Source organism: Kitasatospora sp. NPDC056531, from assembly GCF_042794375.1.
GTDB lineage: Bacteria > Actinomycetota > Actinomycetes > Streptomycetales > Streptomycetaceae > Kitasatospora.
This window is the reverse complement of record NZ_JBHTTU010000023.1, coordinates 54,405-107,878: the sequence shown is the minus strand read 5'-3', so window position 1 is coordinate 107,878 and position 53,474 is coordinate 54,405. Positions and strand designations below refer to the sequence as shown.

General features: G+C 73.1%; 45 protein-coding genes and 1 riboswitch (1 of these 46 only partly in view). Of the genes, 16 read left to right on the top strand and 29 right to left on the bottom strand.

Annotation, left to right across the window (positions count from 1 at the left end; all coding sequences use genetic code 11):
- Window positions 1-442: 442 nt before the first annotated feature.
- Entirely contained in the window at window positions 443-3,613 is a 3,171-nt protein-coding gene (locus ACFQ87_RS21060; RefSeq protein ID WP_380612305.1) for a hypothetical protein, read from the top strand.
- Between the two features lie 96 nt (window positions 3,614-3,709).
- Here ACFQ87_RS21060 and ACFQ87_RS21055 read toward each other — a convergent pair whose 3' ends face one another.
- On the bottom strand, window positions 3,710-4,753 hold the full coding sequence (locus ACFQ87_RS21055) for a zinc-dependent alcohol dehydrogenase family protein (protein ID WP_380612304.1): 1,044 nt from the start codon (window positions 4,751-4,753) through the stop codon (window positions 3,710-3,712).
- A gap of 145 nt (window positions 4,754-4,898) precedes the next feature.
- Between ACFQ87_RS21055 and ACFQ87_RS21050 the strand changes: the two genes are divergently transcribed.
- Together ACFQ87_RS21050 and ACFQ87_RS21045 are read left to right on the top strand one after the other, a co-directional pair.
- On the top strand, window positions 4,899-5,894 hold the full coding sequence (locus ACFQ87_RS21050) for a DEDDh family exonuclease (RefSeq protein WP_380612303.1): 996 nt from the start codon (window positions 4,899-4,901) through the stop codon (window positions 5,892-5,894).
- A 31-nt stretch (window positions 5,895-5,925) separates the two neighbouring features.
- Window positions 5,926-6,729 carry an SURF1 family protein gene (locus tag ACFQ87_RS21045; RefSeq protein WP_380612302.1) on the top strand — a complete coding sequence of 268 codons (804 nt, stop codon included), beginning with the start codon at window positions 5,926-5,928 and terminating at the stop codon, window positions 6,727-6,729.
- Here ACFQ87_RS21045 and trxA read toward each other — a convergent pair.
- Window positions 6,726-7,058, bottom strand: a complete 333-nt coding sequence (trxA, locus tag ACFQ87_RS21040) for a thioredoxin (protein ID WP_360265142.1) — start codon at window positions 7,056-7,058, stop codon at window positions 6,726-6,728. The genes ACFQ87_RS21045 and trxA overlap by 4 nt on opposite strands.
- A gap of 3 nt (window positions 7,059-7,061) precedes the next feature.
- Window positions 7,062-7,469, bottom strand: coding sequence for a MerR family transcriptional regulator (locus ACFQ87_RS21035; RefSeq protein ID WP_380612301.1), 408 nt, complete (start codon window positions 7,467-7,469; stop codon window positions 7,062-7,064).
- Between the two features lie 104 nt (window positions 7,470-7,573).
- Between ACFQ87_RS21035 and ACFQ87_RS21030 the strand changes: the two genes are divergently transcribed.
- Window positions 7,574-8,335 (top strand): SDR family oxidoreductase, encoded by a 762-nt coding sequence (locus tag ACFQ87_RS21030; protein WP_380612300.1) that lies wholly within the window; start codon window positions 7,574-7,576, stop codon window positions 8,333-8,335.
- Between the two features lie 23 nt (window positions 8,336-8,358).
- On the opposite strand, the gene ACFQ87_RS21025 is transcribed toward ACFQ87_RS21030, so the two are convergent.
- From ACFQ87_RS21025 to ACFQ87_RS20985, 9 genes are all read right to left on the bottom strand, one after another.
- Window positions 8,359-9,006, bottom strand: a complete 648-nt coding sequence (locus tag ACFQ87_RS21025; RefSeq protein WP_380612299.1) for an alkaline shock response membrane anchor protein AmaP — start codon at window positions 9,004-9,006, stop codon at window positions 8,359-8,361.
- Window positions 9,003-9,641 (bottom strand): DUF6286 domain-containing protein, encoded by a 639-nt coding sequence (locus ACFQ87_RS21020; RefSeq protein WP_380612298.1) that lies wholly within the window; start codon window positions 9,639-9,641, stop codon window positions 9,003-9,005. The genes ACFQ87_RS21025 and ACFQ87_RS21020 overlap by 4 nt, the downstream gene beginning before the upstream one ends.
- Window positions 9,638-9,982, bottom strand: a complete 345-nt coding sequence (locus tag ACFQ87_RS21015; protein ID WP_380612297.1) for a hypothetical protein — start codon at window positions 9,980-9,982, stop codon at window positions 9,638-9,640. Before ACFQ87_RS21015 ends, ACFQ87_RS21020 begins: the two co-directional genes overlap by 4 nt.
- Complete coding sequence (locus ACFQ87_RS21010) at window positions 9,982-10,173, bottom strand: hypothetical protein (protein WP_380612296.1); 192 nt, start codon at window positions 10,171-10,173, stop codon at window positions 9,982-9,984. The genes ACFQ87_RS21015 and ACFQ87_RS21010 overlap by 1 nt, the downstream gene beginning before the upstream one ends.
- Window positions 10,174-10,227: 54 nt before the next feature.
- On the bottom strand, window positions 10,228-10,770 hold the full coding sequence (locus ACFQ87_RS21005; RefSeq protein ID WP_380612295.1) for an Asp23/Gls24 family envelope stress response protein: 543 nt from the start codon (window positions 10,768-10,770) through the stop codon (window positions 10,228-10,230).
- A 216-nt stretch (window positions 10,771-10,986) separates the two neighbouring features.
- Entirely contained in the window at window positions 10,987-11,793 is an 807-nt protein-coding gene (locus tag ACFQ87_RS21000; protein ID WP_380612294.1) for an enoyl-CoA hydratase/isomerase family protein, read from the bottom strand.
- A 230-nt stretch (window positions 11,794-12,023) separates the two neighbouring features.
- Window positions 12,024-12,257 (bottom strand): helix-turn-helix domain-containing protein, encoded by a 234-nt coding sequence (locus tag ACFQ87_RS20995; protein WP_188300454.1) that lies wholly within the window; start codon window positions 12,255-12,257, stop codon window positions 12,024-12,026.
- Window positions 12,258-12,584: 327 nt separating this feature from the next.
- Window positions 12,585-14,183, bottom strand: a complete 1,599-nt coding sequence (gene abc-f / locus ACFQ87_RS20990; RefSeq protein ID WP_380612293.1) for a ribosomal protection-like ABC-F family protein — start codon at window positions 14,181-14,183, stop codon at window positions 12,585-12,587.
- A 202-nt stretch (window positions 14,184-14,385) separates the two neighbouring features.
- Window positions 14,386-15,429 carry a hypothetical protein gene (locus ACFQ87_RS20985; protein WP_380612292.1) on the bottom strand — a complete coding sequence of 348 codons (1,044 nt, stop codon included), beginning with the start codon at window positions 15,427-15,429 and terminating at the stop codon, window positions 14,386-14,388.
- A 366-nt stretch (window positions 15,430-15,795) separates the two neighbouring features.
- On the opposite strand from ACFQ87_RS20985, the gene ACFQ87_RS20980 reads away from it, so the two are divergent.
- A complete protein-coding gene (locus tag ACFQ87_RS20980) occupies window positions 15,796-16,890 on the top strand; it encodes a glycoside hydrolase family 26 protein (protein WP_380612291.1) in 1,095 nt (364 codons plus the stop codon).
- A 20-nt stretch (window positions 16,891-16,910) separates the two neighbouring features.
- Here the strand turns inward: ACFQ87_RS20980 and ACFQ87_RS20975 are convergent, their stop codons facing one another.
- The 9 genes from ACFQ87_RS20975 to ACFQ87_RS20935 all read right to left on the bottom strand — a co-directional run bounded on the left by ACFQ87_RS20975 (window position 16,911) and on the right by ACFQ87_RS20935 (window position 27,753).
- Entirely contained in the window at window positions 16,911-18,056 is a 1,146-nt protein-coding gene (locus tag ACFQ87_RS20975; RefSeq protein ID WP_380612290.1) for a GNAT family N-acetyltransferase, read from the bottom strand.
- Window positions 18,053-18,859: a Wzz/FepE/Etk N-terminal domain-containing protein gene (locus ACFQ87_RS20970; protein ID WP_380612289.1), complete on the bottom strand. Its 807-nt coding sequence runs from the start codon at window positions 18,857-18,859 to the stop codon at window positions 18,053-18,055. The genes ACFQ87_RS20975 and ACFQ87_RS20970 overlap by 4 nt, the downstream gene beginning before the upstream one ends.
- A 46-nt stretch (window positions 18,860-18,905) precedes the next feature.
- Entirely contained in the window at window positions 18,906-20,021 is a 1,116-nt protein-coding gene (locus ACFQ87_RS20965; protein ID WP_380612288.1) for a glycosyltransferase, read from the bottom strand.
- The gene (locus tag ACFQ87_RS20960) at window positions 20,018-20,869 is read right to left on the bottom strand and encodes a polysaccharide deacetylase family protein (protein WP_380612287.1); all 852 of its coding nucleotides are present in this window, start codon (window positions 20,867-20,869) and stop codon (window positions 20,018-20,020) included. The genes ACFQ87_RS20965 and ACFQ87_RS20960 overlap by 4 nt, the downstream gene beginning before the upstream one ends.
- On the bottom strand, window positions 20,859-22,628 hold the full coding sequence (locus tag ACFQ87_RS20955; RefSeq protein WP_380612286.1) for a lipid II flippase MurJ: 1,770 nt from the start codon (window positions 22,626-22,628) through the stop codon (window positions 20,859-20,861). The genes ACFQ87_RS20960 and ACFQ87_RS20955 overlap by 11 nt, the downstream gene beginning before the upstream one ends.
- Window positions 22,625-24,001 carry an O-antigen ligase family protein gene (locus ACFQ87_RS20950; RefSeq protein ID WP_380612285.1) on the bottom strand — a complete coding sequence of 459 codons (1,377 nt, stop codon included), beginning with the start codon at window positions 23,999-24,001 and terminating at the stop codon, window positions 22,625-22,627. The genes ACFQ87_RS20955 and ACFQ87_RS20950 overlap by 4 nt, the downstream gene beginning before the upstream one ends.
- Before the next feature lie 5 nt (window positions 24,002-24,006).
- Window positions 24,007-25,530 carry a sugar transferase gene (locus tag ACFQ87_RS20945; RefSeq protein ID WP_380612284.1) on the bottom strand — a complete coding sequence of 508 codons (1,524 nt, stop codon included), beginning with the start codon at window positions 25,528-25,530 and terminating at the stop codon, window positions 24,007-24,009.
- A gap of 394 nt (window positions 25,531-25,924) precedes the next feature.
- Window positions 25,925-27,079 carry a glycosyltransferase gene (locus tag ACFQ87_RS20940; RefSeq protein ID WP_380612283.1) on the bottom strand — a complete coding sequence of 385 codons (1,155 nt, stop codon included), beginning with the start codon at window positions 27,077-27,079 and terminating at the stop codon, window positions 25,925-25,927.
- Window positions 27,080-27,312: 233 nt separating this feature from the next.
- Window positions 27,313-27,753, bottom strand: a complete 441-nt coding sequence (locus tag ACFQ87_RS20935; RefSeq protein ID WP_380612282.1) for an SRPBCC family protein — start codon at window positions 27,751-27,753, stop codon at window positions 27,313-27,315.
- Window positions 27,754-27,856: 103 nt separating this feature from the next.
- Here ACFQ87_RS20935 and ACFQ87_RS20930 point away from each other — a divergent pair, with 103 nt between their 5' ends.
- Window positions 27,857-28,750: a HipA family kinase gene (locus tag ACFQ87_RS20930; RefSeq protein ID WP_380612281.1), complete on the top strand. Its 894-nt coding sequence runs from the start codon at window positions 27,857-27,859 to the stop codon at window positions 28,748-28,750.
- A gap of 17 nt (window positions 28,751-28,767) precedes the next feature.
- Here ACFQ87_RS20930 and ACFQ87_RS20925 read toward each other — a convergent pair whose 3' ends face one another.
- The 5 genes from ACFQ87_RS20925 to ACFQ87_RS20905 form a co-directional block, all read right to left on the bottom strand.
- Window positions 28,768-29,076 carry a hypothetical protein gene (locus tag ACFQ87_RS20925; protein ID WP_380612280.1) on the bottom strand — a complete coding sequence of 103 codons (309 nt, stop codon included), beginning with the start codon at window positions 29,074-29,076 and terminating at the stop codon, window positions 28,768-28,770.
- A 216-nt stretch (window positions 29,077-29,292) separates the two neighbouring features.
- The gene (locus tag ACFQ87_RS20920) at window positions 29,293-30,777 is read right to left on the bottom strand and encodes a S8 family serine peptidase (RefSeq protein WP_380612279.1); all 1,485 of its coding nucleotides are present in this window, start codon (window positions 30,775-30,777) and stop codon (window positions 29,293-29,295) included.
- A gap of 230 nt (window positions 30,778-31,007) precedes the next feature.
- A complete protein-coding gene (locus tag ACFQ87_RS20915; protein ID WP_380612278.1) occupies window positions 31,008-32,144 on the bottom strand; it encodes an amidohydrolase family protein in 1,137 nt (378 codons plus the stop codon).
- A 3-nt stretch (window positions 32,145-32,147) separates the two neighbouring features.
- Window positions 32,148-33,593 carry a glutamine synthetase gene (locus ACFQ87_RS20910; RefSeq protein ID WP_380612277.1) on the bottom strand — a complete coding sequence of 482 codons (1,446 nt, stop codon included), beginning with the start codon at window positions 33,591-33,593 and terminating at the stop codon, window positions 32,148-32,150.
- A gap of 76 nt (window positions 33,594-33,669) precedes the next feature.
- Complete coding sequence (locus tag ACFQ87_RS20905) at window positions 33,670-36,381, bottom strand: MXAN_6230/SCO0854 family RING domain-containing protein (RefSeq protein WP_380612276.1); 2,712 nt, start codon at window positions 36,379-36,381, stop codon at window positions 33,670-33,672.
- 549 nt (window positions 36,382-36,930) lie between these two features.
- Here ACFQ87_RS20905 and ACFQ87_RS20900 point away from each other — a divergent pair.
- The 9 genes from ACFQ87_RS20900 to ACFQ87_RS20860 all read left to right on the top strand — a co-directional run bounded on the left by ACFQ87_RS20900 (window position 36,931) and on the right by ACFQ87_RS20860 (window position 48,500).
- Entirely contained in the window at window positions 36,931-38,706 is a 1,776-nt protein-coding gene (locus tag ACFQ87_RS20900; RefSeq protein WP_380612275.1) for a 3-hydroxyacyl-CoA dehydrogenase family protein, read from the top strand.
- Window positions 38,707-38,909: 203 nt separating this feature from the next.
- Window positions 38,910-39,818 carry a TetR family transcriptional regulator gene (locus ACFQ87_RS20895; RefSeq protein WP_380612274.1) on the top strand — a complete coding sequence of 303 codons (909 nt, stop codon included), beginning with the start codon at window positions 38,910-38,912 and terminating at the stop codon, window positions 39,816-39,818.
- 368 nt (window positions 39,819-40,186) lie between these two features.
- Window positions 40,187-41,524 carry a crotonyl-CoA carboxylase/reductase gene (gene ccrA, locus ACFQ87_RS20890; protein ID WP_380612273.1) on the top strand — a complete coding sequence of 446 codons (1,338 nt, stop codon included), beginning with the start codon at window positions 40,187-40,189 and terminating at the stop codon, window positions 41,522-41,524.
- 10 nt (window positions 41,525-41,534) lie between these two features.
- On the top strand, window positions 41,535-43,565 hold the full coding sequence (locus tag ACFQ87_RS20885) for a protein meaA (protein ID WP_380612272.1): 2,031 nt from the start codon (window positions 41,535-41,537) through the stop codon (window positions 43,563-43,565).
- A gap of 43 nt (window positions 43,566-43,608) precedes the next feature.
- Window positions 43,609-44,571: an HpcH/HpaI aldolase/citrate lyase family protein gene (locus ACFQ87_RS20880; RefSeq protein WP_380612271.1), complete on the top strand. Its 963-nt coding sequence runs from the start codon at window positions 43,609-43,611 to the stop codon at window positions 44,569-44,571.
- 5 nt (window positions 44,572-44,576) lie between these two features.
- Window positions 44,577-45,080, top strand: a complete 504-nt coding sequence (locus ACFQ87_RS20875; RefSeq protein WP_380612270.1) for a MaoC family dehydratase — start codon at window positions 44,577-44,579, stop codon at window positions 45,078-45,080.
- Window positions 45,081-45,231: 151 nt separating this feature from the next.
- Window positions 45,232-46,434 carry an acyl-CoA dehydrogenase family protein gene (locus ACFQ87_RS20870; protein ID WP_380612269.1) on the top strand — a complete coding sequence of 401 codons (1,203 nt, stop codon included), beginning with the start codon at window positions 45,232-45,234 and terminating at the stop codon, window positions 46,432-46,434.
- Between the two features lie 508 nt (window positions 46,435-46,942).
- Complete coding sequence (locus ACFQ87_RS20865) at window positions 46,943-47,635, top strand: phosphatidylserine decarboxylase (protein ID WP_380612268.1); 693 nt, start codon at window positions 46,943-46,945, stop codon at window positions 47,633-47,635.
- Window positions 47,622-48,500: a phosphatidylcholine/phosphatidylserine synthase gene (locus ACFQ87_RS20860; protein ID WP_030285592.1), complete on the top strand. Its 879-nt coding sequence runs from the start codon at window positions 47,622-47,624 to the stop codon at window positions 48,498-48,500. The genes ACFQ87_RS20865 and ACFQ87_RS20860 overlap by 14 nt, the downstream gene beginning before the upstream one ends.
- Window positions 48,501-48,626: 126 nt before the next feature.
- Here the strand turns inward: ACFQ87_RS20860 and ACFQ87_RS20855 are convergent, their stop codons facing one another.
- From ACFQ87_RS20855 to ACFQ87_RS20845, 3 genes are all read right to left on the bottom strand, one after another.
- Complete coding sequence (locus ACFQ87_RS20855) at window positions 48,627-49,952, bottom strand: hypothetical protein (RefSeq protein ID WP_380612267.1); 1,326 nt, start codon at window positions 49,950-49,952, stop codon at window positions 48,627-48,629.
- 686 nt (window positions 49,953-50,638) lie between these two features.
- A complete protein-coding gene (locus ACFQ87_RS20850; protein ID WP_380612266.1) occupies window positions 50,639-51,763 on the bottom strand; it encodes an alpha/beta hydrolase family protein in 1,125 nt (374 codons plus the stop codon).
- A 134-nt stretch (window positions 51,764-51,897) separates the two neighbouring features.
- Window positions 51,898-52,590 carry a helix-turn-helix domain-containing protein gene (locus ACFQ87_RS20845; protein WP_380612265.1) on the bottom strand — a complete coding sequence of 231 codons (693 nt, stop codon included), beginning with the start codon at window positions 52,588-52,590 and terminating at the stop codon, window positions 51,898-51,900.
- 217 nt (window positions 52,591-52,807) lie between these two features.
- Window positions 52,808-52,939, top strand: a riboswitch (cobalamin riboswitch).
- Between the two features lie 98 nt (window positions 52,940-53,037).
- Between ACFQ87_RS20845 and ACFQ87_RS20840 the strand changes: the two genes are divergently transcribed.
- A protein-coding gene (locus ACFQ87_RS20840; RefSeq protein WP_380612264.1) for a cobalamin biosynthesis protein crosses the window boundary here: on the top strand, window positions 53,038-53,474 show its start. It continues 652 nt past the right edge of the window; 437 of the gene's 1,089 nt are visible here — the first part of the coding sequence; the start codon lies at window positions 53,038-53,040; the stop codon falls past the right edge of the window.

The following is a 53,474-nucleotide window of genomic DNA, read 5'->3' as shown; positions in this document are numbered from 1 at the left end:
CGGCTCCCCGCAGCCCACCTCCAGCAACCTCAACTGGACCACCAGCGGAGTCACCACCCCCAACCTCGTCGTCGTCCCCCTCGGCCCCGACGGCACCGTCAACCTCTTCAACGGCTCCTGGAACACCACCCACCTCATCGCCGACGTCTTCGGCTACTACGTCTGACCCCAGCACCAACGAACACTGGCCTGTGCCGCACCCCGTCAAGGGGGGCACAGGCCAGTGCCGTCTCCTCACTCCTACGGCGTAACGCGACCCCACCGCACACAACCGGCCCCTGTCCGCGTTGCCGTCTGACGGTGGTAACCTCCAGCCGCTCATGTGATCTTCATGAAGTCTCATCATTTGTGCGGCTGCCATCACGTTCCCCACCGATCCGTCAGTTCTCGGACGGGAGCGACGGAATGGGCGCGCCGCTCACAAGGGGGAACTCCACACGCCATGACCCGCAGATCCACGACCGCCCGCCTCCTCGCGCTGCCCCTCCTGGCATCCGCACTCACCCTCACCGGCCCGCTCCCCACCGCCTCCGCCGCCCCGACGGGCACCACTGCCGACCCGACCGCCCTGCCCGAAGTCGTCGTCCCCGGCGAACCCTTGCCCCAGCCCCGGACCGAGACGCTGCTCGCCGCCGGCGCCAAGGGCTTCCTGCACACCACCCAGGACGACACCTTCGCCTGGACCACGTACGACACCGGCGCCACCTCGGTGGTGGGCCCCTACGACGTCGGCAGGCCCGACCCCGGCCTGCACGGGGCCGGTTCGGACTTCACGGTCGACGCCGACCCTCGTCAGCCCGGCAAGACGTGGAAGCTCCAGGACATGGCCACCGGGACGGCCACCACGCTGAACGGCCCGGAGACGGCATGGATCCGGGGCGTCTACGGTGACGCCGTACTCACCGAAGACCTCAACACGAGCGCCACACCGAAGCGTTTCCTCCGCCCCGACGGCAACGGCGGCACGTCCGTCGTACCCATCACCAACTGGGCGGACGCCGGCCTGAATCCGGGCTCGACCGAGCCACTGGGTGGGGACGCGCGCGAGGCCGCGTTCGGACTGTTCGTCAACGACGGCTACCGGATAGCCCTGGCCGACACCCACACCGGCGCACTCCGGGTCTCGCCGCCCCTCCCCTCGCCCCGGATGCCCCAGGGATGCCAGAGTCCGGCGGCGGCGATGGACCCCACGCACATCGCCTGGCTCGGCGGCGACTGCAAGATCCACATCTTCTCCCGGGCCGACCTGAACGCCCCCGAGAAGACCATCCCGGTCAGCTACAACGATCAGCCGGCCGCGCTCGGACTCTCCGGTGACTGGGTGCTGACCATCAAGCGGGCCGGTTACGACAACCACGACTCAGCGGTCCCGGTCCAACGGGAACTGACGGCCACCCCGATCGGGGGCGGCGACCCCGTCGTGGTGCTCTCGCACGCCTCGGCGACCATCGCCCAGGACCCCGACGGCACGGCCGTCGTGGAGGGCGGCGACACCGCCGCCGACTGGACGGTCCGCAAGGTCACGGCCACCGCCGGCACGGCGCCCACCACCGTTGCGACGAAGTACAAGGTGGCCCCGGCGGCGTACAACCTAGACAGCCTTAGTCTGTCCGCCAACACCCTGATCAGCGCCGAGAGCGGTAATTCCCTCGGGAACGGTTTCTACGGACGCCAGGTCACGCTCGGCTCCACGCCGACCATCTCGGCCCGCCGTTCCCTGGGCAAGGCCGGCTTCGTCGACAGCCACATCAGCTGTGGCGGCAGCAATAGTTGCACGGCCATGAGCGGGACCGGCGACGGTCGGGTCGTGCACCTCTCCAGCAACGGCATGACCGTTCGCCAGGGCGAGCAGACCCGGGAGATCCCCCTCGACAAGACCCCCCTCCACCAGGGGATCGTCGAGGCGTACGGGCGGTACGTCCTGCTGGACACCTCGTCCTACCCGCAGAACTCGCTGGCCGTGCTGGACATCGACGGCCCCACCCCAGGCACCCCCGTGGCGACGGCTTCCACCGCCACCGGCACGATCGACAACGGTCAGCTCATCACGGTTGGCGCCAAGCCCGGCGAGCTCGTCGTCCTGGATCTGGCGACCCAGCAGTCCCGGACTCTGCAGACCGGCAAGGCCTGCCGAATCAGCGAACTGCGGTCCGCCGGCGGGTGGCTCTACTGGAGTTGCTCGTTCGACACGATCAAGTCGGCCGGACTGCTGCGCCCTGACGGCACGAGCCGTCCCATCGAGGTTCCGACGCTGGCCGCAGGAATGGGCAACGGCTTCCTCGTGTACCCCGCCAGCGGCAACGGTCTGAGCACCGTGGTGGACTTCCACACCGGTATCCCGGTGACCAGCACCGTCAATACCCAGCTTTCCTTTGCCAACCCCTTCGGCACCCAGTGGAGCGCCGACCGATTCGGCGGCGGCCTGGTCTACGCCGACAAGTACCAGAACCTCCACCTGGTCTCGGTCATCGCGCCGGGCACCAGGTACACCGCTGTCAGCCCTGACCGGATCCTCGACACCCGCTCCGCCATCGGCCAGCCCACCACCGACAAGGTTCCCGGCCGCGCCACCGTCAACCTCCAGGTCACCGGGCACTCCGGCGTCCCGCAGGGCGCCAAGGCCGCCGTGCTCAACGTCACCGCGACCGAGACCGACGGCCCCGGGCACCTCATCGCCTGGGCCGGCGGCTCCCCGCGACCCACCTCCAGCAACCTCAACTGGACCACCAGCGGAGTCACCACCCCCAACCTCGTCGTCGTCCCCCTCGGCCCCGACGGCACCGTCAACCTCTTCAACGGCTCCTGGAACACCACCCACCTCATCGCCGACGTCTTCGGCTACTACTCGGACAGCGGCTCGACCTACACACCCGTCGGCCCGGACCGGATCCTCGACACCCGCTCCGCCATCGGCCGGCCCACCACCGACAAGGTCCCCGGCCGTAGCACCGTCAACCTCCAGGTCACCGGACACTCCGGCGTCCCGCAGGGCGCCAAGGCCGCCGTGCTCAACGTCACCGCGACCGAGACCGACGGCCCCGGCCACCTCACCGCCTGGGCCAGCGGCTCCCCGCAACCCACCTCCAGCAACCTCAACTGGACCACCAGCGGAGTCACCACCCCCAACCTGGTCATCGTCCCCCTCGGCCCCGACGGCACCGTCAACCTCTTCAACGGCTCCTGGAACACCACCCACCTCATCACCGATGTCCTCGGCTACTACTCGGACGGCGCCAGCGCCTCGACCTACACGCCCGTCAGCCCTGACCGCATCCTCGACACCCGCTCCGCCATCGGCTGGCCCACCACCGACAAGGTGCCGGGCCGAGGTGTCTTCGGGCTCCAGGTCACCGGCCGCGCCAACGTCCCGGCCGGCGCGAAGGCCGTCGTCATCAACGTGACCGCCACCGAGACCGACGGCCCCGGGCACCTGACCCTCTGGTCGTCGACCTCGCCGCAGCCGACCTCCAGCAACCTCAACTGGACCGCACCCGGCGTCACCACTCCCAACCTGGTCGTGGTCCCCCTCGATGCCGACGGACGCGTGATGTTCTTCAACGGCTCCTGGAACACCACCCACCTCATCGCCGACGTCTTCGGCTACTACGTCTGACCCCGGTAACCCGAGCACCAACGAACACTGGCCTGTGCCGCACCCCGTCAAAGGGGGCGGCACAGGCCAGTGCCGTGAGACCAGCGCGTCAGCGCGTCAGAACGCGATCCGGACCTTCAGCGCCGAGCGGTCGTCCATCGCCCGGTAGCCGTCCGGCACGCCGTCGAGGTCGACCGTGCGGTCGAACACGAGCCCGGGCTCGATGGCCCCGGAGAGCACGTCCGGCAGCAGCTCGGGGATGTACGCGCGGGCCGGCGCGACGCCGCCGTTCAGCGAAACGTTTCGGCCGAACATCTGGCCGATGTCGACGCCCGCACTGCCGCCGTGCGGCACGCCCACGTAACCGACCGCGCCGCCGTCCCGGGCGATCGAGATCGCCGTCCGCATCGACTCCTCGGTGCCGACCGCCTCCAGCACCGCGTGCGCGCCCAAGCCGCCGGTCAGCTCCTTCACCGCCTCGACAGCGGCGTCACCGCGCTCGGCCACCACGTCGGTCGCCCCGAAGCGGCGGGCCAGCTCGGTCCGGGCGGGGTGGCGACCCAGCGCGATGATCCGGCCCGCGCCCAGCCGGTGCGCCGCCAGCACGCCGCACAGGCCCACCGCGCCGTCACCGACCACCGCGACCGTCGCCCCCGGACGCACCCGCGCCGAGACCGCCGCGTGGTGCCCGGTGGACATCACGTCGGACAGCGCCAGCAGCCCCGGCAGCAGCTTCTCGTCGCCCGCCGCCTCCTTCGGCAGCTTCACCAGCGTCCCGTCCGCGAACGGAACCCGCACCGCCTCGCCCTGGCCGCCGTCCGAACCGACCTGCCCCCAGAACCCGCCGTGCGGGCAGGAGGTCTGCAGCCCCTCCTGGCAGAACTCACAGACCCCGTCCGACCAGACGAAGGGCGCCACCACGAGATCGCCCTTGCCGAAGCCGCGCACCTCGGCGCCGACCTCCTCGACCACGCCCAGGAACTCGTGCCCGATCCGCTGCCCGGCCACCCGCTCCGCCACCCCGCGGTAGGCCCACAGGTCGCTGCCGCAGATGCAGGCGTTCAGCACCCGGACCACGACGTCCGTCGGGTGCTGGATCACCGGGTCCGGTACCTTCTCGATCCGGATGTCCTTGGGTCCGTGGATCACGGTGGCACGCATGCGTTGTTCCTCACACAAACCCGGCCCGCGGGCCGGAAACGATCTCGACCAGGTGTACGACACCCCCGCCGACCACTCTATTCCGGCTCCCCGGTCACAACATTCCGACCGGCCCCGACCGCCGCGCCCCTTATCCTGTTGGACCATGCAACCGATCCAGCCCGAGACGTACGGCGCGCCGCGGACCGCCCCGGTCCCCGCCCAGCGCTCCGCCGCCCCCGCCGAGGGCTTCGCGGTCGTCGACGTCGAGACCACCGGTCTCGGCCGCTCCGACCGCGTCATCTCGGCGGGTGTCTACCAGCTGGACCCGGACGGCGAGGTCACCGACCACTGGTACACCCTGGTCAACCCCGAGCGGGACCCGGGCCCGGTGTGGATCCACGGCCTCACCGCCGAGCTGCTCTCCTGCGCCCCGACCTTCCCCGAGATCGCCGACGAGTTCGCCACCCGCCTGGAGAACCGGGTCCTGGTCGCCCACAACGCGCTCTTCGACTGGAACATGATCTCCCGCGAGTTCTCCCGGGCCGGCCGCCGCGCCCCGGTCGAGCAGCGGCTGTGCACCATGGTCCTCTCCCGCGACCTGCGCCTGCCCCTGCCCAACGGCAAGCTCGCCTCGCTCGCCGCCCACTTCGGCGTCCAGCAGCGCCACGCCCACAACGCCCTGGACGACGCCCGGGTGCTCGCCGAGGCCTTCCGCCCCAGCCTGCACCTGGCCCGCAGCTCCGGCCTCGCACTGCCGCTGCAGACCTGCGTCGCGGTCACCGACCTCGGCGAGGACGAGCCCGTCACCCCCGGTCGCGCCAACTGGACCGGCTCCCAGTACCGCCAGGCCAAGAAGCGCCCGCCCTGCCCGTACCCCAACCCGGGGCGCTGGGAGGACGGCAAGCCCCTGGTCCAGGGCATGCGGGTGGCCTTCACCGGCGACACCGCCACCGACCGCGAGGTACTGGAGGACCGCACCGTCGAGGCCGGCCTGCACATCGCCACCTCGGTGAGCCGGCTCACCAGCCTGCTGGTCACCAACGAGCCGACCAGCTGGAGCGGCAAGGCCCGCAAGGCCCGTGAGGTCGGCACCCCGGTGGTCGGCGAGGACGCCTACCTCCAGCTGCTGCGCGAGGTCGCCCCGCACCCCGGTGCGTGAGCCCGTTGTGAGGTCGGCGTACGGTTCCCATGTGTACCGTTTTCTGCTGACCCGGCAGTGGCTGATCACCATGTTGATCGCGCTGCTGCTGATCCCCGCGACGATCAAGCTGGGCTTCTGGCAGCTGCACCGCCACGAGGCGCGGGTGGCCCGGAACGAGCTGATCGGCAAGGCCCTCACCGCCTCGCCCGAGCCCTTCGACACCCTGTCGCCGACCCCCGGCACCGCGGTGCCCACCGACCTCACCTGGCGCGCGGTGACGGCCACCGGGCAGTACGACCCGGCGCACGAGTTCGTGGTCCGCAAGCGGACCGACTCCAACGGGACCATCGGCTACTTCGTCGTCACCCCGCTGAAGCTCTCCGACGGCAAGGGCACCGTCCTGGTCAACCGCGGCTGGGTCCCCTCCGGCGACGGCGCCACCGAGTACCCGCCCGTCCCGGCCGCCCCCACCGGCGAGGTCACCCTCACCGGCCGCCTGCGCTCCGACGAGACCGCCGGCAGCAGCGGCGGTTTCGTCAAGGACCGGGCCGGCCTGCCCGCCCGCCAGTTCAACCTGATCAACACCGAGCAGCAGTCGAAGGAGACCGGCACCACCCTGCTCGGCGGCTACCTCGAACTCACCGGCACCACTCCGGCCCCGACCGACCAGCCCGAGCTGATCCCCGAGCCCAACCACTCCGACATCGGCCCGCACATGGCCTACGCCATCCAGTGGTGGCTGTTCACCGCGATGATCCCGGTCGGCGTCTGGATCCTCATCCGCCGCGAAGCCAAGGACCGCGCCAAGCAGGCCGCCGAACCCGAGGTCCCCCTCGACGCCCTCCCGGCCTAGAGCACGTCCTCCAACTCCCGCAACAGCCGCGCCTTCGCCCGCGCCCCCACCACCGACCGCACCGGCTGCCCACCCCGGAACACCATCAGCGTCGGCATCGACAGCACCCCGTACGCCGCCTGCGTACGGGGATTCCTGTCGACATCGACACTCACCACCCGCAGCCGGTGCGCCTCCTCCCGCGCGACGTCCGCCAGCACCGGCGCCATCATCCGGCACGGCGGGCACCAGTCCGCCGTGAAGTCCACCAGCACCGGCCCCTCCGCCGCCAACACCTCCGCGGCGAACGTCTCGTCCGTCACCGCCGGCACACCCGCGATCTCCACCATCGCCTACTCCTTCGTCAGTTCACACAGTGGCGGCTGCTCAGAAACCGCGAGCTCGTCCCGCGCCCGCACCGCCCGCTCGAACTGCCCGGCCACCTGCTGCCGGACGTCCCGCAACCTCGCGATGCAGTCGTCCAACTCGGCCAGCTTCCGCCGGTACACCTCCAGCGAAGCCGGACACGAATCCCCCTCCGGGTGCCCCGCCCGCAGACACTCCACGAACGGCCGGGTCTCCTCCAACCCGAACCCGAAGTCCTGCAGCATCCGGATCTCCCGCAACAGCCGCAGATCCCCCTCGTCGTACGCCCGGTACCCGTTGCCCGCCCGCCGAGCCGGCAACAACCCCAACTGCTCGTAGTACCGCAACGCCCGCGTGGTCGTCCCCGCCCGCTCCGCCAACTCCCCGATCCGCACGCCGAACCACCCCTCCCGTACAGCCGCAACGACCGTAAACCTTGCCCCCGACGTCAACGCCAGCCAGCACCCGGGCCCATCCCCACACCGGGCAAGATGTCCCCATGGATCTAGGACTCAAGGACAAGGCCTACATCGTCACCGGCGCCACCCGAGGCCTCGGCCTCGCCGCCGCCCGCGAACTCGCCGCCGACGGCGCCCGCGTCCTCATCAGCGGCCGCACCCAGCAGGCCGTCGACGCCGCCGTCACCGAACTGAACACCCTCGGCACCGCCCACGGCCTGGTCGCCGACAATTCCTCCCCCGACACCGCCGAGCGTCTGATCGCCGAGGCCCAGGACCGCTTCGGCCGTCTCGACGGCGTCCTGATCAGCGTCGGCGGCCCCCAGGCCGGCCCGGTCGAGACCACCCCCGAGTCCGCCTGGCGCGACGCCTTCGAATCCGTCTTCCTCGGCGCCCTCCGGATCGCCCGCACCACCGCCGCCGCCCTCCACGACGGCGGCGTGATCGGCTTCGTGCTCTCCAGCTCGGTCCGCCAGCCGATCCCCGGCCTGGGCATCTCCAACGGCCTGCGCCCGGGCCTGGCCATGGCCGCCAAGGCCCTCGCCGACGAACTCGGCCCCCGCGGCATCCGGGTGCTCGGCCTGCTCCCCGCCCGGATCGACACCGACCGGGTCCGCGAGCTCGACTCCCTCGCCCCCGACCCGGCCGCCGCCCGTGCCCAGCACAGCGCCGGCATCCCGCTCGGCCGCTACGGCACCCCCGAGGAGTTCGGCAAGGTCGCCGCCTTCCTGCTCTCCCCCGCCGCCTCCTACCTGACCGGCATCATGGTCCCCGTCGACGGCGGCGCACTCCGCTCCCTCTAGAACGCCCCGCCCACACCACCCGCCTACACCACCCGCGGATGCCCCCGCCGACGCCGACCCCACCAGCGCCGACGCTCGACGGGGGCCTGCTGCAACACCCGGATCCGCAGGTCGGCCGGCAGCTCCGCCAACCCCAGGCTCCCCAGGGCGTCCGCCCGGGGCCCGTCCTCGAAGTGCTCCACCAGCCCCACCGGATCCCCACCCGGCGTCAGCCGTACGGCCCCGCGCAGCCGCGGATGCCGCGGCGCCCGCACCAGCCGCACCCCCGCCCGCTCGACCTCCGGCAGCACCACCGTCCCGTTCTCCAGCGCCTCCTCCAGCGCCCGCGCGTTCACCCGCAGCCGCAGCCCGCCCACCCCCGGCGTCGACACCGCGATGCTGGACAGCCCGGTCCGCCGCAGCTGCGCCACCACCCACCACGCCATCCCCACCACCAGCACCGACAGCCCCCCGATCACCGTCGGCCACCACCAGGAGGACCCGACCCACCGCGTCCGCGAACGCGCACTGACCACCGGCTGGTCCGGCGAGGTCAGCGGCCACCAGCTCGGCGGGTCGACACCCAACCGCCGGTACAGGTCCAGCCCGCCCGCCAGCACCAGCACCCCGACCCCCAGCAGCACGACCCCCACCGCCCCCAACAGCACCCGGTTGACGACCGTACGAGTCACCCCTCCGCCCCCTCCCCCGTCCCACCGGGATCCCTACCAGCGCTCCCACCCGGCGCCCCGTGAGCGGCCCCGTCGGCCACCCGGCTCCCCAGGGTCCGAACGTCCAGCCGCAACGGCCGTGCCAGCCCCACCCGCCCCAGCTCCTCCCGCAGTTGCCGCTGGACCGCCGCCGGGTCGGTCGGCCCGCTCACCACCACCCGGATCCTCCGTCGCCCCACCCGGATCCGCAGGTGGTCGATGCCGTGCAGACCCGCCGCCCGGTCGGCCAGCAGGTGCCCGATCCCGCCCTTGTCGATGGCCGCGCTCGTCCCCCCGTACGGCCGCAGCACCAGCCACCGCCGCAGGCCGGGCGCGACGGCCAGCCACAGCAGCCACCCGCCCAGCAGGGTCGCGACCCCGGCCCCCACCAGCACCCACAGGTCGTCCAGGTGACGCGTCGCCAGCTCGTCCGCGATCTGCGCCCGCCACCGCTTGGCCGGCTGCCCGGCCCGCACCGCGATCACGTCGTACAGCAGCGCCCCCGCCACCACCAGCACCGCGGTGGCGACCAGCGCCGCCGCCCCGGCCCGGGTCGCCCGCAGCCGGGGCACCTTCTCCCCGGCACACGAGGACTCACCGGGCTCGGCGCCGCTCACCAGGCTCCCCCGGTGACCAACTTCTCCACTACGACGACCACTTCGGACACCCTGGTCCCGGTCAGCCCGGCCACCTGTGCCCCTACCCGCTCCCGCAGCCCCCGGGCCAGCCCCGCGAGGTCCGCCGGAAACGGCAGCTCGACCGCCACCCGAACCCTCACCGTGCTGCCCGGTACCGCCACCGACACGTGGGGCGGCGCCCCCTTCACCGAGCGCCCGGCCCAGACCTCCGCGAGCACCTCCCGCACGGCCTGGTCGGCGATCCGGGCGTAGACGCGGTCCGCGACCCGCAGCCGCCCCCGCCGGGCCGGGGCGGCAGCGGCGGCCCCGGGGGCCCGCATCAACGCCGCCGGCCGCGACCGCGGAGCAGGTCCCCGAGGTCGCCCAGCTCGATGTCACCCTCAAGCAACCGCCCGGCCACGAAGCCGATCAGCCCGAGCGCCGCCACCAGCAGGAACGCCGCGAACCCGCCGAAGTACCCGGCGAAGCCGAGGGCCATGCCCACCACGAGGCCGACCATGGCCAGGTTCATCCGCTACTCCCTCGTCCTCCGCCGAACACCCTCGGCCGACCCTGCGGCCGGGTGCTACTTGAGCCTGGGCCGCTGCCCCGGAGCCGTCACCGGCTCCTCTTCCTCCTCGAACTCCGGTTCGTCCGGGAGGTGGACGTCGTTGACCGAGATGTTGACCTCGACGACCTCCAGGCCGGTCATCCGTTCCACCGCGGCGATGATGTTCTCCCGCACCTGGCGGGCCAGTTCGGGGATCACCACGCCGTACTCGACCACCAGGGCGATGTCGATCGCGGTCTGCTTCTCGCCGACCTCCGCCTTGATCCCGCGTCCGATGCTGGACTTGCCGCCGGGCACCCGGTCCACCATCGCGCCGAAGGTGCGGGCCAGCCCGGAGCCCAGGGCGTGGATGCCGGGGGCCTCCCGGGCGGCCATCCCGGCGATCTTCTCGACCACCCCGACGGCCAGCGCCGTCCGGCCGCGCTCGCCGACCGGCCGGCCGCCGTCCCCGCCGCCGCCCGTACCGGGGCCGGGCTTGGCACCAGGCGGGCCGGGGGTGGGAGTGGGGGCGTTGCCGGGGGTCTTGTGCAGGGTCGCGGGCGTCGGAGTGTCAGGCATGGGGGCGCATCTCCCGTCGTACGGCTCCAGCTATATCGCAAACCTCCACAACTCTGACATTTCGCCACGTTCCCCGCCCGCCGGGAGCGCCTCCAGGGGCAGTCCGGGAGCAGTCCGGGAGCAGTCCGGAAGGACTACGGAAGCCGCCCGGGGAACACCGAAGGCCCGGCCCCGGGTGTTCCCCGGGCCGGGCCCTCGCGCGAACGGCCTATGGACTCAGTCGCCGATCCCGGCCAGCTCCCGCAGCCGGCGCGCCTGCGCCACCCGTTCGGCGGACCGCTGCTCCTCGAAGGAGCGCCCGACGGCCCCCTGCAGCAGCGCCTTGGTCTCGATCACGGCACCGCGCGGCGCGGCCAGCAGGGCGGCGGCGAGGTCGCGGGCGGCGGCGTCCAGCTCGGCACCGGGGACGGCCAGGTTGGCCAGCCCGATCGCGGCGGCCTCCTCCGCGCCGACCCAGCGGCCGGTCGCGCAGATCTCCAGCGCCCGGGCGTAGCCGACGAGTTCGACCAGCGGCTTGGTCCCGGCGAGGTCCGGGACGAGGCCGAGCGAGGTCTCCTTCATCGCGAACTGCACGTCCTCGGCGACCACCCGCAGGTCGCAGCCGAGGGCGAGCTGGAAGCCCGCGCCGACGGCGTGGCCCTGGACCACGGCGATGGAGACCAGGTCGGCGCGGCGCCACCAGGTGAAGGCCTCCTGGTACGAGGCGATGGTGTCGTCCAGCTCCTTGTCGGTGGAGCCCGCGAGCTGGAGGAAGGTGGGCTCGCCGGGGATGCCCTCGGCCGTGAACATGGCCCGGTCCAGCCCGGCGGAGAAGGAGACGCCCTCCGCGCGCAGCAGCACCACCCGGACGCTGCCGGGCAGTTCGCGCCCGGCAGCGGCGAGGGCGCGCCAGAGCGCGGGCGACTGGGCGTTGCGTCGCTTGGGCTGACAGAGGGTGACGACGGCGAGTTCGCCGTCGATCTCCAGGCGGACGCCGTCCCGCTCCCAGCTCGGGGCCTGCGGTTCGGTGGCGGGGGCGGTCATGCGGACCTCCGGTGGCGAGGGACTTGGCTACCGGAGAGTAACAAACCTGGGCGCGGACGGGCAGGGCCCCGGCCCGGAAAGATCGGAGCGGGCGGGAGGGCCCGGGATCCGGACATGACGATCGGCGGCCGGCCCACTCGACCCGAGGGCGGACACCCGGCTGCGGTCAGCCGTCGTCTCCTCGGTCGGCGCCGTGCCGCCGCGTCATCCAGCCATGAGCTGATGGACCGTCAGGAACCGGCCCCAGCAGTCGCCTTGCTCTTGCCCCGCGTGGCACCACCGCGGCCCCGGAGGATCACTCCGGACTCGCTCAGCATCCGGTGCACGAAGCCGTACGAACGACCGGTCTCCTCCGCGAGAGCGCGAATGCTCGCCCCGGAGTCGTACTTCTTCTTGAGATCGGCCGCGAGCTTCTCACGCGCGGCACCGGTCACCCGGCTGCCCTTTTTCAGAGTCTCGGCCACCCGTGCCTCCTCGTAGCGTTGCTCGGTCAGATTCCCATGATCACCCATCCACCGCGTCCTGGCCACCCATTCGACAAGGTCGATGTCGCAAATGCGTGGTCCTGCGGTGGTGATCCGAGCGCATCAGGGCGCTCACACAGAGTGCACGCCCCCGGGTGGATGCCGCCGTTCGCCGTGAAAGGGCTGATCAGCAGCGTCGGCCCGACCACGATCGAGTGGCGGGCCGACGGGAAGTCCTTAAACGGAATCCGGGTCTACTTCATTCCCGGACACGCCGAGAGGACTAGATTTTCTGGTCCGAAAAGCGGATGCGGCGTCTACTTCCGGTCAGGCCAGGTTGACGAGATCGGCGTAGGCCGGACTCCAGAGGTCCTCCACCCCGTCCGGCAGCAGGATGATCCGCTCCGGCTGGAGCGCGTCGACCGCGCCCTCGTCGTGGGTGACCAGCACGACCGCGCCGCTGAACTCGCGCAGCGCGCTCAGGATCTCCTCGCGGCTGGCCGGGTCGAGGTTGTTGGTGGGCTCGTCCAGCAGCAGCACGTTGGCGGAGGAGACCACCAGGGCGGCCAGCGCCAGACGGGTCTTCTCACCACCGGAGAGCACCCCGGCCGGCTTGTCGACGTCGTCACCGGAGAACAGGAACGAGCCGAGGATCTTGCGGATCTGCACCAGGTCGGTGTCCGGCGCGGACGAGCGCATGTTCTCCAGGACGGTGCGGTCCGGGTCGAGCGTCTCGTGCTCCTGCGCGTAGTAGCCGATCTTCAGGCCGTGGCCCGGGATCACCTCGCCGGTGTCCGGCTTCTCCACCCCGGCCAGCATCCGCAGCAGGGTGGTCTTGCCGGCGCCGTTGAGGCCGAGCACGACGACCCGGGAGCCTCGGTCGATCGCCAGGTCCACGCCGGTGAAGATCTCCAGCGAGCCGTAGGACTTGGACAGGTCGGCCGCGGTGAGCGGGGTCTTGCCGCAGGGGGCCGGGTCCGGGAAGCGCAGCTTGGCGACCTTGTCGCTCTGGCGCACCTGCTCCAGCCCGGAGAGCAGCTTCTCGGCGCGGCGGGCCATGTTCTGCGCGGCCACCGTCTTGGTCGCCTTGGCTCGCATCTTGTCGGCCTGCGCGTTCAGCGTCGCGGCCTTCTTCTCGGCGTTGGCGCGCTCGCGCTTGCGGCGTTTCTCGTCGTCCTCGCGCTGCTGCTGGTACTGCTTCCAGCCCATGTTGTAGACGTCGATGGCGGACCGGTTGGCGTCCAGGTAGAAGACCTTGTTGACGACCGTCTCGACCAGGTCGACGTCGTGCGAGATGACGATGAAGCCGCCCTTGTAGGTCTTCAGGAAGTCCCGCAGCCAGGCGATCGAGTCGGCGTCCAGGTGGTTGGTGGGCTCGTCGAGCAGCAGCACGTCGGAGTCCGAGAAGAGGATCCGGGCCAGCTCGACGCGGCGGCGCTGACCACCGGAGAGGGTGTGCAGCGGCTGGCCGAGGATGCGGTCCGGCAGGCCCAGCGCGGCGGCGATGGTGGCGGCCTCGGCCTCGGCGGCGTACCCGCCCTTGGTGAGGAACTCGGTCTCCAGCCGGGCGTACTTCTTCATCGCGTTGTCCCGGGTGGCGCCCTTGCCGTTGGCCATCCGGTCCTCGTTCTCGCGCATCTTCTTCAGCACGGTGTCGAGGCCGCGGGCGGAGAGGATGCGGTCCTTGGCGAGGACGTCCAGGTCGCCGGTGCGGGGGTCCTGCGGGAGGTAGCCGACCTCGCCCGAACGGGTGACGGTACCGGCGGCCGGCAGGCCCTCGCCGGCCAGCACCTTGGTGAGCGTGGTCTTCCCGGCGCCGTTGCGCCCGACCAGGCCGATCCGGTCGCCGGCGGCGACCTTGAAGCTCGCGGACTCGATCAGGACCCGGGCACCGGCGCGCAGCTCAAGGGCGTTGGCGGAAATCATGGCTGGGAACTACTCCTGGGACGTGGGCGGGCGGCCGGGTCCGGGCCCGGGCAGCGGGAAGGGGGTTCATCGGCGGTCGGCGCGCTGGAAGGGGCGCCGCCGCCCGCTATTGCCCGGAGAAGATAGCCATGACGGCCAGTCTACCGGGCCGCGCCGAACACCCCAGGGGGGTTACCGCCCCGGGGTACCCGAAACGCCTCGGCTACTGCTGCGCCGCGGCCGGCTGATCGGTCGCGGAGGCTGCTGGGGCGGTCGGCTGGTCGGTCGCCGGGGTCGCCGGGGCCGCCGGGGTGGCCGTGACGGCGGGGGCGTCCGCGGTCGGGCTCGCCGACGGGTCGGTGCAGCCGCCCTGCGGGCGGACCGCGGCGAACGGGGCGTCCAGGGCGCCGCAGGCCGTCTCGGGCGCGGCCGCCTTGGTGTCGAACACCCGGGGCGGGACGATCGGGCCGTCGGCGATCTCCACCCGGCTGGCGTCCAGCACCTTGATCGCCGCCGCCGGGCCGGTGCTCATCGCCCAGCCGTTGCTGTCCAGCCGGTAGCCGGTGATGCCGCCGGAGACGGCCAGCCCGCTGCTGTTGGTACAGCTGCGCGGGATGAGCACCGCGTAGTCCGTGTGGACGGTGCGCAACGGGTCGTAGAGGCAGCCGTTGGAGGGCCGGTCGTTGTAGCGCAGGTCGCCGTCGGCGTCGCGCAGGCCCATGGTCAGGTTCGGCGTCACCACGGCCAGCCAGGGCGAACCGGCCCGCTGGACGGTGTGCAGCGCGGCGGCCGCCCGCTGCACGGCGGTCTCCTTGTGCTGGGCCTCGGTGCGCTTGTCGGCGCCGGGCTCGCCGTCGGCGCGCAGGTAGTCCGCGAGGCCCGGCACCGCGCGGTGCCAGCGCACCTCGTGGTCGCCCGGGCGCACCGAGGTGACCAGGCCGTCGTCCCAGACCACGATCGCGTTGTCGCCGGCCATCGCCACGTAGAGCGCCTCGGCGCCCTCGCGGCGGTACGACCAGGCCCGCTCGCCGGTCGTCTTGTGGTAGGCCTCCAGTGCGGGGCCGACCACCTTGAGGTCCAGGTCGGCCGAGTTGACCGACTGCGAGTTCACCGGGGTCGCCTCGGCGTCGCCCGGCCCCGCCACCCGGTCGCCGAAGGGCACCGGCTTGTTGGCGTGTGCCGCCGCACCGGCCGCAAGGACCAGCATCACCGCCAGGGCAGGCAGGATCGACCGGGGGGTGAGTACACGCGGCGGCTTCCAGGACACGGCCGGAGCGTACCTTTCACCGGGCGGGCGAGTCAGCCCGGATTCGCCGCTCGCGCACGGTGTCGACCGCACTGCCCGCCGCGCGCGCCCGTCCCGTTCGCCCACCCGCCCACCTGCGTCGTCGGGTCCTCGGCCGGGTGGCCGGGCGCTCGGCGGTAGGCCGCGCGGGCCCGGTCGGAACGTTACAGAGCTGATACACGGACGCCTCCGGTCGGGTGTTACGGCAGACGGCGTTCGAATGTCGCCCACTTTAGGGTGACATTCGGCTTTCCTTCCCTCCGGCGTCCCTACTGTCGGCGAGCGTGACGCCACGGTCCGTCCCCGTCGTCACCGTCCGCCCCGCTCGCGACGCCCGGAGGAGAGACCATGCGAATCGGCCGTCTGACGCTGGCCGCCGCCGCTCTGCTGCTGACGGCCACGGCCAGCGTCCCGGCCGGGACGCCGCTCAGCCGGACCGAGCGGCACACCCTCTCCTCGGACGCCTTCGAACCGCGCGGCGCCGCCCCCCGCCAGCCGGTCCGACGACCGGAGCACGAACCGCCGTTCGGCGCCTTCGTCGGCTCCTGGGACGACCACATCCCGCAGATCGGCGAGTACTCCCGCTGGCTGGGCGACGCGAACATTCAGGTCGGCCACACCTATCTGGCAGGCAACGGCTGGGCCGATATCGAGGGCGAGCCGGTGGTGCTCGACATGTGGTCGCAGTGGCGGCTGGCCGACCCGTCCCGGATGCTGGTGCTCGGCGTGCCGATGCTGGTGCCCAACGAGGCGAACGTGTCGGACGGCGAGGTCGCCAGGCTGCTCGCCCAGGGCTCGCGCGGGGACTTCGACAGCCACTTCCTCCGGCTCGCCCACCGGCTGGTCGCGCTCGGCGGCTCGGACACCGTCATCACCCTCGGCTGGGAGATGAACGGCGTCACCTACACCCACCGCTGCAAGCCCGACCCCACCGCGTGGAAGGCGTACTGGCGGCGGATCGTCGGGGTGATGCGCTCGGTGCCCGGGCAGCGGTTCCGCTTCGACTTCAACCCGACCCGGGGCCTGGACGCGATCCCGTGGACCAAGTGCTACCCCGGCGACGACGTGGTCGACATCATCGGCATGGACAGCTACGACCAGCCGGCCGGGAGCACCTTCGACGACTACGTGCGCGAGCCGTACGGCCTGCAGGACCAGGTGGAGTTCGCCGCCAAGCACGGCAAGCCGGTCTCGTACCCGGAGTGGGGGCTGTTCCGCAACGGCGACAACCCCGAGTTCGTCCGGCGGATGGTCGAGTGGATGCGCACCCACGACACTGCCTACCAGACCGTCACCGACTACTGCCCGCACGGCTTCTACCAGTGCAAGAGCAATCCGCGCTCGACCGCCGCGTTCAAGGAGCTGATGTCCGGTTCGAAGGGAGCGCCGGCGGTGGTGCCGACGGCGAGCCCCTCCTCGGCCGGGACGCCCTCGCGGCGGTGAGCGGCGGGCGGTGCGGACGCTCAGCCGCGGCGGCGGGCCAGCAGGGCCTCCCCCAGCTTGGGGAAGCGGGGGCGCAGCAGGTGCGCCGCCGATTGCCGGGCGTGCACCGCCCCGGCCCGGGCGGCGGCCGCCGGCCCCAACAGCAGCCGCTGGTTGTGGAGTTGGTCCGGCCGCCAGCGCTGCTTGTACGGCTCCTGACCGCGCATCAGGCCGAGCACCGGGATGCCCGTGCCGACCGCCTCGTCCAGGGCGGCGTTGAACAGCAGCCCGGCGATGTCCAGCCGCTCGCGCAGCGCCGGATGGGCGCCGTACAGGTACAGCCCGCCGAAGGAGGGGCAGAGCAGCAGCAGGTTCACCGCGACCAGTTCGCCGTTCAGGTGGAACTGGTGGACGGCCGCCCGGCCGGTGGCGACCAGCCCGGTGGTGGACTCGGTCAGGTGCCGGGCGAAGCGCTCGGTCCGGTGCTCAGGAGTGACGCCGCGGTCCTGCCACTGCAGGAAGTGCAGCCGCAGCAGCCCCTCCAGCGCGGCGGGCACCTCGGCCGCCGGCGTGGAGCGCACCTGCACCCCGGCCTCGGCGATCTTGCGCATCTTCACCCGGGTGCGCTGGGCGGTCTTGCCGGGCACCCGCTTGAGCAGCCGCTCCATCGGGACGGCGGGGAGGTACTGGCAGAGCGAGTCCCGGCAGCGCCGGCGGGCCCCGCGCCAGTGCTCGTACACCCGCTGCACCGCCGCCTCGGGGTGGACCTCGCGCAGCTCCAGCCAGTGCCAGGGCCGGGTGAGCGGAAGGGCGGCGGCGAACTCGGCGGCGGCCCGGTCGGCGCACTCGTCGTCGAGCAGGATGTCGCCGTAGTCGACCAGCCCGGCGCCCAGGCCGGTCAGACCGCCGAACGGGCCGGGGCGCCGCATGAAGGCGCCCGCGCCGACCAGCCGACCGTCCCGGCGGACCAGCACCACCAGCAGCGCGCCGGGGCGGCCGTAGTGGCGCCACCAGGAGCGCTGCCAGGCGGCAGCCTGGAAGAAGGTGGCGGTCCGGCAGCGGGCCGCCAGGTCGTCCCACTCCTCGGCGAGGGTGTCGAGGGCGTCGTCCTCGCGGTGCAGCTCGGTGGTCCAGGCCGGCGCCGCCGACTGGGCCGGCAGGCCCGCGGCGCGGGCCTCGGTACTCATCGCTTGCTCCCGGCGGCGGCCTTCTCCTTGGCCGAGGGCTTGGCGGCGGCCTCGGGCTCGGCCACGGCTTTGGCGTCGCTCGTCGGCTCGGCCTTCGACTCGCTCTTCGGCCGGGGCCGGGGCTCGGCCTTGGCTGCCGACTCCCCGCTGCGCGGGCGGGGGGCGGCCGGGGCCCCGGCCGGCTCGGCGGCCCGCGGAGCCGCGACGGTCTCGACGCCCTCGACGGCCTCGGGCTCGGCGGCGGCCCCGCCACGGCGGCGGGTCATCATCACCAGCGACCCGAGCAGCACCCCGGCCGCGGCGCCGACCGCGACGTCCAGCTGGGCGGCGGGCGTGGTCGGCTTGTCCGGTGCGGCGGCCGGGGCCAGCGTCACCAGCCGGACGTTGGTGTCCCTGCTGCTGGCGTTGGCGAAGGAGACCAGCGAGCGGGCCACCGCGTCGGCGGTCTGGGCGGCCTCCTGGGCGCGCTTCCCGGTGCCGGTGATCTCGATCATCGGCGCGTCCGGGGAGGTCGTCCCCGACACCAGGGACTCCAGCTCGCCCCGGGTGTGGCCGGTCTCGGCGGCCGCGACCGCGAGCACCTGCGGCTGGCCCGCCAGCCGCCCGTACGCCTGGGCGAAGTTGGTCGCGGTCGCCGCCTCCCCCGGGTTCTGCGGCACCACGAGGACGTAGGCGGTGGCGGAGTACGAGGGGTGCGAGACGACGGCGTACCCGGCGCCGGCCGCAGCGCCCAGCGGCACCGCGAGCGCCACCGGCCACCAGCGGCGGACCAGGCGGCGGGCACTTCGGCGCGGTGTGGTCATGGGTGTGGCTCCTTGGGGATGGGACGGCGGAACCGGCGGCGGGCGGTCAAGCGCGGGCCAGCCGGTCGTAGAGGGCGCCCAGGTCGGCGGCGACCCGGGCGATGTCGTAGTGGCCGACGGCCGGCGGGTGCGGCAGCGGGTCGGCGGTGTGGCCGCTCAGCTGCCGCAGGTCGCGCAGCGCGGCGGCGTACGCGGCGGGCTCGGAGGGGATCCGACGGGCCTGCGGGGCGGCGCTGGGCGGCAGTTCGTCCAGTGCCGGGCAGGCACTGTGCCGCACCGGCAGCCCGGCCGCGAGGCCCTCCAGAACGCCGAGGCCGAAGGTCTCCGCGGTGGAGGGGGCGACCAGCACGTCCATCGCGGCCAGCAGGTCGGGCACGTCGTCGCGCTCGCCGGTGAGCACCAGCCGCTCCCGGACACCGAGTTCGGCGGCCCGCCGCTCCAGCGCGGCGCGCTCGGAGCCCTCGCCGACCAGCACCAGCCGAGTGGCCGGGTCGAGCTCGACCAGCGCCTCCAGCAGCACCTCGAAGCGCTTGCCGGGGACCAGCCGGCCCACCGCGCCGACCACCCAGCCGCCCTCCGGCAGGCCGAGTTCGGCCCGCACCCGGCGGCGGGCGGCGGTCCGCTCGGCGGGCGGGCGGCGGTAGCCGGCGGTGTCGATGCCGTTGGGGATCAGCTCGATCCGGCCCGGCGGGACGCCCCAGGAGCGCAGGGTCTGGGCGACCTGGCGGGAGACCGCGACGGTGGTGCAGCCGAGCCGCTCGGCCGCCAGGTAGAGGCCCTTGACGCCCCGGGTGACCGGCCGGCCCTCGATCACCCCGGCGTGCAGCGAGTGCTCGGTGGAGACCACCGCGCGCACCCCGGCCAGCCGCGCGGCCAGCCTGCCGTACAGCTGCGCCCGGTAGAGGTGGGTGTGCACCACGTCGTAGCGGCCGGCCCGGACCAGCCGGACCAGCCGGGGCAGCGCGCCGAGGTCCCGGTTGCCGCGCATGCCGAGGTGGTGGACGGTCACCCCGTCGGCTCGCAGCGCGTCGGCGACCGCGCCGGGGTTGGTCAGGGCGAGCACCTCACACCGCTGGTGCGGCGGCAAGTGCCGCAGCAGCAGGCGTAGTTGGCGCTCGGCCCCGCCGGAGGCGAGCCCGGTGACGATGTGCAGCACCTTCACGTCCGACGCTCCTTGCGAACACGCCGCAGCTCGGCGACGGCGTCGCGCAGCCGGTGCCGGCCCTTCTTGGCGCGCAGCCGCCAGGCGCCGTCGCGGTCGCCGACGTAGCAGCGCGGCAGGGCGAAGCGGCCGGTGAGCGGGGAGTGGGTGATGGCGCAGGCGTAGTCGTACCCGGCGTCGCGCACAGCCAGGGCGGCGGGCCGGTCGACGGCGCCGTACGGGTAGCAGAAGCCGGTGACGGGGCCGTCGACCACCTCCTCCAGCAAGCGACGGCTCTCCCGGGTCTGCACCGCGAGGACGTCGGCGGGCAGGCCGGGCAACGCCTGGTGCCCGAGGCCGTGCGAGCCGATCTCCCAACCCGCGGCGGCGAGTTCGGTCACCTCCTCGGCGCTGAGCAGCTTCTTGCGCGGGCCCTCGGTGTCCCAGCCGTTGTCCTGCCCGAGCAGGTCGGCGACCACGTACGCGGTGGCGGTGAAGCCGTACGCCTGCAGAATCGGTACGGCGTAGTGGGCGAAGTCGGCGTAGCCGTCGTCGAAGGTCAGGCCGACCAGTCTGTCGTCCCGGTCCTGGGCCCGGGCCCGCATCAGCTCGCGGACCGAGACCCCGCGCCGCCCGCGCCGGTGCAGCCAGGCGATCTGCTCGGCGAACCGCTCGGGGCTGACGGTGAGTTGGTAGGGGTCCTCCTCCTCGACCGCCACCGAGTGGTACATCAGGATCCACGGCGAGGAGGAGCCGGGGGCGGCCGGTTCGCCGACCGGGCGGCGGCTCCTGGGCAGTCGCGCCCGGTCGGGCGGGGCGTTGGTGACGCCCGCCTGGGCCGAACGGACGGTTCCCCGTTCATTGTCCATGGGGAAGCTTCCCTTCATCGGCGACGGTTGGCGGGTCAAGAGGCCCGGTCTGCTGGTTCAGAGGCCCGGTCGGCGGGTTCAGGACCCGGGCGGCGGCCAGGACCGGGCCGCGCACCTCGCGGGCACCGAGGCCGGTGCCGAGGGCGGCGAAGGCCAGCGCCACGGTGAGGCCCCCGAGGAGGGTCGAGAGCAGCGGATCGTCGGCCAGGCCGGCCACGGCGATGCCGAGCACGGTGGCCCCGGCGGCGGCGGCGACCAGCCGTCCGTGGCCGCGGAGCACCCGGCTCAGCCGCAGCGGGATGCCGCGCAGCACCAGGCCGCGCAGCAGCAGCGCCGCGGTGGTGGTGATCCCGGCGGCGTTCCCGGCGGCGAGGCCGAGGGCGCCGAACCGGCTCGTGGCGAGCAGGCCGACCGCGACGGTGACGCCGAGGCCGAGCACCATCGCGGCGGCCGGGTACCAGTCCAGCAGCCGGCGGCCACCGTCCTCGGTGCGCGGGTCGTCGGCCCGGCGGACCACCGGGCGCAGCGAGAAGTACGGGCGGATCATCACGCCGGTCAGCGCCTGGGCGGGCAGCCCGAAGCTGTACACCCTGATGACGTCGGCGGTGGCGGCGGTGTCGCTGGGGCCGAAGGCGCCGCGCTCGAACAGCAGCGAGACCACCGAGGGGGCGCAGGCCATCAGGAAGGCGGTGCCGAGCAGGACCACCGCCGCTGCCTGGCCGAGGTCCTTCTCGACCCGGTCGCGGGCGGCGGCGAGGTCTCCGGCCGCGAGCGCCCGGGCGACCAGCGGGAAGGTGACGGTGCAGATCAGGATGGCCGCCGTCATGGCGAGTTGGGAGACCTTGGCGGCGTAGTTGAGGTGCGAGATGGTGCCGGGCGGCAGGGCCGATCCGAGGTAGCGCTCGACGAAGACCTGGGCCTGCCGGGTCAGGGTGAAGGCCGCCACCGGCAGCAGGGCCAGCGGCATCAGCACCAGGGTGCGGCGGGAGCGCCGGTTGCGGCCGGTGGCGGCCTGGCCCCGGCGCAGTCGGCGCAGGAACGGGCCGATCAGCAGGCCGGCCATCAGCAGGCTGCCGAGCGCGACGCCGAAGGCGGCGGAGCGGACGCCGAGGTGGCCGTGGAAACCGAGCAGCAGGGCCAGGATGCCGAGGTTGTAGGCGACGTAGATGCCGGCCGGGGCGGTGAAGCAGTGGTGGGCGCGCAGCGCGGCGGCCAGGTAGCCGACCAGGCCGAACGGCAGCACGGTGATCGCGGTGATCCGGGTGCAGTCGACGGCCAGGCCCGGGTCGGGAAGGCCGGGCGCGAGCAGTTCGACCAGCTGGGGGGCGCCGAGCGCGGCGGCCAGGGCGAGGCCGCTGAGGGCGAGCAGCAGCCACGGCAGGGTGGCGCGGACCAGCTGGCGGACCGGGTCGGGGGCGTCCGGGTCCTCCTCGCGCAGCACCAGGGCGAGGGCGAAGGCGGGCACCATGAGGAAGGACATGGCGTCCTCGATCAGCAGCGGCGCGGCCGTCTCGGGGACGGTCCAGGCGACCAGGAAGGCGTCGGTGCCCTGGTTGGCGCCGAAGTAGCGGGCCAGCAGGAGGTCACGCAGCAGTCCGAGGCCGGAGCCAGCCGCACTGAGCACGGCGGTGATGCCGAAGGCCTTGGCGAGGAAGCCGCACCGGGGCGCCGGGTCGCGCCCGGGGGGCAGCGGCGGGACGGGGGCGCTGCGGGGGGCCGGAAGGGTGGAGGCGAGCGCGGCTGGCTGGTCGGTGGTCACAGCGTCATCGCCCACTCGCCTCCGGAGCGCTCGGGGCGGTCCGCCCCCTGGACGGCGGCGCGGGCGGCGAGGCCGAGGACGACGGAGGTCAGCACGGTGGTGGTGCCGCCGATGTCGGCGTACAGGAAGTCGACCAGCACCCAGGTGAGCAGGGCGAGCGCGGCCAGCGCCGGGCCGCGGCGGTGCCGCAGGCAGCCGAGCAGCAGGCTGAGGAAGAGCGCGGCGTAGGCGGTGATGCCGATCAGGCCCTGCTCGCTGAGCACCAGGAAGTACATGTTGTGCGGGGAGAGCAGCGGCTCGCGCTGGAAGCCGATGGTGGAGTCGGCGGCGTCGCTGCCGGAGGACAGCCGCAGCGGGGCGTGGCTGTCGCGCAGCTTCGGGAAGGCCTTCGGTCCGGCGCCGTGCACGGGGTGGTCCTGCCAGATCCGCCCGGCGGTGGCCCACAGGTCGTAGCGGTCGGAGACGGACTGGTCGGGGGCGGCGGAGACGGAGCCGATCGAGCTGAGGCGTTGGGTGACGCCGGAGGCGCCGAGGCCGAGACCGCCGACCAGGACGACCGCGGCGGCGAGGCCGAGGACGGCGCCGCGCACCAGCAGTCGGGCGTCGACGCGCAGCAGCAGGACGGTGGCGGCGACGCCGGTGGCGATCCAGCTGCCACGGCTGAAGGAGACGGCGAGCGGGAAGGCGAGGAAGGCGGCGGCGGCGGACATCGCCCGCCGCAGCCGGACGTCGCCGCCGGGGCCGCGCTCGCCGAGCGCCAGGGCGAGGGCGGCGAGCAGGCCGTAGCTGACCACGGTGGACATCGCCATGATGTCCAGCGCGCCGAAGGTGCCGACGGCCCGGATCGGCTGGCCGGTGTAGGAGGCGCCGGTGCGGGTGAGGTACTGGTGGGTGCCGACCACGCCCTGGATCAGCGCGGCGAGGACGAAGGAGCCGAGGACCAGGCGCTGGTCGGTGCGGTCACGCAGCGAGCAGAGCACCCCGGCGGGGACCAGGACGAAGATCTGGGTGAGCCGGACGAAGCCGGTGACGCTGGTGGCCGGGTCGATCGAGCCGACGGTGGCGACGGCGGCGGCGACCACGATCCCGCCGAACAGCACGCAGGTGGCGCGGCTGAGCGCGGGCAGCCTGCCACGCAGCAGGTTCAGCGCGGTGAGGGCGACCAGGGCGAGCGAGGCGAGGTCGGCGGCGGTGACGTGGACGGCGGCGGTGACGTCCTTCTCGCCGGTGGGCACGCAGACCAGCAGGACGGTGGCCGCGGCCAGCAGGCTGGGCCGGTCCGCGAGCGCGGGCAGGGCCCGCCGTAAGACTGCTACTCGCCCGCTCGCCCCTCGGGCGCTCGGAGCGGGATCGGCGGGAAAGGTCAGCTCCACGCGGGTCAGCTCCCGTCCGGGTGGAGCATCAGGGCCGCGGTACGGCACAGGATCTTGACGTCCTGCCAGAGGCTCCAGCTCTCGATGTAGCGGTTGTCGAAGCGGGCCCGGTCCTCGATCGAGGTGTCCCCGCGCAGGCCGTTCACCTGGGCGAGGCCGGTGAGGCCGACCGGGACGCGGTGCCGGTCGGCGTACTCGGGGTAGGCCTGGCTGAACCGCATGACGAAGTAGGGGCGTTCGGGGCGCGGGCCGATCAGGCTCATGTCGCCGCGCAGCACGTTCCACAGCTGCGGCAGCTCGTCCAGCGAGCTCTTGCGCAGCAGGCGGCCGACGGCGCCCATCCGGTGGTCCTGGGAGATGTTCCAGCGGGTCGCCGCCTCGTGCTCGCTGCTGGGCCGCAGGGTGCGGAACTTGAGGACGGTGAAGACCCGGCCGTCCAGCCCGGTGCGCTGCTGGCGGAAGAGCACGCCGGGGCCCGTGTCGAAGCGGACGGCGAGGGCGCAGAGCACCAGGACGGGGGCGAGCAGCAGCAGGCCGAGGCCGGCGGCGGTGACGTCCAGGGCGCGCTTGGCGGCCCAGCCGGGGCGGCCCATGGCCGGGCGGCCGACCCGCAGGCAGGGGAAGCCCCACAGGTGGTCGCCGCCGGAGATCGGGGCGGTCGGCAGCGAGCCGTACTCGCGCAGCGCGGGCACCAGCCAGACCTGGCAGCCGAGCCGGACGGCGTCGCGCAGGGCGGCGGCGGTCTCGGCCTCGTCGGCGGCGCCGGCGGTGGCGATCACGTGCTGGACCCGGTACCGGCGGACCTCGCGCTCCAGCACCTCGCGGCCGCCGAGGACGGGCAGGCCGGTGTCGCCGACCAGCAGCGGCGGGTCGGCGTCCAGGAAGCCGACCGGGCGCATCCCGTACTCGCCGTGCTCGCTCAGGGCGGTGGCGACCTTGCGGCCGAGCCGGCCGGCGCCGAGCACCAGGGCGGGGCTGGGGCGACCGCGGCGGATCCGCCGGACCAGGTGGTAGAGGACGGCCCGGCCGACGGCGGCGATCAGCAGCTGGGCGCCGAGCAGGACGGTGAGGCGGGCCGGGGTGGCCGGGCCGCAGTCGGGCCAGCGGCCGTCCAGGCAGTCGGCCAGGGTGACCGCGAAGGCGGTGGCGACCACGGCCCGGACGGCCAGCGCGGGCAGTTCGTCCAGGACGGACAGGGTGAGCCGGGCGCGGTACAGGCCACCGGCCAGGTTGAGCAGCAGGAGCAGCGGCAGGACGGCGGGGACGCCGAGCAGCGGGGCGAGCGGCACGGCCGGGTCGACGGCCCGGTTGGCGATGCCGGTGGCGATGCACAGCGCGATCGCGTCGACCTGGACCAGCGCGAGCGGCAGGGCGAGCCGGGAGCGGATCGCCCTGCGGTGCCGGCTGGGCGGCGGCACCGCCCGGGTGTACGCCGATCCGGTCGGCCGGTCGAGCAGCCCGGTGGCGGGCCGGCGCGGGCCGGCCAGGGGCCCGCCGGATCGCGGCACGCTCTCGTGGTCAATGGTCATCAGCGCACGAACTCCCCTGCTGTGTGCCCGGGGTGACGGTGCCCCGGCACCGGTAGGCGTCGGGCGGCCGTCCCGGCCCGGCGGGCGCGGTCCTGACAGCACCTGCTACCGCTGGCGGCTTTCGGTTCTCCCGCGTCGGGGCCGATCACGGAACGGCCGGTCGTACGGGACGCGGTCGCGATGGGCTCTGGCGCGAATGCCCGGGATGAAATCAAAACTAAGCAGGAAAAATCCGACAATACCGAATCGGGCCATGGGGGCTGGAGGTTGACTTTCCGTTTCATTCCAGCCGCCCATTAATAGGTATTTCGGATTTGACGCCCCACCCCTTATCCGGCTGGGGGTGCGAATACAACATCGCCTGATCGGCGGGTATTCACGGCATGTGAAACGATCAGATCCGCTCTGGGACACGGGCCCGGCGCCGCCCGGCGGCCGGGCCGGCACCCAGCAGGTGGCGGTAGAGGACGTCCACCTGTTCGACCACGGTCCGGACGTCATGACGGGCGGCCACGTGGTCACGCAATCGGGCACCGCGTCGCTCGCACTCGATCAGATCGGACAGCGCTTCCGCCATTCGGGTGGCGAGCGCGGTCACGTCCTCCGGCGGCACCACCGCCTGCGCGCGCACCGCCTGCGGCAGGCACTCACGCGCCCCCGGCACATCGGTCAGCAGCACCGGACGGGCGGCCGCCATCGCCTCCAGCGGGGCCAGTGCCATCCCCTCCCAGCGCGAGGGCTGCACCACCAGGTCGGCCGCCGCCAGCCACGGGCGCGGATCCGGCACGTCCCCGACCAGCCTGACCCGGGACGGCTCGGCCGACCCCCGCACCAGCTCCGCGGTCCGCTGCTCGTCCGGCCCGCCGCCGACCAGCGCCAGCCGGGCCTGCGGTACCCGGCGCAGCACCTCCGGCCAGGCGGCCAGCAGTACGTCCTGGCCCTTCTGCCGGCACAGCCGCCCGACGCAGACCGCGAGCGGGGCGTCCAGATCCAGGCCGAGCGCGATCCGGGCGGCCCGGCGGTCGGCGGGCCCGTAGTGACGCACGTCCACGCCGTTGGGCACCACCGCCCAGTCGGCGTGCACCCCGGCGGCCACGCCGTCGGCCCGTTCCTGGACGCTGACGCACAGCAGCCGGTGCGCCCAACGGGTCGCGAAGCGCTCCCAGCGCAGGGTGGCGGCGGCCAGCGGGCCGTCCACCGCGGCGAAGGACCAGGCGTGCGGCTGGAAGACGGTCGGCACCGCGCCGCGCACCGCCAGCCGGCCGGCCAGCCCGGCTTTGGCGCTGTGCAGGTGGACCACATCGGGCGCGGCGGCCCGGACGATCCGGCGCAGCCGCCAGGCCTCGGCGGCGGTGGACGGGCCTGGCGAGCGTTCGGCGGGCCAGTCCTGGACCAGCGCGCCCGCCGCGGCCGCCTCCCCGGCGAGCCGGCCGCCCGACGGGCAGGCGACCAGCACCCGGTGCCCGGCATCGCGCTGCCCTCGGACCAGATCGACGACGACGCGGGCGACTCCGCCGTCCACCGGCTGCGAAATGTGAAGGATCGTCATATGCACGGCGGCGAGCCTAGGATGGCTCCCCCATATTGGACGGCTCGCGTCACCCGGAGGTGGCGGGCCGTCCACCCGTACGGCTTTCGGCTCGTACGGGTGGACGGATCGCTCGAAATTCCGGGCGATTTTCCCGCTTCACCGGAACCGCCGGAGTCGTGTCGGCGATCCTTCGATTTCCTTCGGGATTCCTCCGGAATTCCTTCGGGATTCCGTCGGTGTCCGGGAAGGGCTCAGCGGACCTCGGCGTCCAGGTTGGCCAGCACCTGGTCGTGGATCCGGTTCAGGCCCTTGGGGGCGAAGGTCCGCTCGAAGAAGCCCCCGATGCCGGTCGCGCCCTGCCAGGTGGCGGTCACGGTGACCTTGCTGCGGCCCTCGCCGGCGGCGGCGACGGTCCAGGTGATCACCATGCTGGAGTTGGCGTCCTTCTCCACCAGCTGGTCGGGCTTGGGCGCCGAGACGGTGAACAGGCAGTCGCGCACCCGCTTCTCGGTGGCCTGCAGCTTCCAGTGCACCTGGGTGCCGGCGCCGGTGCCGCCGACCCGGACCTCGTACTCGCTGTACTGCGCGGGCAGCAGCTTGGGGCGGGTCACCTGGTAGTCGGCCAGCGCCTCGTACACCCGCTCGGGGGTGGCGTCGTAGACCCGCTCGGTGGTGGCCTGCACCTGTCCCATGACCTTGCTCTCCTCGTGTGGTGGGTACCGCTCTCCGTACCGCTCTCACCGGCAAGACAATCACAGGGGCGCGGCCGCGACGCGGCGGGATAGGGTGGCCGGTGTGCTCGATCTGGTGACTGCGCTGCGCTACGTGGACCCGCTGCGGGCCGGCGGCTCGGTGCCCGGGGTGGTGGAGACCGACGACCTGGGAACGTACGTGGTCAAGTTCACCGGCGCCGCCCAGGGCCGCAAGGCGCTGGTGGCCGAGGTGATCGTCGGCGAGCTGGCCCGGCGGCTGGGGCTGCGGGTGCCGGAGCTGCGGCTGGTGGACTTCGACCCGGTGGTGGCCGCGGACGAGCCCGACGCCGAGATCCAGGACATGCTCAAGGCCAGCGGCGGCCTCAACCTCGGGATGGACCTGCTGCCCGGCGCGCGGGACTACCGGCCGGGGATGGTCCCGGTGGACTCCGCCGAGGCCGGACGGGTGGTCTGGCTGGACGCACTCACCGGCAACGTCGACCGCACCGTGCACAACCCCAACCTGGTGGTCTGGCACGACCGGCTCTGGCTGATCGACAACGGCGCCGCGCTGATCTTCCACCACCGCTGGGCCACCGCGGAGGCCTCGGTCGGCAAGCGGTACGACCTCAGCACCCATGCGCTCGGCGGCTCGGCCCCGGACGTCCGGCTGGCCGACGAGGACCTCGGGCCGCTGGTCACCGTGGAGCTGCTGGAGGAGGTGGTCGCGCTGGTCCCGGACGAGTGGCTGACCGACGAGCCCGGCTTCGATTCGGTGGACGCCGTCCGGCACGCCTACGTCACCCATCTCGCCGCCCGGGTGGTGCTCTCCGAGGAGTGGCTGCCGGAGGGCTTCGCCACCCCCGAGCAGATGCGCGAGGCGGAGCTACGACGGGCGGCGCGCACCCGGGCCGGTCGGCCGGCCTGGTTGCGGGAGGTGCCGGACCTGCACGGCAAGCCGTCGGTGGAGACGGTCTGGGAGCACCACTTCGAGTGAGGGCCGGGGGCCAGGCGCTAACCCAGCCAGTGGTACTCGATCGCGGTGCCGGCCAGCAGACCGAAGCCGATCAACGCGAACGCGACGTCCTTGTGCAGCTGCTGCACCCGCGCGATCAGGAACGCGACGCCCAGGCCCAACAGCGGGCCCAGCGCCACCAGCACTGGATAGACCAATCCGCCGGTCTCGCCGCTGGCGAACGCCATCACCCCGACCATGAAGGCACCGAGACCAAGAGGCATCAGCATCGGCGCGGCGAGGAGGAGTTGGCCCACGCCCAGGGCCAGCGCGAGCCTGTTCCGGGTACGGGGGAGGGTCTCGACCATGCCGCTCAACTCCTGTGGTGGCTCCGGTGGTTACGGTTACGGATCCATCCTGTTCGGCGGGCGGGGCGGCGGCCTGAGTACGGGTACTCAAACGCGGCTGGGGAGCGGGACCATGGGCCCCGCTCCCCAGCTCAGCGTTCAGTGCTCAGTGCTCAGTGCTCAGTGCTCAGTGCTCAGTGCTCAGTGCTCAGTGCTCAGTACATGATGGTCAGCGCCTCAGCGCCACCACTGGACCGCCTTCTCGGCGTTGATGATGCCCGCGCCGTAGAAGCCGTTGTCGTCCGCGCCGCCCTCACAGGTGGCCTTCCACTGGCCGGCGCCGCCCGGGTTGAACTCGCCGGTCGGGCACGGGTGGGACTCGGCCTGGTTGGTCAGCAGCTCGGTCAGCTCGTCCGGGCTGGCCCACGGGAAGGTGGAGGCCAGCAGCGCGACCACACCGGTGACGTGCGGGGTGGCCATCGAGGTGCCCTGCATGTAGCCGTACTTGTTGCCCGGGATGGTGGACAGGATGCGGCCGTCCTTGTCCGGGGTGTTCGGGATCTGGTAGCGCTTGTCACCACCCGGCGCGGCGACGGTCACGACGCCCTTGCCGTAGCTGGAGTAGTACGACTTGTCGCCGTTGACACCCACCGCGGAGACCGCGATGACGCCGGGCAGCTCGGTCGGCAGCGACAGGCAGTCGTTGGTGACCGGGCGGGTGCCGGGGGTGGTGTCGTCCGGGCTGGAGACGTCGGTGGTCTTGTGCGCCAGGTCGATGTTCTCGTTGCCCGCGGCAGCGACGTTCAGGACGCCCTTGCGCTGCGAGAACGCGACGGCCTTACGGACGGCGTCCGTGATCGCGGCCTGGTCCTTGTCGTTCTGGCAGTTGAACATCCACGGGTCGACGTAGTAGCTGTTGTTGGTCACCTTGAAGCCGTGCTCGCCGGCCCAGACGAAGCCGCAGACCGCGTTCTCCGGGTAGATCATGCCGGCGTCGTCGACGACCTTGACCGCGGCCAGCTTCACGTTCGGGGCGATGCCGACGATGCCCTTGCCGTTCTTGGCGGCGGCGATGGTGCCGGCCACGTGGGTGCCGTGGTCGCTGGTGGTGGGCTGCCAGGCCTTCCAGTCGGTGTTCGTCTTGCCGTCGATGCAGGAGACCGACTGCGAGGCGTCCACGTTGGCGGCCAGGTCCTCGTGGGTGGCGTCGATGCCGGAGTCCAGCACGCCGACGGTGACGTTGCGGCTGCCGAGCGAGATCTTGTGCGCCTTGTCGACACCGATCTGGCGCATGTCCCACTGGTTGGCCTCGTACGGCTCCTGGCCGTCGGCGGCGGTGCCGACGGGCTCGGCGGCGACGTCGGCCTTGCCCTGGTCGGAGGCGGTGATGCCCTTGGTGCGGCTGGCACCGACGGAGTCGACGCCCTTGGCCAGACGCAGCTTCTCCGCGAACTTGGTGTCGTTCGAGCGGGCGATCACGACGCCGATCTGCTCGTACGACTGAACCACCGTGCCGCCGAGGCCGGTGACGGCCTTCTCGACCTTCTGCACCTGGCCGTGGTTGGCCTTGGTGTTGACGACGTAGCTGAGCAGCGGACCGGTCGTCGAGTCGCCGGTGGGCGCCGCGACGGCGGTGCCGGCCGGGAGCGCGAGGGCGCCGGCGGTGGCGAGCACAACGCCCACCGCCGCGTACCGGGTCCGGCTGATCCGAGGAACTCTCATTGGGGTTGGCCCTCCCGAGTCGTCAAAGCGGCAGCTGCGGCGTGGCAGGTGCGCTGGGAATGACCGGAACTTAATGAATATTCGCTGATATGCGCAAGAGGTAGTCATCTAATCGTCACATCTCAACCAACACTGGAGCTTGCGAGTCCGCAGCTCAACAGGGGCAACAGAGGTAAAGATTGTTAAAAAGTGATGGTTCGTCGACGAGCCGACGGTCTAGAGCACGTACCTCAGAGCGCGTACAGCCGGCGCGCGTTGTCGGCGGCGATCGTCCGCGCCAGGCGCTGCCCGTCCGCCGCCGAACAGGCGCCGTCCGCCTGCCAGTCGGCCAGCAGCGCGCCCAGTCCGTGCCGGAACTGGGCGGTGCCCACCAGGAACAGTTCGGGCAGCCCGTAGGCGTCGGTGGAGAACAGCAATTTACCGAACGGTGCCAGTTCCAGCATCTCGCCGAGGACGGCCGTCACCCGCGGGCCGGTGTAGGAGGCCGTCAGCCCGAGGTCGGTGTACACCGTCGGGAAGGCCTGGGCCAGCCAGGCTGCCTGCCGGTGGTAGGGGTAGGCGTGCAGCAGCACCAGCGGGACGCCGCTCGGCTCGGCGGCCCGAACGAAGTCGGTCAGCAGGGACGGGTCGGCGCGGTGCAGGGTGAGGTCGGGATCGCCGAAGCCGGTGTGGAGTTGGATCGGCAGACCCAGATCGGCGCAGACGTCCACGGCCGTCCAGAGCAGGTGGTGCAGCAGCACCGGGTCGGCCAGCCGACCGCGGCCGCCGTGCAGCCAGGCCCCGGCGGCGGCCACCACGGCGGCGCGCGCGGGCCGCTCGGCCGGGGCGGCCAGGCCGTGCCGGTAGGCGAGCACCGACTTGACCGCGACGGCGCCCGCGGCGGCCGCCGCGAGTGCCTCGCCGACGGACCGCGGCCAGTCCTCGGCGCCGGCCGTCACCGCCTCGGCGACCGTCTCCAGCCGGACCACCTCGCGCACCACCGCCCCGGTGGCCTCGGCGAGTTCGGTCAGCGGCAGCAGCTCGCGGCCGGCCGCGGCGGTCAGCCCGGTGTCCACCAGACAGGTGTCCAGCCCCGCGGCCGTGAGCAGCCGGCGGGTGGCCTCGGCGGCGCCCAGCTCGCGCCGCCGGGCCAGGTAGTCGACGGCCGGGGTGTGCGCGGGCAGGCCGAGCGCGGGCGGGCACCAGCGCCGCACCGCCAGGCCGATCGCGCTGTCGAAGGGCGAACAGCCTGGCGCGGGCGGGCGGTCGGACTCGGTGAGCAGCCCGGCCAGGGCGTCGTCGGCGAGCTCGGCCGCCACCACGCTGTGGCAGTGGTGGTCGACCAGCGCCGCAAGCTCCAGCGTCGCCGCCTCCAGCCGGGCCGCCATCGGTCAGTACCGCCAGCGGGTGGCGGCGATCAACTCCTCGGGCCCGACGGCCGCGTACTGCTCGGCCTCGGCCCGGCGCACCGCCAGCACCGCCTGGTACAACGGATCGCCGAGCGCCTCGCGCAGCACCGCCGAGCGCTCGTAGGCGGCGATCGCCTCGGCTGGGCTCTGCGGCAGCCGGGGCACCGTGCCGGGCTCGGCGGCGGCCGGATCACCGGTGAACTCCGGCGGCAGCGACCGGCATTGCTCCAGCCCGGCCAGGCCTGCGGCGAGCACCGCGCCGACCGCCAGGTACGGGTTGGCACTCGCGTCGAAGCACTTGACCTCGGCGTTCGCGGTTGCGGCGCGCTCCCCGGTGGAGCCGGTGACCAGGCGCAGCGCGGCCTCCCGGTTCTCCAGGCCCCAGCACCGGTAGGCGCCGGCCCAGCGCTGGGGCACCAGGCGCAGATAGCCGGCCGGGCTGGAGCAGCCCAGCACCAGCAGCTCGGGCAGCGCCTCCAGCACCCCGGCGACGAAGCCCTCGGCCTCGGCGGTCAGGCCGTGCGGCCCGGGGCCGCCGTGGCCGAGGTTGCGCCCGTCCCGCCAGAGGCTGAAGTGCAGGTGCCCGCCGTTGCCGACCCCGTCGGGCTCGACCACGGGGGCGAAGGAGGCCCGCAGGCCGTGCTTGGCGGAGACGGCCCGGATGGTGTGCCGGACCAGCACCGCGGTGTCGGCGGCGCCGACCGGGCCCTCGGGGGCGACCGAGACCTCGAACTGGCCCGGGGCGTACTCGGGGTGGATCTGCAGCACGCCCAACCCCTGCTCGCCGAGGGCGCGCACGACGTCGCGCAGGTAGTCGGAGAGGTCGGTGAGCCGGTGCATCCCGTAGGCCGGGCCGTACGTCGGGTACTGCGGTGCCTCCTGCGGGGGGCCGTCCAGCGCGACCACCCACTCGACCTCGATGCCGGCCTTGAGGCTCAGCCCGCGCGCGGCCGCGGCGGCCTCCATCCGGCGGGCGAACAGCCGCTGGCAGCCGGGGTGCGGTCCGCCGGCCTGGGTGTGGCGGTCCCCCGGGGCCCAGGCCCAGCCGGGCTGGGCGGCCAGCGGGACGATCCGGTCGAGGTCGGGGTAGAGCCGCAGGTCCCCGGTGGGGCCGCCGATGATCGGGCTGGTGGTGATGGAGTCGTCGGCGAGGAACACGTCGAAGCAGGGCGCGGCGCCGACGCCCCATTCGGCGGCGTGCACCAGGCCGCCGAGCGGCACCGCCTTGACCCGGGTGATGCCGGCGTTGTCCACCCAGGTGACGGCCACCACCTCGACGGCGGAGGCGCGCAGCCGGTCGGCGGCCTCCTCGGCCCGCTCGGCGCGCTCGGCCCGCGGGGGCAGCGCGACGGCAGGCGCGAGGGCGCCGCGGCCGGGCCCCTCGACGGGGTCGGCGACCCGGGCGGTGACACTTCCGATGGTGGTCATGTCTCCATGCTGCCCCGCCCGTTGGGGTTGCGTAACTCCCCTATCGGGTGGTCCAAACGGACGACCATCCGCCCGTTCACCCGTTCGGGGCGAAGCGGGCGACCAACTCCCCGGCGGTGATCCGCTCCAGGGCATCCGGGGCGGCGTCCAGCGGGCCCGGGTAGAGCCGGTAGAGCGTGCCGCTCGCCCCTGCCGGGGCGGGCACGTCGGCGTGCACCAGGGCCGCGAACGCCCGTGCGTCGCCGAGGCGTTCGGCGATCAGCCGGGCGGTGTCGTCGGCCGGCTGCTCGGTGCGGTGGTCGCTCTCGTGCCGCCCGCGCAGCCGCTCGGCGAACGCGGCCACCGGTTCGTCCACGCCCCGGCGGTAGCGGTCCAGCCCGCGGCCGGTCCGGTCACGCACCCACACCTCGTCGCTGGCGGCCGCGGCGGCGGCGCAGCCGAGGTCCCACAGGGTGGCCCGGCTGCCCGTGGCGAAGTGGGTGGTCACCGAGTGGGCCAGCGAGCCGATCTCGGCGTGGTGCCGGTAGAGGTTGTGGAACCCGGCGCCCGCGGTGACGTTGAGGTCGGTCCAGGTGTAGCTGCGGGTCTGGAAGTCGACGATCATCGGCACGCAGATCCTGGCGTCCCCGGCGAGGTCCAGCCGCTGGCGGACGCTCCCGGGGTGGAAGCTGCCCTTGCGCTGCCGGGCCGCCTCGGAGGGGGTCAGGGTCATGAAGCCGGCGAACGCCTCGGCGAGGTCCTCGAAAGGGATGTCGTTGTAGCTAAACACCACCACCACGGCGTACCGGGCGCGGGCCTTGCCCAGCGCCCGCAGGTCGAGGTCGACGAACTCGGTGGCGCCGTGCGGCGGCGGGGCGGTGGTGAAGTCGCCGGAGTGGACGGCGGCACGCGGGCCGAGGACCAGCCGGGTGTAGTCGCAGAGCCCGGTGAACTGCCATTCCTCGTCGTAGAAGGCGACCGACAGGTCGAGGTCGACCCGCTGGTGCTGGCGCTGCATCCAGTGCACGAACAGTCGCAGGTACTGCCCGTGCGGGAGCCGCTGCACGCTGCCGCGCGGGACGGCGACCAGGGTCTTGGCACTGGCCCGCTCGGCGAACGGGACCACCAGGTCGGCCAGGCCGGCGTCCAGCACGGCCACGTCGCAGCGCCCCGCAGCGGCCGCCGACCGCCCGGCCCGGCGCAGCAGTTCGGCCTCGATCAGGGCGCAGACCGGCGCGCTCAGATCGGCCGGGACGGGCGTGCCCCAGTCGAAGCGGGAGTGTGCCGAAGCGACCCGGCCGCGCGGGAAGTACAGCCGTCGCTCGCCGATCTCGCGCGGCGCGCGCAGCCGTCCGTACGCACCGAGCAGCGGACCGGGGGCGACCGCGCGCAGGGCGGCCGGCAGTGCTTCGGCGAGTGCGGCGGGCAGCGGCTCGCCGCGGAACCAGGTGGCGTGCACACGCAGCAGGTGGTGCAGTCGGCGGACCAGTTCGCCGGGACGGCGGGCCAGCAGGCGCACGGCGGCGGGCAGATCGCCCTGTTCGAGGGCGTGCTCGACCTGGGCGGCGAAGGTCTCCACGGTCAGCCGGGTGTGGCCGCCGGGCGTCTCGCGCACCCGCAGCGGGGCGGGCGCCTCGCGCAGCTGCGGACCGAGGCCGTGCAGGTCGAGGTCGCTCTGCCGGAGCACGGCGAAGGCGGCCGCCGCGTACGGGAAGCGCTCGCGGTGCTCGTACGGGTGCAGCAGTTCGCCGGCCCGCAGCCAGGCCTGCCGGTGGCGACGCAGGTCCTCGGCGAGGGTGCCGACGGGGAACGCGTCCAGGAGGGCGAGGAGTTCGCGGCGCAGCGGGCGGGGCAGGTTGCGCAGCCGCAGCTTGCGGGCGGTCTCGGGCAGCAGGTCGGGTTCGGCGCCGGACCAGGCCCAGATCAGCCGCAGGACGTCGGTGGCGGTGGTGAGGTGGGCGGCGAGCAGCGGGCGGGTGTGCTCCGGGTCGCGGCGCAGCAGGGCGGCCAGGACGGTGGCGCGGCTCTCCCGGACCGGGATCGCCTCGGGCAGCCAGGCGGCCGGGTCGGCCGGGGCGTGGTCCAGCAGCAGGGCGAGGTCCTCGCGGTCCTGCGGGTTCAGCGGGGTCTGCCGGGCGAGCAGGGCGGCCAGTGCGGTGCCGGCGACTTCGGCCGGGTCGCCGGTCTCGGCTAGGCGCAGCGGCCGCAGCAGGCTGCCCGGCTGGAGGACGCGGGCGGCGTGGCGGGCGGCGCGGGTGTCGAGCGAGAGGTGGCGGTCCGGCTCCACCGGGGTGAGGCAGACCGGGCAGTGGCGGTCGTCGAAGGACGCGACCAGGTCGTCGTAGCACTCGCCGCAGAGCAGGTGGGCACAGGGGGCGAGGGCGCCGATCCCGGCCTCCAGGCTGCTGCGCTCGCAGACCAGGCAGAGCTGGCTCGCCTGGCGGAGCAGGTAGCCGCGGATCTGTGCGGAGTAGTCGGTGTGGGCGTGCGAGGGCACGCCCTCGGGGAAGCGGCGGAACAGCGGCTCGTGCCGGTGGCTGCTGCCGAGCAGGGTGTCGATCCTGCGCAGCAGGCGGGTGCCGGCGTCGGCGAGGTCCGCCGGGCGGAGCCGGCCGAGGGCGGTGCGCAGGTCGCGGGTCAGTACGTGTCCGCGCCGGGCCAGGTCGGCCTCCAGGGCGATCAGGCCCTTGGCCGTCCACGGCTGCGGCTCTTCGGGCGCGGCTCCGTCCTGGACCAGGACCATGCCGCGACGGCGCAGGAGGTAGTCGTCCAGTGCGGCGCCGGTGGCCGCGGAGTTCTGCTTCTTCACTGCTCTTCCCCCGGTGGATACGACAAAGCGGGGGCGGAGAGTGGGCGCACTCGGTCATTTGAAAGATGAGGAGAAGGAAGCACGCCGCGGAGCCGCCCCCGCGTCGATCACCCTAGCGAAGACCGGGCCCGGCCCCCGAACGGTTTTCCGCCCACGCCCCCTTCCTACCGGCGAGTAGCTTCGCTACAGTGGCCGGACGCGTACCACCGCCGGGCTTCGGGAGCCGCACCGGCGGGAGGTCGCGGTCGCCGTGTCTGCGGCGGGCGCGCGGTGCGTCTTCACCGGTCGGTGCCGCGAACCGCGGCGGGCCGGGTTTCTCCCCTCGGATCAGAGTCGCTTCCTTCACCTTCGAGCGCCTGAGCACCACGGCACACCCCGCAGTTCGGCCGGAGCGGACCGGCCGCTGCCCGGGTGCGCCGTAACCCGTCATCTCCCCAGCCCCGCGCGTGGACCCTCCTCCGGCGGCGGCCGCCCCCCGTCCCCGTCGACGGGTGCGGCGGCGTGCCCGCCGGAGCACGCGCGGGCCCTTCATGACTAGGAGTCAGGACCATGGAGCGTCCCTTCCCCACCGTCGCCGTCGTCGGCCTCGGCACGATGGGTGCCGGTGTCGCGGTCGCCGTCGCCAAGAGCGGCCGCCGGGTGATCGGCATCGAGGCGAGCGAGGACTCCGCCGCCCGGGCGCTGGCCCGGATCGAGGCGGCGACCGCGCACGCGGTCGACCGGGAGCGGATCACCGCCGAGGAGCGCACCGCGCTGCTCGCCCGGATCTCGGTCGGGCACGAGCTGACGGCCGCCGCCGAGGCGGACCTGGTGATCGAGGAGGTGCCCGAGCAGCTGGAGCTGAAGCGGGAGGTCTTCGCCGAGCTGGACCGGATCTGCCCGGAGAGCACGGTGCTGGCCACCGGCACCACGGCGCTGTCGGTGACCCGGATCGCCGCCGCGACCGCCCGCCCGGAGCGGGTGCTGGGCCTGCACTTCTTCAACCCGGTGCACACCATGAAGCTGGTCGAGGTGGTCCGCACCGTGCTGACCTCCCCGCAGACCGCCGAGGACGCCGCCGCCTTCGCCCGCGACCTGGGCAAGGAGCCGGTGGCGGCGGGCGACCGGGCCGGCTTCGTGGTGAACGGCCTGCTGTTCGCCTACCTGAACCAGGCCGCGGCGATGTACGAGTCCAAGTACGCCTCCCGGGAGGACATCGACGCCGCGATGCGGCTCGGCTGCGGCCTGCCGATGGGCCCGCTGGCGCTGCTCGACCTGATCGGCATCGACACCGCGCGCACCGTGCTGGAGGCGATGTACGAGCAGTCCCGCGACCGGCTGCACGCGCCCGCGCCGATCCTCGGCCAGCTGGTCTCGGCCGGGCTGCTGGGCCGCAAGTCCGGGCGCGGCTTCTACACCTACGAGGCGCCGGGCTCCTCCAAGCCGGTGGACGCGGCGACCGGTCCGGCCCGGCCGAAGGTGCCCGGCCGGGCCGTGCACACCGTCGGCGTCTGCGGCTCGGGGACGATGGCCACCGGCATCGCCGAGGTCTTCGCCAAGGCCGGGCACCCCGTGCTGCTGGCCGCCCGTAGCCAGGAGAAGGCCGACCAGGCCAAGGCACAGCTGGCCAAGTCGCTGGAGCGCTCGGTCGCCAAGGGCCGGATGTCCGCCGAGCAGCGGGACGCCGCGCTGGAGCTGGTCACCCCGGTCGGCCAGTACACCGAGCTGGCGGACGTGGACCTGGTGGTCGAGGCGGTCGCCGAGGACCTGGCGGTCAAGCGGGAGCTGTTCGCGACCCTGGACAAGATCGTCCGCCCCGGCGCGGTGCTCGCCACCACCACCTCCTCGCTGCCGGTGATCAGCTGCGCGACCGCCACCTCTCGGCCGCAGGACGTGATCGGCATGCACTTCTTCAACCCGGCCCCGGCGATGAAGCTGGTCGAGGTGGTCTCCACCGTGCTGACCGCCCCGGACGTCACCGCGACGGTGCTGGAGCTGACCGCCAAGGTCCGCAAGCACCCGGTGGAGTGCGGCGACCGGGCCGGCTTCATCGTCAACGCGCTGCTCTTCCCCTACCTGAACGACGCGGTGCGGATGCTCCAGGAGCACTACGCGACGGTGGACGACATCGACACCGCGATGAAACTGGGCTGCGGCTACCCGATGGGCCCGTTCGAGCTGCTGGACGTGGTCGGCCTGGACGTGTCGCTGACCATCGAGCAGGTGCTGCACCAGGAGTTCCGCGAGCCGGGCCTGGCCGCGGCGCCGCTGCTGGAGCACCTGGTCGCGGCCGGCTGCCTTGGCCGCAAGACCGGCCGCGGCTTCCGCGACCACGCCCGCCGGTGACCAGCCCGCAGGCCGGGGGCGGCTCCGTGCCGTACAACCCGGGTACGGGCCCGTACACCTCGGGAGCGGGCCCGTACGACGCCGGGTGGGCCCCGGGGACGGTCTCCGCGCGCTGGCCGAGACCGGCCGTGACCGGCCCGGTCGCGCCGGTGCGCCGGGGAAGGGCCGCGGCGCCGCCGCCGGGGCCGTGTAGCGTTCCGGGCATGGATCGGGTTCAGTCAGCCACCCCGCAGCAGTCCGCCGCGCCGCGCGGCACCGACCGGACGCCCCCCTCCGCCGGGGACGGCGGCCCGGGCAGCCGCCGGGCGGCGGCGCAGCGCCAGCAGATGCGCCAGGACCTGGCCGCGGCCGCGATGGAGCTGTTCGCCTCGCAGGGCTACGAGGAGACCACGGTCGATCAGATCGCGGCGGCCGCCGGGGTGGCCCGGCGCACCTTCTTCCGGTACTTCCGGTCGAAGGAGGAGGCGATCTTCCCGGACCACGACGACACCCTCGTCCGGGTGGCCGACCTGCTGGCCAGCGCCGAACCGGAGGAGCACCCGCTGGACGTGGTCTGCCGGGGCATCAAGGAGGTGCTGCGGATGTACGCCTCCACCCCGGGGGTGTCCGTCGCGCGGTACCAGTTGATCCGTCAGGTCCCGGCACTGCGCGAGCGCGAGATCGCTGTGGTGGCCCGGTACGAGCGGTTGTTCACCCGCTACCTGCTGGGCCGCTTCGACACCGGTGAGTCCATCCCGTCGGGCTGGCAGCGCGGCGGCGAGGACGACTCGATGCTGGCCGAGGTGTCGGCGGCGGCGGTGGTCGCGGCGCACAACCACGTGCTGCGGCGCTGGCTGCGGGCCGGTGGCCGGGGCGATGTGGAGGCCCAGCTGGACCACTCCTTCGAGGTGATCCGACGGACCTTCTGGGCCGCCAGCGCGCCGGGTGCCAGACGCCGGGGCTCGGTGGTGGCACCGGGTGCCAGTGGGGCGCCAGGGGACGTGGTGGCGGAGAGCGCACTGAGTGCCAGTCCCGGGGGTGAGGTGCTCATCACAGTCGCCCGGACGGACGCTCCGCTGGACGTCGTGGTGGACAGCATCCGGGCCGCACTGAGTGGCGCCCGGGACACCTGAGGCGGTTATTCACGCTGTTCAGAGGCATATCGAGGGCCCGCGCCGAACAGTCGGCGCGGGCCCTCGGCGCACCCGCACTACGCGCGTTCCACGCCTTTCCAGAACGTCGGAATTCCTGACACCCGGTGTCTTTACGAGTGGCACAGGGTGCCACTACGTTGTTACCCACCAGTCACGGCGCCGCGGCTCCCACCTCGGCGCGCCGTCGTCCGGCGTTCCCACACCCCGGGAGCAGTGCCAGCCCCCGCCCGGTCCACGACCGGGCGACAGCCTGACCACCAACCACCCACCTCAGCGAAGCCGGTGTCCGCTCCCGGCTCCCCCAGACGCCCTGTGCCCCTCACACAGGTACGCCTTCGGAGGCAGCCATGCAGGAAATCCTCGACGCGATCCTCAGCTCCGACGCCACGTCGGCGGACTTCGCGGCTATCAAGCTCCCCGAGTCCTACCGGGCGGTCACGCTCCACAAGGACGAGGAACAGATGTTCGCGGGCCTCGACAGCCGCGACAAGGACCCTCGCAAGTCCCTCCACCTCGACGAGGTCGCCCTGCCCGAGCTGGGTCCCGGCGAGGCCCTGGTCGCCGTCATGGCCAGCGCGGTGAACTACAACACCGTGTGGAGCTCGATCTTCGAGCCGGTCTCCACCTTCGGTTTCCTGGAGCGCTACGGCCGCCTGTCCCCGCTCACCAAGCGCCACGACCTGCCGTACCACGTCGTCGGCTCCGACCTCGCGGGCGTCGTGCTGCGCACCGGCGCCGGGGTCAACGCCTGGAAGCCCGGCGACGAGGTCGTCGCCCACTGCCTCTCGGTCGAACTGGAGTCCGCGGACGGCCACAACGACACGATGATGGACCCGGAGCAGCGCATCTGGGGCTTCGAGACCAACTTCGGCGGCCTGGCCCAGCTCGCCCTGGTGAAGACCAACCAGCTGTTGCCCAAGCCGAAGCACCTCACCTGGGAGGAGGCCGCCTCCCCGGGCCTGGTCAACTCCACCGCCTACCGCCAGCTGGTCTCGCGCAACGGCGCCGGCATGAAGCAGGGGGACAACGTGCTGATCTGGGGCGCCAGCGGCGGCCTCGGCTCGTACGCCACCCAGTACGCGCTGGCCGGCGGCGCCACCCCGATCTGCGTGGTCTCCAGCGAGGCCAAGGCCGAGATCTGCCGCGCCATGGGTGCCGAGGCGATCATCGACCGCTCGGCCGAGGGCTACAAGTTCTGGAAGGACGAGAACAACCAGGACCCGCGCGAATGGAAGCGCCTGGGCTCCAAGATCCGCGAGTTCACCGGTGGCGAGGACGTGGACATCGTCTTCGAGCACCCGGGCCGCGAGACCTTCGGCGCCTCGGTGTACGTCACCCGCAAGGGCGGCACCATCGTCACCTGCGCCTCCACCTCCGGCTACATGCACCAGTACGACAACCGCTACCTGTGGATGTCGCTCAAGCGGATCGTCGGCTCGCACTTCGCCAACTACCGCGAGGCCTTCGAGGCCAACCGGCTGATCGCCAAGGGCAAGATCCACCCGACCCTGTCCAAGGTCTACTCCCTGGAGGAGACCGGCCAGGCCGCCCTCGACGTGCACCACAACAAGCACCAGGGCAAGGTCGGCGTGCTCTGCCTGGCCCCGGAAGAGGGCCTGGGCGTGCGCGACGCCGAGCTGCGCGAGAAGCACCTGCCCGCCATCAACCGCTTCCGGAACGTGTGAGACGGACCCGATGACCGAGCCTCAGAAGCGCGACCGCCCCTGGCTGATGCGCACCTACGCCGGCCACTCCACCGCGAGCGACTCCAACGCGCTCTACCGGCGGAACCTGGCGAAGGGCCAGACCGGCCTGTCCGTCGCCTTCGACCTGCCGACCCAGACCGGCTACGACTCCGACCACATCCTCGCCCGCGGCGAGGTGGGCCGGGTCGGCGTCCCGGTGGGCCACGCCGGCGACATGCGCACCCTGTTCGACGGCATCCCGCTCGAGCAGACCAACACCTCGATGACGATCAACGCCACCGCGATGTGGCTGCTGGCGCTCTACCAGGTGGTCGCCGAGGAGCAGGGCGCCGACATCGCCAAGCTCACCGGCACCACCCAGAACGACATCGTCAAGGAGTACCTGTCGCGCGGGACGCACGTCTTCCCGCCCGGCCCCTCGGTGCGGCTGATCACCGACATGATCGCCTACACGGTCGGCAACATCCCCAAGTGGAACCCGATCAACATCTGCAGCTACCACCTGCAGGAGGCGGGCGCCACGCCCGTCCAGGAGATCGCCTACGCGATGTGCACCGCCATCTCGGTGCTCGACGCGGTCCGCGACTCCGGCCAGGTGCCCGCCGAGCGGATGGGCGACGTGGTCGCCCGGATCTCCTTCTTCGTGAACGCCGGCGTGCGCTTCGTCGAGGAGATGTGCAAGATGCGCGCCTTCGCCCGGCTCTGGGAGAAGGTCACGCTGGAGCGCTACGGCATCACCGACGCCAAGCAGCGCCGCTTCCGCTACGGCGTCCAGGTCAACTCATTGGGCCTGACCGAGGCGCAGCCGGAGAACAACGTCCAGCGGATCGTCCTGGAGATGCTGGCCGTCACCCTCTCCAAGGACGCCCGCGCCCGGGCCGTCCAGCTGCCCGCCTGGAACGAGGCGCTCGGTCTGCCCCGTCCGTGGGACCAGCAGTGGTCGCTGCGGATCCAGCAGGTGCTGGCCTACGAGTCGGACCTGCTGGAGTACGGCGACATCTTCAACGGCTCCGAGGTGATCGAGGCCAAGACCGCCGCCCTGCTGGCCGGTGCCGAGGCGGAGATCGCCAAGGTGCTGGAGATGGGCGGGGTGATTCCCGCGGTGGAGTCCGGCTACCTCAAGTCCAACCTGGTCGCCTCGCACGCCGCCCGCCGGGCCCGGATCGAGTCCGGCGAGGACAGGATCGTCGGGGTCAACTGCTTCGACACCACCGAGCCCAGCCCGCTCACCGCTGACCTCGACACCGCGATCATGGTGGTCGACCCGGCCTCCGAGCGCTCCGTGCTGGCCGCCCTGGAGGCCTGGCGCGGACAGCGCGACGAGGCCGCCGCCCAGGAGGCGCTGGCCGAGCTCAAGGCCGTCGCCGCCACCGAGGCCAACCTGATGCCGGCCACGCTCGCCTGCGCCCGGGCCGGGGTCACCACCGGCGAGTGGTCCTTCGCCCTGCGCGAGGTGTTCGGCGAGTACCGCGCCCCCACCGGCGTGGGCGGCGCGCCCGTCGCGGTGGCCGCCGAGCCCGGCGGGGAGCTGGAGCAGGTCCGCGCCGCGGTCGCCGCCACCGCCGAGGAGCTGGGCGCCGGCAAGCTGCGCCTGCTGGTCGGCAAGCCCGGCCTGGACGGGCACTCCAACGGTGCCGAGCAGATCGCCGTCCGTGCTCGCGACGCCGGGTTCGAGGTCGTCTACCAGGGCATCCGGCTCACCCCGGAGCAGATCGTCTCCGCCGCCGTCGCGGAGGACGTGCACTGCGTGGGCCTGTCCATCCTCTCGGGCGCCCACGCCGAGCTGGTACCCGACGTCCTGAAGCGGCTGCGCCGCACCGGGGTGGAGGATGTTCCGGTGATCGTGGGTGGCATCATCCCGGCAGCGGACGGCGAGGCCCTCAAGGCCGCCGGCGTCGCCGCCGTGTTCACCCCGAAGGACTTCGGCATCACGACCATCATCGGCCGGATCGTGGACGAGATCCGGCTGGCCAACAGGCTCCAGCCGTGGACGCCCGCACCGACCCCGGCCACGAACTGACCAGCTGACCAGCTGACCACTGGGAAGGAACTGAACCACCCTCATGACTACTGTCAACCGTCTGCGCCCGCGCCGCTCCTGCCTCGCCGTACCGGGCAGCAACCCGCGCTTCCTGGAGAAGGCCCAGGGCCTGCCGGCCGACCAGGTCTTCCTCGACCTGGAGGACGCCTGCGCCCCCCTGGTCAAGGAGAGTGCCCGCCACAACATCGTCGATGCGCTGAACAACGGCGACTGGGGCAACAAGACCCGCGTGGTCCGGGTCAACGACTGGACCACCCACTGGACCTACCGCGACGTGATCACCGTGGTCGAGGGCGCCGGCCCGAACCTGGACTGCATCATGCTCCCCAAGGTCCAGGACGCCGAGCAGGTCAGGGCGCTCGACCTGCTGCTCACCCAGATCGAGAAGACCATGGGCTTCGAGGTCGGCAAGATCGGCATCGAGGCGCAGATCGAGAACGCCAAGGGCCTGATCAACGTCGACGCCATCGCCGAGGCCTCGCCCCGGCTGGAGACCATCATCTTCGGCCCCGCCGACTTCATGGCCTCGATCAACATGAAGTCCCTGGTGGTCGGCGAGCAGCCGCCCGGCTACCCGGCCGACGCCTACCACTACATCCTGATGCGCATCCTGATGGCCGCCCGCGCCAACGACCTGCAGGCGATCGACGGCCCGTACCTGCAGATCCGCAACCAGGAGGGCTACCGCGAGGTGGCCGGCCGCTCCGCCGCCCTCGGCTTCGACGGCAAGTGGGTGCTGCACCCGGACCAGGTCGCCGCCGCGAACGAGATCTACTCGCCCTCGCAGGAGGACTACGACCACGCCGAGCTGATCCTCGACGCGTACGACTACTGCACCTCCGAGGCGGGCGGCGCCAAGGGCTCCGCGATGCTCGGCGACGAGATGATCGACGAGGCCAGCCGCAAGATGGCCCTGGTCATCGCGGGCAAGGGCCGGGCCGCCGGCATGGAGCGCACCACCAAGTTCGAGATCCCGGAGGCGTGATTCAGATGCAGTTCGGACGCACCTACGAGGAGTTCGAGGTCGGCGCGGTCTACAAGCACTGGCCCGGGAAGACCGTCACCGAGTACGACGACCACCTCTTCTGCCTGCTCACCATGAACCACCACCCGCTCCACATGGACACCAACTATGCGGAGAAGACGACGGACTTCGGCAAGAACGTCGTGGTGGGCAACTACATCTACTCGCTGCTGCTCGGCATGTCCGTCCCGGACGTCTCCGGCAAGGCGATCGCCAACCTGGAGATCGAGTCGCTGCGCCACATCGCGCCGACCTTCCACGGCGACACCATCTACGGCGAGACCACCGTCCTCGACAAGTGGCCGTCCAAGTCCAAGCACGACCGCGGCATCGTCTACGTCGAGACCAAGGGGTACAAGCAGGACGGCACGGTCGTCTGCATCTTCCGCCGCAAGGTGATGGTGCCGACCGCGACGTACATCAAGGAGCGCGGCGGCGAGCAGCCGGGGCGCCCCGAGCCGCTTTCCTGAACCCCTCCTCTATATAGAGCCCCGGACGGGGAGGCCGCCGTCATCGGCCGACCCCCACCCGGTGGGGGCCCTGCTGCCGCAGCCACGCCGGCAGGGCCCCCGGAAAATCCCCCCCCCCCCCCGCCCTCTTTAGACCTTCCGGAGCCGCACGATGGGACGCCTCGCACAGACCGACGGCCTCACCGAGATCCAGCGGGACATCCTCGCCACCGTGCGGGATTTCGTCGACAAGGAGATCATTCCGGTCGCGACCGAGCTGGAGCACAAGGACGAGTACCCGACCGCCATCGTCGAGGGCATGAAGCAGCTCGGGCTCTTCGGCCTGACCATCCCCGAGGAGTACGGCGGCCTCGGCGAGTCCCTGCTCACCTACGCCCTGGTGGTCGAGGAGATCGCCCGCGGCTGGATGTCGGTCTCCGGCATCGTGAACACCCACTTCATCGTGGCGCACATGATCAACGCCCACGGCACCCAGGAGCAGAAGGACTACTTCCTGCCGAAGATGGCCGCCGGCGAAATCCGCGGCGCCTTCTCGATGTCCGAGCCCGGCCTCGGCTCCGACGTTTCGGCCATCTCCACCAAGGGCGTCAAGGACGGCGACTTCTACGTCCTCAACGGCCAGAAGATGTGGCTCACCAACGGCGGCACCTCCACCCTGGTCGCGGTCCTGTGCAAGACCGACGAGGGTGGCAACACCCCGTACAAGAACATGACCACCTTCCTGATCGAGAAGACGGCCGGCTTCGGCCCGAACCCGACCGTCCCCGGCCTGACCGTGCCCGGGAAGATCGAGAAGATGGGCTACAAGGGCGTCGACACGACCGAGCTGGTCCTGCAGGACGTCCGGATCCCGGCCGACCGCATCCTCGGCGGCGTCCCGGGCCGCGGCTTCTACCAGATGATGGACGGCGTCGAGGTCGGCCGCGTCAACGTCGCCGCCCGCGGCTGCGGCGTCGCCCGCCGCGCCTTCGAGCTGGGCATCTCCTACGCCCAGCAGCGCTCCACCTTCGGCAAGAAGATCGCCGAGCACCAGGCGATCCAGTTCAAGCTCGCCGAGATGGCCACCAAGGTCGAGGCCGCCCACCAGATGATGGTGATGGCCGCCCGCAAGAAGGACAGCGGCGAGCGCAACGACCTCGAGGCCGGCATGGCCAAGTACCTGGCCTCCGAGTACTGCAAGGAGGTCGTCGAGGACGCCTTCCGGATCCACGGCGGCTACGGCTTCTCCAAGGAGTACGAGATCGAGCGCCTCTACCGCGAGGCCCCGATGCTGCTCATCGGTGAAGGAACTGCGGAGATCCAGAAGATGATCGTCGGCCGCCGGCTCCTGGAGGAGTACCGGATCGCCGAGTGATCGCGGGGCCGTCCGCGTTGCCCGATGTCGTGAACCGACGTCACGGACGGACGACCCCCTTCGAACCGCCGGTCGACGGGCGTGCGGGCCCGTCCCGGCTGAGCGCCGTGCACCGTCACGGGCCCGGCCTGGTCCGCCTGGGTCCGGCACGGCCCTCCGGAAAGCGGCCGCAGGGCGTACAGCTGCAGCAACGCGCCCTGCGGCCGCTTCCGTACACCTTCCTCCGGCCGCTACGGACCGTGTCCCCTCCGGGTTCCGAGCGCGCGCCCCTGCTGAGACAAGTGTCACCAGCCTCGCCGGGTCCCTTGGGAACCGGACCGGGGCGAGCTACGGTCGTACAGGTGGGACGCGCATACGCGCTCCCACCGGACACATGAACGAGCAGGCGGGTTGCCCACCCACCGTGTGCTCCCGATAGCATCCACCGGGACAGCAAGCCGTCCCTCTATTACCGATCCCGCGGTGGCCCCCGTCCAGCGGCCATGATCCCCCGCGACAAAGGTCTTCGATGCCCATCAGCCCGTCCCCTCACACCTCCGTCACGGACCGCGATGCCCTCGCAGGCCCGACGGCCGGTCGGCGACCCCGCGTGACCATCGCGCGCGGAGCCACCCCCTGGTTCGTCCCCACCCTCGCCACCGCAGCCGTGACCAGCGCCCTCACCCGGCGCAGCGGCAAGTGGGCCCTGGCGGCGGTTCCGGCCTGCGCACTGAGCGCGGGCATGCTGTGGTTCTTCCGCGACCCCGAGCGTGAGATCGGCACGGGCAGAGTGATCTCCCCCGCCGACGGCGTGGTGCAGAGCATCGACGCCTGGCCGGACGGCCGCACCCGGGTCGCGATCTTCATGAGCCCGCTCAACGTCCACGTCAACCGCGCGCCCCTGCCGGGCACGGTGACGTCGGTGGAGCACGTGGCGGGCGGTTTCGTGCCGGCGTTCAACAAGGACAGCGACCAGAACGAGCGGGTCGTCTGGCACTTCGACACCGAGCTCGGCGACATCGAGATGGTGCAGATCGCGGGGGCCGTGGCCCGCCGCATCGTGCCGTACGTGGCCGCCGGAACCAAGGTCGAGCAGGGTGACCGGATCGGTCTGATCCGGTTCGGGTCCCGGGTCGACACCTACCTGCCGGCCGGCGTCGAGGTCGGCGTCGAGGTCGGCCAGAAGACCACAGCCGGGGTGACGCGCCTTGACCGTGACTGATCCTGAGACAATCGTCGGCCTGGACGACGAGGAGACGGCCCTGCGCCGTCGCCGCTGGGCGCGCGACCGCGAGCTGCGTGCCCCGCGCTCCCCGCAGCACCTGTCCACCGCCGACTTCCTGACCCTGGGGAACGCCGTCTGCGGCTTCCTGGCGATCTACTCGATCACCACCGGGGTCCTGATCCCGCACATCACCAACCCGGACGCCGCTCCGGACCGGCACAGCGCGGCCACGGCCGTCACGCTGCTGCTGATCGGCTCGATGTGCGACCTCTTCGACGGCCTGGTGGCGCGGAAGCTCCGCTCCTCCGCCCTCGGAGCGGAACTCGACAACCTGGCCGACCTGATCAGCTTCGGCATCGCGCCGGCCTACTTCGTCGCGGTCTGGGGCATGGTCTCGCAGGGGTCCAACCGGACGCTCTCGGCGCTGATCGCGCTGACCGTGCTGCTCGCGGTGGTCCTGCGGCTGGCCCGCTTCTCGGCCGTCAAGATGCGGCCCGGGGTGTTCCAGGGCATGCCCTGCCCGATGGGCGCGATGACGGTCATCGCCATCGTGCTGCTCGACCCGCCGTTCCTGCCCGGTCTGCTCGCCATCTTCGGCGCCGCGTACCTCATGGTCAGCCGGATCGAGTACCCGAAGCCGCAGGGGCTGCTGGCCACCGCCACGCTGTGCTGGGTGGTCGTCGCCATCGGCTGCCTGGCGGCCTGGGCCACCGGCCTGCCCGGCGGCGACACCCTGATGCACGTCGGCGCCTTCGCCCAGATCACGCTCGCGGCGATGGCGCCGCTGCTGGTCATCCGGCGCAAGGTCGGGCAGAAGGTCGGCGACGTCCGTGCCCGGCGGGCGGAGTCGCGGCTCGGCTGAGCTGCTTCGTGACGCACGGGAAGGGCCCGGAACCTGATGGTTCCGGGCCCTTCCTCGTTTCCGTGTTCGCCACGCACCGCCGGTGGGGGCGGAACGGCGACGCACCGCCGGTGGGGGCGGGAGCGGCTACGCGCCGCCGGTGTGGACGCTGAAGGCGGAGCGGCGGGCCGCCCGGGCCACGCCCGGGTCCGGGTGCACGCCCGAGACCGCGGTCAGCACCGAGGCCGCCCGCGGGTGGCCCGACTGCCGGGCCCGGGCGAACAGCCGCACCGGGTCGCCCGCCGAGGCGCCCTCGACGTGGCCCACCAGCAGCTCCGTCTCGCCGTGGTCGAGCACCGCGGCCGCGGTGTCCACCCACAGCCAGGCGGCGTCCTCGGCGCCCAGCACGTCCGCCGGGGAGACGCCCTCGTCCGAGCGCTCCGCCAGCCACAGCAGCGCGTACGGGCGCAGCACCGGCTCGTCCACCGAGGCCCGCACCGCCTGCTCGGCCGGTCCCCCGGCCACCCGCAGCGCCTCGAAGGCGAGGCCGCGCACCAGCGCGTCGTCGCCCTGGGCCGCCTCCAGCAGCTCGGCCACCGCGCGGTCCGCCGGACGGGCCGCCACCCAGGCGCGGAACTCGGCCCGGGCCGGGCCCGGCGAGTAGTCCGCGCAGGCGTTCAGCAGCTCGAAGGCGCTCTGCTCGATGTGCCCGGCCGCGGTCTGGGCGACCGTGCAGATCTCCTCCAGCTTCGCCCGCACCGCCCAGTGGCCCAGCGGGGAGAGCTCAGCGGCATCGTTCCTGCGCACCACGGCGCCGACCGCCGCGAGGCCGTCCAGCATCCAGTCCAGGACGGCGGCCACGTCGGAGGGCGAGGCCGGGGTGTCGATCTGCGGCTCGCGGCAGGTACCGCGGACGGCGGAGACGGCCGAGGCGGCGTGCGGGACGGGCGACAGGCCGGGGCCGCCGAGGCCGGTACCGACCCGGCGCTCGTCCAAGCCGCGGCGCAGCAGCTCCAGCAGCTCGCTCTCGGCCACCGGGCCGTCCACCAGGTGCAGGAAGGACAGCAGCTGCGGGGCCTGGTCCACGGCCTGGCCGGCCAGGACGGCGAACACCCCGCGCAGCGCGGCGGGCGGCACCGGGGCGAGCAGCGTCCAGGCGTCGAACAGCCCGGACCAGCCACGCACCACGGCCTCGTCGTCGTGCTCCCAGGCGTGCAGGCGCCAGCCGGGGCCGGCGCCGCCGTCCCGGGCCTCCACCAGGCCGACCAGCAGCGCCTGCCCCCAGGCCTTGGCGGCGGCGCCGACCGTCATGGCAAGCGCCCGGCCCGCCGCACGGGCGTCCTCCGGGAGCAGCTCGCCACGCTTGTCGACCTCGTCCAGTTCCCCGGCCCAGCGGGCGATCCGGACGGCGTCCACCAGCATCCGACGGGCCAGCGGCGCGAGCTCGGCCGGCGCGGGGAAGCCCTCCGGCACGGGAACCCGACCCCGCCCTGGCGCCGGCGCGGGCCCTCGCCGCCGGGGTACACCGGCCCCACCCGGCCTGCCACCGGAGGGCCGGTGGGGTGTACCGGGGAGACGGGTCACCGTCGCACCGGTACCGATCGTCGGCGGGAGCGGGGCATCACGGTCGCGCGGGTTCCGAGACGTCACGTCGAGCAGTCTTCCCCTTGCACCGGCCTTCTGTCACATCCGGTTGTCCGTACGACCGGGAGACCGGGGACGGCACCTCCGCAAGATCGGGCAACAGTGGCAAACCGCCTGGCCGGAAACGTGTGGCGGGGCCATGCCAGGGTTGCGGCCGGGCGTCGCGGTGCTCGTTCGGCCGGTCACGCTGCGTGTCGAACGGGGGTGTACGGAGGGTGCGCGGAGGCGCGGTGGGTGGGATCCGGCCAGGCGGCATGTGCCAGGGGGCGGGGGTTTCGGCACGGGAAGTCGGCCGGGCCGACTTCTGGCGCGCGGGCCGGAGCCGCACCGGGGGCGCGAACCGGACAGCGAATCGAACGGGGGTCGCGCGGACGGCGGGCGGAGCGTCGGCCGCCCCGGGCCGGTGGTGCTTCCGGGGCGGCGGTGGGCTGTCAGGCGGAGTGACGCGGGGAGTCGGATGGGCCGACTCTCATCCGCAGGGCCAAATTTGGCCCCCCAAGCCGGGGTGGGCACGGTCAGAGCAGGGGGGTGAGCCAGCGACGGAGGAGTTCGGTGTAGTGGTCGGGGGCGGAGTTCCACAGGGCGGCGTGGTCGGCGCCCGGGAAGGTCTGCAGGTTGACCACGTCCGGGCGGGCGGCCGCGAGGCGCTGGGCGGTGCCGAACGGGGCGATCGGGTCGCTGGGGCTGTGCAGCACCAGGGTGGGGACGTGCAGGTCCGCACCCTCGGCGAGCCGCGCGAAGTCGGCGAGGTCGACGCCGGTGCGGCCCTCGGCGGCCAGCGCGCCCAGCTCGGCGGCGACGCCCGTGAAGCCGGCCCGGGCGGCGTCGCGGCGGGCGGAGGCGGGCAGGTCGAGGACGGGCGAGTCGAGGATCAGCCCGCTGATGGCGTGCGCCCACGCGGAGCGGGCCGCCGCGTGCAGGACCATGGTGGCGCCCAGCGACCAGCCGTACAGGATCACCCTGCCCGCGCCGTGGTCGAGCGCCAGCCGTATCGCCGACTCGACGTCGCGCCACTCGGTCGCGCCGAAGTGGCTGAGCCCGTCCGGGGAGGCGGGGGCGCCCGCGTCGCCGCGGTAGGTGACGGCGAGGACGGGCAGGCCGAGGCGGTCGAGGACGGGCAGGACCGGGAGGGTCTGCTGGCGGTCGGCCTCGGTGCCGTGGACGAGGATCACCCAGGTGCCGCGCTTGCCGTCGAGGCGCCAGGCCGGGAGGTCGCCCAGCTCGCCGTCGGCGCTGGTGTCGCTGAAGGCCAGGCCGAGCGCCTCGGTGGGGTCGCCGAGCAGCACGCGGGGGGTGAAGTGCACCTCGGTGCCGGGCGTGAGGGTGCCCCGGTCGGCGCGGACGAGCCGCCGGGTGACGCCCTGCTCGTCGCTGTGCAGGATCTCCTCGACCACCGCGTGCCCGCCGCCCTCCCACTCGACGGCCCAGCGGCCGCGCCGCAGGCTCTCGGGGCGGCGGGTGAAGGTGACCCGGCCAGCGGCGAGGCTCTGCACCAGGATGGGCCCGGACTCCTGCACGGCCGCGTCCGGCCCCGCGCCCGGACGGACCATCCGCTCGGAAGCCCGGCGGCCGATCATCAGGACGACGACCCCGGCCCCGACGGCGGCGGCCGCCACGACCGCTGCGGTTCGCCAACGCATATCGTTCCCCGCTCTGCTTCACGGACCGGACGGTGTTCGCACACCAGTTCACCAGGGTCGTGCTCCCCCGGCCACCGGAGTGGGCCGTCCGGGGCATGGGGAAGGAATCGGGGCATGGGGGAGGAAGAGGAGCGTCAGACCGGAACGGCCGTCGGCTGGGCCGCCAGGAGCTGCCAGAACCGGGGGGTGAGCGGCGGGGCGGGGGTGCGGGGCACGCTGGGCGTGCCCCAGTGGGTGGGGACGTGGTGTTCCTGGTGGAGGACGGGAAGGACGGCTGCGAGGTCCGGCTCGGGGACGGGGACGAGGCGGGCGAGGGCGCGGAGCTGGGGCTGCCAGCGGCCGGCGACGCACTGGCGCAGCAGCCGGTCCAGGGCCTCGGCGCGGCCGGTGGCCTCGACCAGCTCGGTCAGCCGCAGGCCGAGGACCTGGGCGAGGGCGTGGGTCTGGTCAGGGTCGCCGTCCCAGTGGCCGGTCAGTTCGGCCTCCCGGTAGGCGGGCAGGGACATGCCGACACGTTCGGCCACGGCCTCCTGGCCGAGTTCGCGGGCGATGCGGTGGTCCCGCAGGCGCGTCGGGCGGGCGCCCATCAGGTCGGCGGCGGGGCACCAGAGGGCGCGGGCGAGGGCGATGAGCTCGGCCTCGCCCGGCCGCAGGTCGCCGTTCTCCCAGGCGAGGACGTGGCCGAACAGCAGCCGTACACCGTGGGCGGCCATGCCCTCGGCGACCTGTTCGGGGGTCAGGCCGAGGCCGACCCGGTGGACGCGGGCGGCCTCGGGCGAGAACGGCACCGGGGGCGGGGCGGCGGCGGGGGTCTTTCGGCGGCGCATGGCACCGAACGGTAGGCGCGGTCCTCGGCGTGGCCCCAGCCCCAGAACGCACGAAGCGGGACTGACGGGCCCTCCGCCGCGCTGGGCGATCGCACAGTGACGACACCCGGCCGCCGTGTGGCCGCCCCGTGGCCGCCGTGTGACCAACCCCTCCGTGACCTCGGTTGACGCGTGGATCGGCCGCGTGATGGGATCCTTGCGCCAAACGGAGGCATGGAGAGGAAGCCGGTGCGAGTCCGGCGCGGTCCCGCCACTGTCACCGGGGAGCACGCTCGGAAGGTGCCACGGCGGACCGTCAGAAGCCGCTGGAAGGCCCGAGGGTGCGTCCGACCCGGAAGCCAGGAGACTCTCGCCCCCGGTACGTCGATCCAGGGCGCGGACCCTGAGTGAGGACACGCACGCGATGCAGCCTGCCCCGCCCCGTCGGACCTCGAGCTGCCCACCGCCGTGCGCCCGCTGACCCGCGCCGCCGCCTTCGCGCTGGGCGCCGTCGCGGGCTACGCCGTCGACGCCCGCTTCGCCGACCCCCGCCGCGGCCACCCCGTCGCGCTCTTCGGCAACGCCGCGACCCGCCTCGAACGGCGTCTGTGGCGCGACGACCGCACGGCCGGGACGGCGTACACGGCGCTGTGCGTGGGCGCGGTCGCGGCCGGCGCACTGGCCCTGGACCGAACGGTGGGACGCCGTCCGCTGGGGCGGGCGGCACTGGCCGCGGCGGCGACCTGGACGGTGCTCGGCGGCACCTCGCTGACCCGGGAGGCGCGCACCATCGGCCGCTCCCTCACCGCGGGCGATCTGACGGCCGCCCGGGAACGACTGCCGCACCTGTGCGGGCGGGACCCGAGCGCGCTGGACGAACAGCAGATCGCCCGGGCCGTGGTCGA

Bases quoted from the DNA above. Each gene is read 5' to 3' on its own strand.
- ACFQ87_RS21060 (WP_380612305.1), top strand. From the start codon at position 443: ATGACCCGCAGATCCACGACCGCCCGCCTCCTCGCGCTGCCCCTCCTG.
- ACFQ87_RS21055 (WP_380612304.1), bottom strand. From the start codon at position 4,753: ATGCGTGCCACCGTGATCCACGGACCCAAGGACATCCGGATCGAGAAG.
- ACFQ87_RS21050 (WP_380612303.1), top strand. From the start codon at position 4,899: ATGCAACCGATCCAGCCCGAGACGTACGGCGCGCCGCGGACCGCCCCG.
- trxA (WP_360265142.1), bottom strand. From the start codon at position 7,058: ATGGTGGAGATCGCGGGTGTGCCGGCGGTGACGGACGAGACGTTCGCC.
- ACFQ87_RS21030 (WP_380612300.1), top strand. From the start codon at position 7,574: ATGGATCTAGGACTCAAGGACAAGGCCTACATCGTCACCGGCGCCACC.
- ACFQ87_RS21015 (WP_380612297.1), bottom strand. From the start codon at position 9,982: ATGCGGGCCCCCGGGGCCGCCGCTGCCGCCCCGGCCCGGCGGGGGCGG.
- ACFQ87_RS21010 (WP_380612296.1), bottom strand. From the start codon at position 10,173: ATGAACCTGGCCATGGTCGGCCTCGTGGTGGGCATGGCCCTCGGCTTC.
- ACFQ87_RS21005 (WP_380612295.1), bottom strand. From the start codon at position 10,770: ATGCCTGACACTCCGACGCCCGCGACCCTGCACAAGACCCCCGGCAAC.
- ACFQ87_RS21000 (WP_380612294.1), bottom strand. From the start codon at position 11,793: ATGACCGCCCCCGCCACCGAACCGCAGGCCCCGAGCTGGGAGCGGGAC.
- abc-f (WP_380612293.1), bottom strand. From the start codon at position 14,183: ATGATTTCCGCCAACGCCCTTGAGCTGCGCGCCGGTGCCCGGGTCCTG.
- ACFQ87_RS20980 (WP_380612291.1), top strand. From the start codon at position 15,796: ATGCGAATCGGCCGTCTGACGCTGGCCGCCGCCGCTCTGCTGCTGACG.
- ACFQ87_RS20975 (WP_380612290.1), bottom strand. From the start codon at position 18,056: ATGAGTACCGAGGCCCGCGCCGCGGGCCTGCCGGCCCAGTCGGCGGCG.
- ACFQ87_RS20970 (WP_380612289.1), bottom strand. From the start codon at position 18,859: ATGACCACACCGCGCCGAAGTGCCCGCCGCCTGGTCCGCCGCTGGTGG.
- ACFQ87_RS20960 (WP_380612287.1), bottom strand. From the start codon at position 20,869: ATGGACAATGAACGGGGAACCGTCCGTTCGGCCCAGGCGGGCGTCACC.
- ACFQ87_RS20945 (WP_380612284.1), bottom strand. From the start codon at position 25,530: ATGACCATTGACCACGAGAGCGTGCCGCGATCCGGCGGGCCCCTGGCC.
- ACFQ87_RS20940 (WP_380612283.1), bottom strand. From the start codon at position 27,079: ATGACGATCCTTCACATTTCGCAGCCGGTGGACGGCGGAGTCGCCCGC.
- ACFQ87_RS20935 (WP_380612282.1), bottom strand. From the start codon at position 27,753: ATGGGACAGGTGCAGGCCACCACCGAGCGGGTCTACGACGCCACCCCC.
- ACFQ87_RS20925 (WP_380612280.1), bottom strand. From the start codon at position 29,076: ATGGTCGAGACCCTCCCCCGTACCCGGAACAGGCTCGCGCTGGCCCTG.
- ACFQ87_RS20920 (WP_380612279.1), bottom strand. From the start codon at position 30,777: ATGAGAGTTCCTCGGATCAGCCGGACCCGGTACGCGGCGGTGGGCGTT.
- ACFQ87_RS20915 (WP_380612278.1), bottom strand. From the start codon at position 32,144: ATGGCGGCCCGGCTGGAGGCGGCGACGCTGGAGCTTGCGGCGCTGGTC.
- ACFQ87_RS20910 (WP_380612277.1), bottom strand. From the start codon at position 33,593: ATGACCACCATCGGAAGTGTCACCGCCCGGGTCGCCGACCCCGTCGAG.
- ACFQ87_RS20900 (WP_380612275.1), top strand. From the start codon at position 36,931: ATGGAGCGTCCCTTCCCCACCGTCGCCGTCGTCGGCCTCGGCACGATG.
- ACFQ87_RS20895 (WP_380612274.1), top strand. From the start codon at position 38,910: ATGGATCGGGTTCAGTCAGCCACCCCGCAGCAGTCCGCCGCGCCGCGC.
- ccrA (WP_380612273.1), top strand. From the start codon at position 40,187: ATGCAGGAAATCCTCGACGCGATCCTCAGCTCCGACGCCACGTCGGCG.
- ACFQ87_RS20885 (WP_380612272.1), top strand. From the start codon at position 41,535: ATGACCGAGCCTCAGAAGCGCGACCGCCCCTGGCTGATGCGCACCTAC.
- ACFQ87_RS20880 (WP_380612271.1), top strand. From the start codon at position 43,609: ATGACTACTGTCAACCGTCTGCGCCCGCGCCGCTCCTGCCTCGCCGTA.
- ACFQ87_RS20875 (WP_380612270.1), top strand. From the start codon at position 44,577: ATGCAGTTCGGACGCACCTACGAGGAGTTCGAGGTCGGCGCGGTCTAC.
- ACFQ87_RS20870 (WP_380612269.1), top strand. From the start codon at position 45,232: ATGGGACGCCTCGCACAGACCGACGGCCTCACCGAGATCCAGCGGGAC.
- ACFQ87_RS20865 (WP_380612268.1), top strand. From the start codon at position 46,943: ATGCCCATCAGCCCGTCCCCTCACACCTCCGTCACGGACCGCGATGCC.
- ACFQ87_RS20850 (WP_380612266.1), bottom strand. From the start codon at position 51,763: ATGCGTTGGCGAACCGCAGCGGTCGTGGCGGCCGCCGCCGTCGGGGCC.
- ACFQ87_RS20845 (WP_380612265.1), bottom strand. From the start codon at position 52,590: ATGCGCCGCCGAAAGACCCCCGCCGCCGCCCCGCCCCCGGTGCCGTTC.